42 protein-coding genes are annotated in these 47,130 nt (G+C 68.9%); 16 read left to right on the top strand and 26 right to left on the bottom strand.

Annotated elements, in window-relative coordinates; all coding sequences use genetic code 11:
* Window positions 1-335 precede the first annotated feature (335 nt).
* From ABZX37_RS41045 to ABZX37_RS41030, 4 genes are all read right to left on the bottom strand, one after another.
* The gene (locus ABZX37_RS41045) at window positions 336-1,385 is read right to left on the bottom strand and encodes a GAF and ANTAR domain-containing protein (RefSeq protein WP_354749068.1); all 1,050 of its coding nucleotides are present in this window, start codon (window positions 1,383-1,385) and stop codon (window positions 336-338) included.
* 164 nt (window positions 1,386-1,549) lie between these two features.
* A complete protein-coding gene (locus ABZX37_RS41040; RefSeq protein ID WP_354749066.1) occupies window positions 1,550-1,954 on the bottom strand; it encodes an STAS domain-containing protein in 405 nt (134 codons plus the stop codon).
* Window positions 1,955-2,611: 657 nt separating this feature from the next.
* Entirely contained in the window at window positions 2,612-3,118 is a 507-nt protein-coding gene (locus ABZX37_RS41035) for a type 1 glutamine amidotransferase domain-containing protein (protein ID WP_354749064.1), read from the bottom strand.
* A gap of 93 nt (window positions 3,119-3,211) precedes the next feature.
* Complete coding sequence (locus ABZX37_RS41030; protein WP_354749062.1) at window positions 3,212-3,673, bottom strand: SRPBCC family protein; 462 nt, start codon at window positions 3,671-3,673, stop codon at window positions 3,212-3,214.
* Between the two features lie 114 nt (window positions 3,674-3,787).
* Here ABZX37_RS41030 and ABZX37_RS41025 point away from each other — a divergent pair, with 114 nt between their 5' ends.
* Both ABZX37_RS41025 and ABZX37_RS41020 read left to right on the top strand, forming a co-directional pair.
* Window positions 3,788-5,080 (top strand): NAD(P)/FAD-dependent oxidoreductase, encoded by a 1,293-nt coding sequence (locus ABZX37_RS41025; RefSeq protein WP_354749060.1) that lies wholly within the window; start codon window positions 3,788-3,790, stop codon window positions 5,078-5,080.
* 27 nt (window positions 5,081-5,107) lie between these two features.
* Entirely contained in the window at window positions 5,108-6,199 is a 1,092-nt protein-coding gene (locus ABZX37_RS41020) for a Vms1/Ankzf1 family peptidyl-tRNA hydrolase (protein WP_354749058.1), read from the top strand.
* A 66-nt stretch (window positions 6,200-6,265) separates the two neighbouring features.
* On the opposite strand, the gene ABZX37_RS41015 is transcribed toward ABZX37_RS41020, so the two are convergent.
* Complete coding sequence (locus ABZX37_RS41015; protein ID WP_354749056.1) at window positions 6,266-7,228, bottom strand: TIGR03557 family F420-dependent LLM class oxidoreductase; 963 nt, start codon at window positions 7,226-7,228, stop codon at window positions 6,266-6,268.
* Between the two features lie 126 nt (window positions 7,229-7,354).
* Window positions 7,355-7,726 carry an STAS domain-containing protein gene (locus ABZX37_RS41010; protein ID WP_354749054.1) on the bottom strand — a complete coding sequence of 124 codons (372 nt, stop codon included), beginning with the start codon at window positions 7,724-7,726 and terminating at the stop codon, window positions 7,355-7,357.
* 331 nt (window positions 7,727-8,057) lie between these two features.
* Here ABZX37_RS41010 and ABZX37_RS41005 point away from each other — a divergent pair, with 331 nt between their 5' ends.
* On the top strand, window positions 8,058-8,213 hold the full coding sequence (locus tag ABZX37_RS41005) for a hypothetical protein (protein WP_344272896.1): 156 nt from the start codon (window positions 8,058-8,060) through the stop codon (window positions 8,211-8,213).
* A 66-nt stretch (window positions 8,214-8,279) separates the two neighbouring features.
* On the opposite strand, the gene ABZX37_RS41000 is transcribed toward ABZX37_RS41005, so the two are convergent.
* Window positions 8,280-9,293, bottom strand: coding sequence for a Glu/Leu/Phe/Val dehydrogenase dimerization domain-containing protein (locus ABZX37_RS41000; protein ID WP_354749052.1), 1,014 nt, complete (start codon window positions 9,291-9,293; stop codon window positions 8,280-8,282).
* A gap of 60 nt (window positions 9,294-9,353) precedes the next feature.
* Here ABZX37_RS41000 and ABZX37_RS40995 point away from each other — a divergent pair, with 60 nt between their 5' ends.
* The 4 genes from ABZX37_RS40995 (at window position 9,354) to ABZX37_RS40980 (ending at window position 14,406) form a co-directional block, all read left to right on the top strand.
* Window positions 9,354-9,836: an Lrp/AsnC family transcriptional regulator gene (locus tag ABZX37_RS40995; protein WP_354749050.1), complete on the top strand. Its 483-nt coding sequence runs from the start codon at window positions 9,354-9,356 to the stop codon at window positions 9,834-9,836.
* Between the two features lie 326 nt (window positions 9,837-10,162).
* Window positions 10,163-11,401, top strand: coding sequence for a ferritin-like domain-containing protein (locus ABZX37_RS40990; protein WP_354749048.1), 1,239 nt, complete (start codon window positions 10,163-10,165; stop codon window positions 11,399-11,401).
* Complete coding sequence (locus ABZX37_RS40985; RefSeq protein WP_354749046.1) at window positions 11,394-13,292, top strand: LodA/GoxA family CTQ-dependent oxidase; 1,899 nt, start codon at window positions 11,394-11,396, stop codon at window positions 13,290-13,292. Before ABZX37_RS40990 ends, ABZX37_RS40985 begins: the two co-directional genes overlap by 8 nt.
* Window positions 13,285-14,406 carry a tryptophan 7-halogenase gene (locus tag ABZX37_RS40980; RefSeq protein ID WP_354749044.1) on the top strand — a complete coding sequence of 374 codons (1,122 nt, stop codon included), beginning with the start codon at window positions 13,285-13,287 and terminating at the stop codon, window positions 14,404-14,406. The genes ABZX37_RS40985 and ABZX37_RS40980 overlap by 8 nt, the downstream gene beginning before the upstream one ends.
* Before the next feature lie 55 nt (window positions 14,407-14,461).
* Here ABZX37_RS40980 and ABZX37_RS40975 read toward each other — a convergent pair whose 3' ends face one another.
* From ABZX37_RS40975 to ABZX37_RS40965, 3 genes are read right to left on the bottom strand one after another with little or no spacing between them, the layout of a single operon-like run.
* Complete coding sequence (locus ABZX37_RS40975; protein ID WP_354749042.1) at window positions 14,462-16,291, bottom strand: beta-galactosidase; 1,830 nt, start codon at window positions 16,289-16,291, stop codon at window positions 14,462-14,464.
* An 11-nt stretch (window positions 16,292-16,302) separates the two neighbouring features.
* Window positions 16,303-18,165 (bottom strand): beta-N-acetylglucosaminidase domain-containing protein, encoded by a 1,863-nt coding sequence (locus ABZX37_RS40970; RefSeq protein WP_354749040.1) that lies wholly within the window; start codon window positions 18,163-18,165, stop codon window positions 16,303-16,305.
* Between the two features lie 9 nt (window positions 18,166-18,174).
* Entirely contained in the window at window positions 18,175-20,022 is a 1,848-nt protein-coding gene (locus tag ABZX37_RS40965; protein WP_354749038.1) for an alpha-L-fucosidase, read from the bottom strand.
* Window positions 20,023-20,256: 234 nt separating this feature from the next.
* Here ABZX37_RS40965 and ABZX37_RS40960 point away from each other — a divergent pair, with 234 nt between their 5' ends.
* Window positions 20,257-21,087: a hypothetical protein gene (locus tag ABZX37_RS40960; protein WP_354749036.1), complete on the top strand. Its 831-nt coding sequence runs from the start codon at window positions 20,257-20,259 to the stop codon at window positions 21,085-21,087.
* Window positions 21,088-21,225: 138 nt separating this feature from the next.
* Complete coding sequence (locus ABZX37_RS40955; RefSeq protein ID WP_354749034.1) at window positions 21,226-21,414, top strand: ABC transporter permease; 189 nt, start codon at window positions 21,226-21,228, stop codon at window positions 21,412-21,414.
* Here ABZX37_RS40955 and ABZX37_RS40950 read toward each other — a convergent pair.
* Window positions 21,411-22,412, bottom strand: coding sequence for an alpha/beta hydrolase (locus tag ABZX37_RS40950; protein ID WP_354749032.1), 1,002 nt, complete (start codon window positions 22,410-22,412; stop codon window positions 21,411-21,413). The genes ABZX37_RS40955 and ABZX37_RS40950 overlap by 4 nt on opposite strands.
* Before the next feature lie 191 nt (window positions 22,413-22,603).
* On the opposite strand from ABZX37_RS40950, the gene ABZX37_RS40945 reads away from it, so the two are divergent.
* The gene (locus tag ABZX37_RS40945; RefSeq protein ID WP_344272854.1) at window positions 22,604-22,837 is read left to right on the top strand and encodes a hypothetical protein; all 234 of its coding nucleotides are present in this window, start codon (window positions 22,604-22,606) and stop codon (window positions 22,835-22,837) included.
* A 42-nt stretch (window positions 22,838-22,879) separates the two neighbouring features.
* Here the strand turns inward: ABZX37_RS40945 and ABZX37_RS40940 are convergent, their stop codons facing one another.
* From ABZX37_RS40940 to ABZX37_RS40900, 9 genes are all read right to left on the bottom strand, one after another.
* Window positions 22,880-23,869 carry an oligopeptide/dipeptide ABC transporter ATP-binding protein gene (locus ABZX37_RS40940; RefSeq protein WP_354749030.1) on the bottom strand — a complete coding sequence of 330 codons (990 nt, stop codon included), beginning with the start codon at window positions 23,867-23,869 and terminating at the stop codon, window positions 22,880-22,882.
* Entirely contained in the window at window positions 23,866-24,861 is a 996-nt protein-coding gene (locus ABZX37_RS40935) for an ABC transporter ATP-binding protein (RefSeq protein WP_354749028.1), read from the bottom strand. Before ABZX37_RS40935 ends, ABZX37_RS40940 begins: the two co-directional genes overlap by 4 nt.
* A 6-nt stretch (window positions 24,862-24,867) precedes the next feature.
* Window positions 24,868-25,896 carry an ABC transporter permease gene (locus ABZX37_RS40930; RefSeq protein ID WP_354749026.1) on the bottom strand — a complete coding sequence of 343 codons (1,029 nt, stop codon included), beginning with the start codon at window positions 25,894-25,896 and terminating at the stop codon, window positions 24,868-24,870.
* 48 nt (window positions 25,897-25,944) lie between these two features.
* On the bottom strand, window positions 25,945-27,666 hold the full coding sequence (locus ABZX37_RS40925; RefSeq protein ID WP_354749024.1) for an ABC transporter substrate-binding protein: 1,722 nt from the start codon (window positions 27,664-27,666) through the stop codon (window positions 25,945-25,947).
* A gap of 26 nt (window positions 27,667-27,692) precedes the next feature.
* Window positions 27,693-28,685: an ABC transporter permease gene (locus ABZX37_RS40920; protein ID WP_354749022.1), complete on the bottom strand. Its 993-nt coding sequence runs from the start codon at window positions 28,683-28,685 to the stop codon at window positions 27,693-27,695.
* Between the two features lie 214 nt (window positions 28,686-28,899).
* Window positions 28,900-30,189: a cytosine permease gene (locus ABZX37_RS40915; protein WP_354749020.1), complete on the bottom strand. Its 1,290-nt coding sequence runs from the start codon at window positions 30,187-30,189 to the stop codon at window positions 28,900-28,902.
* Complete coding sequence (locus ABZX37_RS40910) at window positions 30,186-31,628, bottom strand: DUF1116 domain-containing protein (RefSeq protein ID WP_354749018.1); 1,443 nt, start codon at window positions 31,626-31,628, stop codon at window positions 30,186-30,188. Before ABZX37_RS40910 ends, ABZX37_RS40915 begins: the two co-directional genes overlap by 4 nt.
* The gene (fdrA, locus tag ABZX37_RS40905; RefSeq protein WP_354749016.1) at window positions 31,625-33,166 is read right to left on the bottom strand and encodes an acyl-CoA synthetase FdrA; all 1,542 of its coding nucleotides are present in this window, start codon (window positions 33,164-33,166) and stop codon (window positions 31,625-31,627) included. Before fdrA ends, ABZX37_RS40910 begins: the two co-directional genes overlap by 4 nt.
* Window positions 33,163-34,038, bottom strand: a complete 876-nt coding sequence (locus ABZX37_RS40900) for a DUF2877 domain-containing protein (protein ID WP_354749015.1) — start codon at window positions 34,036-34,038, stop codon at window positions 33,163-33,165. Before ABZX37_RS40900 ends, fdrA begins: the two co-directional genes overlap by 4 nt.
* A 98-nt stretch (window positions 34,039-34,136) precedes the next feature.
* Here ABZX37_RS40900 and ABZX37_RS40895 point away from each other — a divergent pair, with 98 nt between their 5' ends.
* Window positions 34,137-35,066, top strand: coding sequence for a carbamate kinase (locus ABZX37_RS40895; protein WP_354749014.1), 930 nt, complete (start codon window positions 34,137-34,139; stop codon window positions 35,064-35,066).
* A gap of 205 nt (window positions 35,067-35,271) precedes the next feature.
* Here ABZX37_RS40895 and ABZX37_RS40890 read toward each other — a convergent pair whose 3' ends face one another.
* The 4 genes from ABZX37_RS40890 to ABZX37_RS40875 all read right to left on the bottom strand — a co-directional run bounded on the left by ABZX37_RS40890 (window position 35,272) and on the right by ABZX37_RS40875 (window position 40,121).
* Complete coding sequence (locus ABZX37_RS40890; RefSeq protein WP_354749012.1) at window positions 35,272-37,419, bottom strand: tetratricopeptide repeat protein; 2,148 nt, start codon at window positions 37,417-37,419, stop codon at window positions 35,272-35,274.
* Between the two features lie 226 nt (window positions 37,420-37,645).
* The gene (locus tag ABZX37_RS40885; protein WP_354749010.1) at window positions 37,646-38,290 is read right to left on the bottom strand and encodes a GntR family transcriptional regulator; all 645 of its coding nucleotides are present in this window, start codon (window positions 38,288-38,290) and stop codon (window positions 37,646-37,648) included.
* 48 nt (window positions 38,291-38,338) lie between these two features.
* Window positions 38,339-39,247, bottom strand: a complete 909-nt coding sequence (locus tag ABZX37_RS40880) for an NAD(P)-dependent oxidoreductase (RefSeq protein WP_354749008.1) — start codon at window positions 39,245-39,247, stop codon at window positions 38,339-38,341.
* Between the two features lie 88 nt (window positions 39,248-39,335).
* Complete coding sequence (locus tag ABZX37_RS40875; protein WP_354749006.1) at window positions 39,336-40,121, bottom strand: SDR family NAD(P)-dependent oxidoreductase; 786 nt, start codon at window positions 40,119-40,121, stop codon at window positions 39,336-39,338.
* 101 nt (window positions 40,122-40,222) lie between these two features.
* Here ABZX37_RS40875 and ABZX37_RS40870 point away from each other — a divergent pair, with 101 nt between their 5' ends.
* Window positions 40,223-40,837 carry a TetR family transcriptional regulator gene (locus ABZX37_RS40870; RefSeq protein ID WP_354749004.1) on the top strand — a complete coding sequence of 205 codons (615 nt, stop codon included), beginning with the start codon at window positions 40,223-40,225 and terminating at the stop codon, window positions 40,835-40,837.
* 30 nt (window positions 40,838-40,867) lie between these two features.
* Here ABZX37_RS40870 and ABZX37_RS40865 read toward each other — a convergent pair whose 3' ends face one another.
* The gene (locus ABZX37_RS40865) at window positions 40,868-41,215 is read right to left on the bottom strand and encodes a hypothetical protein (RefSeq protein ID WP_354749002.1); all 348 of its coding nucleotides are present in this window, start codon (window positions 41,213-41,215) and stop codon (window positions 40,868-40,870) included.
* Window positions 41,216-41,517: 302 nt separating this feature from the next.
* On the opposite strand from ABZX37_RS40865, the gene ABZX37_RS40860 reads away from it, so the two are divergent.
* From ABZX37_RS40860 to ABZX37_RS40850, 3 genes are read left to right on the top strand one after another with little or no spacing between them, the layout of a single operon-like run.
* Window positions 41,518-41,733, top strand: a complete 216-nt coding sequence (locus ABZX37_RS40860; protein ID WP_162834513.1) for a hypothetical protein — start codon at window positions 41,518-41,520, stop codon at window positions 41,731-41,733.
* Window positions 41,730-43,178, top strand: a complete 1,449-nt coding sequence (locus tag ABZX37_RS40855; RefSeq protein WP_354749000.1) for a sodium:solute symporter family protein — start codon at window positions 41,730-41,732, stop codon at window positions 43,176-43,178. Before ABZX37_RS40860 ends, ABZX37_RS40855 begins: the two co-directional genes overlap by 4 nt.
* A complete protein-coding gene (locus ABZX37_RS40850) occupies window positions 43,175-44,341 on the top strand; it encodes an amidohydrolase (RefSeq protein WP_354748998.1) in 1,167 nt (388 codons plus the stop codon). The genes ABZX37_RS40855 and ABZX37_RS40850 overlap by 4 nt, the downstream gene beginning before the upstream one ends.
* Before the next feature lie 365 nt (window positions 44,342-44,706).
* Here ABZX37_RS40850 and ABZX37_RS40845 read toward each other — a convergent pair whose 3' ends face one another.
* Complete coding sequence (locus tag ABZX37_RS40845; protein ID WP_354748996.1) at window positions 44,707-46,173, bottom strand: chlorohydrolase family protein; 1,467 nt, start codon at window positions 46,171-46,173, stop codon at window positions 44,707-44,709.
* 137 nt (window positions 46,174-46,310) lie between these two features.
* Between ABZX37_RS40845 and ABZX37_RS40840 the strand changes: the two genes are divergently transcribed.
* Complete coding sequence (locus ABZX37_RS40840; RefSeq protein WP_354748994.1) at window positions 46,311-46,967, top strand: GntR family transcriptional regulator; 657 nt, start codon at window positions 46,311-46,313, stop codon at window positions 46,965-46,967.
* Window positions 46,968-47,130: the final 163 nt, after the last annotated feature.

Here is a 47,130-nt window from a genome sequence, read left to right as displayed (position 1 = left end):
TGGTGCGACGCCAGCCACACCAACACGCCCACACCCCCACAACACAACCCACACCCACCAACAACATCAACAAAAAACCACCCGGTGGATCCAGGTCAGATTCCCTCAAGGAGCCCTTCACGGACCACAACCCGGCTTCCGCTCCCGGGCTAGGGCCCACGGCGACGTGCGTTCAACCGGATCGAGCCAGCTGAGCTGGGGAAACACGCCAGCAGCGCGTCCGCCTCACAGCCTTGAGTTCCCGGCATGGGACTCTGATTCCCTCACGGCTCCAGGCAAACAGCCACCGGCTCAGCGGGCCGAGGTCACGCGGCTCAAGGCCCCGGCATCGCCCCTCACACCGGGTCCGGCTCCCCCAGCTGCGCGACCGGCCCGTCCAGCTCCTCGTGCCGGGAGGCGAGCGTCCCCGCCAGGTGCACCAGCTTCACGTTCAGCTGCTGCGAAGTCCGCCGCAGCAGGTCGAACGCCTCCTCCGCGTCCAGGCCCCGGCGCGCCATGATGATGCCCTTGGCCTGGCCGATCACGTCCCGGCTGTCCAGCGCGCGCCGCAGCTGCGCCTGGTGCAGTTCGCTCCGGGTGACCGCGTCCGTTTCGGCCACCGCGAGGGTCGCGTGGCTGGCCAGGAGCAGCACGACGTCGCGGTCGGCGTCCGTCAGGCCGCCGGGGGTGCGGGAGTAGAGGTTGAGCGCGCCGGAGAACCGCGACACGGCGTCGTCGACCAGCGCGGTCGCCAGCACCGCGCGCCAGCCGACCTCGGCCGCCGCCGCGGCCCATCGCGGCCACTGTTCGTCCTTGCTCAGGTCGGCGCATTCGAGGAATTCGGGCCGGTTCGGGATCGCGGCGTCGTGGCAGGGGCCTTCGCCCAGGCGGTACTGCAGCCGGTCCAGCTCGGCGGCCGCCGGGTCGGTGTAGGCGGCGGTGTGGAAGTTCCCGTCCGGCGCGCGCAGCGTGATCGACACCAGTTCGGCGGCGGGCACCAGCGACGCGGTCGCGTCCACGATCAGCTGCAGGACATCGCCCACTGAACGCGCGGCCAGGAGCATCTCGGTGAGCGTCCGGAACTGCTCGCCCGAGGGCCGCAGCGACTCGTCCTCGAAAGCCAGCGCCGCGGACGCGGAATCGGCGACCGGCACGCCCTCGTCTTCGAGCACCTGGCGGGCCACTCCGCCCTCCCGGCAGGCGAACACTGCTTCGCTCCGCCCGGCGGTCTCGCGCAGCGCGGCGAGGTCCTGGCTTGAGAACGACGTCAGCTCGCTCAGCTCGAAGACCACCATCCGCGGCTCCGCGGACAGCGCTTCGCCCACTTCTCCGCGCAATTCGGCCGGATCGCCGCTCAGCCGCACCACGGCCGAATAGTCGACCGACGCTCCGCTTCCGCCTTTCACGATTCCCTCCCCGCCGGCCCGGGCAACCAGCAAGCGCCTGCCAAGGTACTCGGATCCCGGACCGGACGCGCGACCGTGCCGGGTCGCGTTTTCACCGCGCTCGCGGGCACAGTTCCGGCCCGGCCCCACCGGTTTTCCCGAGGGGCCGGACCGGAACGGGACGGCTAGCCGACCTCGGCCGCGAGACTCCGCGCGGCGGCGCCCGGTTCGATGGCGTCGGCAAGGCGTTCGACCACCCGGAACTCCCGGTCGAGGCCGAGAACGCGCAGCGGCCGCAGCACCGCGCGCTGCCCGGCCACGACGACGAACGCGATACCCGCCGCGTCCGCCGCCCGCGCGGCGTCGGTCAGCACTTCCAGCCCGCTGACCGAGCAGAACGTCAAGGCGGAGACGTCGGCGATCAGGGCAGGCGGACGCAGTGCCATTTCCCCGGCCAGCACTTCGCGCAGCCGGGCGGTGGAGCGGACGTCCAGTTCCGCGGAGACCGCGACGACGGTTTCGCCGGCGGTGGCGGTGATCAGTGTTCTGGCCGGTGTCCCCGGCAGATACGAAAGCGTTTCATGCACCATGGAGCCCTCCTCGCAGATGCGAGACCGGGCCGACGCTCGCGGCCCGGCCCTGGGCCCGGAGCAACGGGCCGCATTGGGTCAGGCGACGGCACGTGGGCTGAACCGCTCCTGCCCAGACCCTACCGCAGTGTCGCGCCCGCCGCACTGCCCTCGACCTGCCGAAGCATCGATCTCGCCGGGGCACGGTGAACAATGGACAGTCCTCGACGCCCGGACACAAGCGACAGCGCAGGAACTCCCGTGAGGTTGAAACCGTTCCTCGCCAGGATCCGCTCACTGTCCATAATGGACTCCACTGCTCGCGCCGGAGCGGAAACCAGCGCTCCCCGGTTTCACCCGAACTGAACCGAGTACCCAGACAGCGTGGCGACCACCCGCGCGGCCGCGAGCCCGGAACTGCCCCCGGCTGGCCAGCACGCCCGCGCTGCTGCGCGAAAGCACCTGACGTTCCTGAGCTACACGCCGTTCTTCCACCGCGACCCGGAAATGTTGCCGTGCGCGGATTCCTTACGGCTTCGACACAGCTTCGACGCTGCTCGCCGCACTGTTGCAGCAAGCGGGCTTCGCGCCGCGAGGCACCGCCGCCGACCTGCGGACGGGGCGGCTCCCCGCGACGCTGAACCACTTCGGTACGCGCTGTCCTAAGACTTACCGGCTTTACTTCAACCGCTCGAGCAGCGCGTCGCAAAACGCGGGCAGGTCATCGGGATTGCGCGACGTGATGACGCCATCGTCCGTCACGACCTCGCGGTCGACCCACTCCGCGCCGGCGTTGCGCAGGTCGGTTCGCAGCGACGGCCAGGAAGTGACCGTCCGGCCGCGCGCGAGTCCGGATTCGGCGAGCAGCCAAGGGCCGTGGCACACGGCCGCGACCGGCTTGCCCGCGGCGGCCGTTTCTCGGACCAGCGCGACCATCGGCTCGCTGGTGCGGATCTTGTCCGGCGAATACCCGCCGGGCACCACGACCGCGTCGAAGTCCGCCGCGCCGACCTCGTCCACGGCCTGTTCGGTGGTGATTTTGGTGCCGTGCAAGGCGGTCAGCTTCTTGCCCCGCTCCAAGCCGACGACCACCGCCTCGTGCCCGGCCGAGCGCAACCGCTCGCACGGCACCAGGAATTCGTCGTCCTCGGTCATTTCGTCCACGAGCACTGCCACGCGGGCCATGCTGGTCTCCTCTCTGAACGGCGTCCGTTGCCGCCCGGTTACCCGCGGCCCGGCCGGGCCATGCCGCTTGTGCGGTGTCCCACGACAGCCGCGTCAGCCCGGAGTCTCGACGTCGCCGCGCCACGCCCCCGTTTCGCGTCCGCGCTGTTCGATGAACTGCTTGAACCGCAGCATGTCCCCCTTCACGAGCCGGTCAAGGATGCCGAGCTTGTCGGCGGCGTTCTCGGCGAGCCCCTCCGGGTCGATCTCCATCTGCGCGGTGACCCGCGTCACCGTGTCGGCCAGCCGGTGGAACGTGATCACCCCGGCGTGGTCCGGCCCGGAATCCGAGCGCCACGCGACGCGTTCGTCCGGGTGCTGCTCGGTGATGGTCGCGTCGAACTCCCGGCCGACGCCGCCGAACCGGGTGACCCAGTGCGTGTGCGTCGCGTCGAGCTGGCGGATCTCCTCCACGCCTTCCATGAATTCGGGGAAGGATTCGAACTGCGTCCACTGGTTGTACGCGGTCGACACCGGGACCTCGACGTCCACGATTTCGGTGATCGTGCTGCTCATCCACTCCTCCTCGCAAGCGGGTACCGGCACCGGGTGCCCGGGGCGCGGCGGGACGAAACCGGCGCGATTGCCCGGCCGCGCGCCGGGTACCCGTGCGGCGGAAAGGAGGCGCCCATGCGAGTCGTGATCGTCGGCGGCGGATTCGCCGGATACCACGCGGCGCGGAAGCTGCTGCGCACCCTCGGCGACCGCGCCGAGATCGTCGTGCTGAACCCGACCGACTATTTCCTGTACCTGCCGCTGCTGCCGGAGGTGGCCAGCGGCATCGTCGACCCCCGGCACGTCGCGGTGTCCATTCCGGACACTCTGCGCGGCGTGCGGCTGGTGCTGGGCACCGCGGAGTCGGTCGACTTCGACGCCCGCACCGTGACCTTCACCGACCCGGAGGACCGCCAGGGGACCCTGGGCTACGACCGGCTGGTCCTCGCGGCGGGCAGCGTCAACAAGCTGCTGCCGATCCCCGGGGTCGCCGAATGCGCGCACGGTTTCCGGGGCTTGCCTGAAGCGTTGTACCTGCGCGACCACGTCACCCGCCAGATCGAACTGGCCGCCGCGACCGACGACCGGGCCGAACGCGACGCCCGGTGCACGTTCGTCGTCGTCGGCGCGGGCTACACCGGCACGGAGGTCGCCGCGCAGGGCCCGGAGTTCACCGCCGACCTCGCGCGCCGCCACCCCGAACTCGACGGGCAGCCGATGCGCTGGCTGCTGCTGGACATCGCCGAACGCGTACTGCCCGAATTGGACCCTCGGCTCGGCGCCACCGCCGACCGGGTGCTGCGCGAGCGCGGTGTCGAGGTCCGGATGAAGACGTCGGTGGACCAGGCGGATGTCGAAGGCGTCACGCTGACCACCGGCGACGCGGTGCCGACGCACACGCTCGTGTGGTGCGTGGGCGTCCGTCCCGATCCGCTGGTGTCCGGCCTGGGTCTGGAAACCGTGAAGGGCAGGCTGGTCGTCACGCCGGAGCTGAACGTGCCCGGCCGCGACGACGTGTTCGCGTGCGGCGACGCGGCGGCGGTGCCGGACCTGACCCGTCCCGGCGAGACCACGCCGATGACCGCGCAACACGCGCAGCGGCAAGGGAAACTGGCCGGAAACAACGTCGCCGCTTCGCTCGGGGCCGGCCGCCCGCGCCGGTACCGGCACCGCGATCTCGGCTTCGCCGTCGACCTCGGTTCGGGCCAGGGCGCGGCCAATCCGCTGCACATCCCGCTGGCCGGCCTTCCCGCCCGGCTGGTGACCCGCGGCTACCATCTGCTGTCCCTGCCGGGAAACCGCCTGCGCACGGCCGCCGACTGGGCGCTGCAGAAGACCGGGCGGCGGCAGACCGTGCAGCTGGGGCTCGTCCGTTCCGGCGCGGTCCCGCTGGACACCGCGTCGCCCGAGTTGCCTCGGACCCGGTGAGACTTTCCCAAACGTTGGGAGGAAGAAATGGACACACACGAACTCCGCGCACTGCTGACCGACGGTCCGTTCGTCTCGGTGCACTTCGACGAATCGCACGACACCGAAGACGCGGCCAAGCAGTTGCGGTTGCGGCTCAAGGAAATCGAGGCCACGCTCGAAGACCAGGGCGCCGACCGGCCGACTGTCGGGGAAGTTCTCCGCGCTGTGGAGGAAAGTCCGCCGCCGGTCGGACCGGCCGGCCGCACCGTCGTCGCCGCGCACGGCACCGTCCTGCTCGACCGGCGGCTCGCCGCTCCGCCACCGGCGCAGGAGGCGCGCTACTCGGCGCTGCCGTACTTCCTGCCGACGGTGAGCCATCTCGAAGAGGCCCCCGCGCACCTGGTGGTGCTCGTCGACCGGACCGGCGCCGACATCGAGGTGCACCGGCCCGACGGAAGCGTGGAAACCGAGACCGTGCAGGGTCAGGAACACCCGGTGCACAAGGTCCGCGGCGGCGGTCCCGCGCACCGCGACATCCAGTCGCACGCCGAGCAGACCACGCGCCGCAACCTCTCGGAAGTCGCCGACCGCATCGCGAAGGCCGCCGAACGCGTGCGGCCGCGGGCGATCGTCCTGGCCGGTGAAGTCCAGGCCCGCACCGAACTGCGCGAACGCCTTCCGGAACCGGCCCGCTCGCTCACCGCGGAAGTCGACGCGGGCGGCCGGGCCTCCGGTGCCGACCGCGCCGAACTGGACCGCGCCGTTCACGAACTGCTTACCGGACAACGGTTGCGCGAACTGGACGACCTGGCCGACCGCTTCCGCGCCGGCGCCGGGCGCGACTCGGCACTGGCGGTCAGCGGATTGTCCGCCGTCACCGCCGCGCTGGCCGAGGCGAACGTGGCGACGCTGCTGGTCGGAGGCTCCGGCGAGGCCAGCGTGTACACCGGCACGGAACCGACCCAGGTCGGCGTGGCGAAACCGCGACTGGACGCGCTCGGAGCGGACGACCCGGCCCGCCGCCGCGCCGACGAAGCCCTGCCGTACGCGGCGGTGGCCGTCGGCGCGGACGTCGTGGTGATGGACGAACGGCTCGATCTGGCCGACGGATTCGGGGCGTTGCTGCGACATCCGTGACGGGCGTGCGGAGCTGGGCCCGGGTGCCTCGACACCCGGGCCCAGCCATTTGTCTACAGTGGACTTTTACCGCAACGCAGGCAGCAACTCCCGCTCCGCGAACTCCGCAAACCCCGGCTGCTGCTCCGCACCGCCGATCTGCACCAACGCCACATCCGTGAACCCCGCCCGCGCGAACTCCTTCACCGCGTCCACAATCGGCCCCGCATCCGGGCCGCACGGAATCCCCGCCGCCACATCATCCTCACGCACATACTGCGTCGCCGCGTCGAACGCCCGCGTGCCGGGCAGCTCCGCGTTCACCGGCCACCCCGAGCCGAACCAGCGGAACTGCTCGTGCGCGCGCCGGATCGCCGCGCCGCGGTCCGGGTCCCAGCTGATCGGCAGCTGGCCGATCTTGCGCGCCGGCGGCCCGAGCCGGTCGTGGTCCCATTCCGTGCACAGCTCCGCGTTCGGCTCGACCGCCACCATCGCGTCGGCCACCGGAGCGAACCGCTGCACCGATTTCGGGCCGGACACGGCGATCGCGATCGGCACCCGCGTCGGCGACAGGTCCCACAGTTTCGCCCCGTCGGCGCGGTAGTGCTGGCCGGTGTAAGTGAACGTGCCGCCGTCGAACAGGCCGCCGATGATCTGCACCGCTTCGGCGAGCCGGTCGTGCCGCACCGACACCGACGGCCAGCCCTGGCCCACGACGTGTTCGTTCAGGTTCTCCCCCGACCCGAGCCCGAGGGTGAACCGGCCGTCGGACAGCAGTTGCACGGTCGCGGCCTTCTGCGCCACCACCACGGGGTGGTACCGCATGGTCGGGCAGGTCACGAGCGTCATGAGTTCGATCCGCTCGGTCGCCTGCGCCACCGCGCCGAGCACGCTCCACGCGTACGGCGCGTGCCCCTGTTCGGCCAGCCACGGCGAATAGTGGTCGCTGCAGGCGGCGAAATCGAACCCGGCCCGCTCGGCGGCGGTCGCGCAGCCGACCAGCTCGCGCGGTCCGGTCTGTTCAGTCATCAAGGTGTAGCCGATGCGCATCTTCTCCCCGTTCGACGGGCTCTTCTCAGGGCGCGTACGGCCGCCCCGGAACCTCTTTCCGCCGCCCGGTTACCCTGTCCCGGCCCGGTTCACCCGTCGCGTCTGTCCGAAAGAGACGCCGGGCGGTCAGGACCCGGCCAGCGCCGCCTCGACCGTCGGGTACAGGAGAAGGCTCTGCTCCAGACCGGTGAGCTGGATGGGCCGCACGGTCGCCCGGCCGGACGCGACGATCCGCAGGACGGCGCGCGACGCCCGGGCCCGCGTCATGGTCACCAGCGCGGTCAGCCCGGCCGAAGCCAGGAATTCCACCGCGGCGATATCCACCACCAGCGCCGGCGGAGCCGCGGCCAGCACCTCGTCGACAGCGGCGGTCAGCAGCGGCGCGGTGACCATGTCGACCTCGCCGTACACCGTCAGCACCGCGGCCGGGGGCCGATCGGCGCGCTCGACGCGGAACTCGCGCACCGGGTCGCTGCCGGGAGCGGTCGGCTCGTCCATCGTGATGGTCCCGTCGTCGGTCGCCCCTGCCCGGCCGGGCAGGAGGGAGACACCCCACCATGATGCCCGTCCCTCGGCCGCGACGCAGGTGAGCGGCGATCAATCCGCTTCGTCCGGTTCGGCCCGCGGCATTAATGCCGATGCTCTTCCTTACGCCATTTGCCTGATCTCCTTCCTTCTCGCCGAGCAATGTGGTGACAAATTCACACCGCGCGAATGGCCGCGGCCGCAGAATTGCCCGCCGATCCCATGTTTCACTCGACCGAGTGAGGGTATCCGGTTGTGAGCACGCCTCATTCCCCACTGAGAGAAGGAAGACGAGGTTTTCCCCGTGATTGTTCTCGGCGTCATTCTGCTCGTGATCGGGTTCGTCGCCTCGATCCAGATTTTGTGGAGCATCGGGATCGCGCTGGTGGTGATCGGCGCGATACTGGCGGTGCTCGGCGGGACCGGACGCCGAATCGGCGGCCGCGCCCATTGGTACTGATCCAGCGGAAACGGAAAACACGGGCTGAGGCCCCGGGACGCGTCCCGGGGCCTCAGCCCGCTTCGCTCAACCGAGCAGCCCGGCCGCCAGTTCCCGCGCGGCTCGCACCGTCGTCAGGCCCCGATCGCGGGCGCGCGACAGCACCGCGCCTGCCGTGTCCGCGATCGCGTCGATCTTCGCGTTCGCCGCGGCCTCGTCCATCCCGAGTTCCTCGCAGCCGACCGCGTGGATGATCCCGCCCGCACTCGCGACGACGTCCGGGATCCACGTGATCCCCCGGTCCCGCAGCACCGTCGCGACCTCCTCGGCGGCGAGCTGGTTGTTCGCCGGCCCCACGATCAGCGACGCCCCGCACGCCGCCGCCGACTCCGCCGTCAGCAGGCCGCCCGTCGCGGCGGGCACCAGGACGTCCAGCCGCTCCCGCACGAGGTCCTTCGTCGTCCAGGTCGCGCCAAGCCGTTCCGCGACCGGCCGGAGCCCGCTGTCGACGTCCGTCACGACGACGTCCGCCCCGCGCTCGAGCAGCGACTCGCAGACGAGCCGTCCGACGCTCCCGAATCCGATCACGCCCGCCCGCAGCCCCGCGACCGAACCCGGCGCGACACCGGCCTGAAGCGCCGCCACAACTCCCCGCGCGGTCGCCGCGCTCGACGTTCCGCTGCCGCCCTGGGCTTCCGGACGGCAGAACGCCCAGCCGTGGGCGAGACGGTGGATGTCCGCCATGTCCTCGGACGTCGACCCGATGTCCGGCCCCGTGCGATACCGCCCGCCGAGTGCGGCGATCGCTTCGGCGATGTCAGCGATCAGGTCGCGCCGCCGCACTCCTTCCGCAGGCAGGACGGCGACAGTTTTGCCGCCCCCGTAAGGAAGTCCGGCCAGCGCGCACTTCATCGTCATCGCCGCCGACAGCCGCAGCGCGTCCTCCGCCCCGTCCCGCCACGACGGATACTCCTTGATCCGGCACCCGCCGATCGCCGGTCCCCGCGCCGTCGAATGGATCGCGACGGCGATCGCGACTCCCGACCTCGCGCCGCGGACGATCTGAAGTGCTTCCCCAGCGAAACTCTCTGTTCGGTTCATGACGCCACCCTGCCTCTTCTGTCGCGCACCTGGACGCGCTGGCAGTGATATGTTCGGCAAATGCCCGAACTGCCGAACCTGGATCGGATCGACAGCCTCATCGTCCACGAACTCCAGCAGGACGCCCGGATCCCGATGCGCGACCTCGCCGAACGCGTCGGAGTCGCCGCGTCCACCTGTTCCGAGCGCATCGGCAGGCTGCAGGCCCGCCAGGTGCTGACCGGTTTCCACGCCGAGGTCGACCTGCCCGCGCTCGGCAGGTCGGTGCAGGCCATGGTGTTCGCGCAGATCCGCCCGCTGAGCCAGCCGATCATCGACCGTTTCCGCCGCGACGCGCTCGCGATGCCGGAGGTGATGGCCGTCTTCGTCCTGGCCGGCGGCGACGATTTCCTGCTGCACGTCGCGGTCCCGGACGTCTCGCGGCTGCACACGTTCCTCGTCGAGGATCTCAGCAGCCGCAAGGAGGTCGTGCAGTTCCGCAGTTCGATCGTGTTCGACCACAGCCGGAAACGGGCGATCGAAAACCTCGCCGGGAATCAGTGACGCGGGCGGACCCCTGTCCCGGACGCGGCCCGCGCCAGTCTGGCCGGAACCGCTCATCCGGCCGCCGGCATCGCGTAAAGACCAATTAATCCGCCACCGCAAAAGAAACCCACCTCGCGGAACTGCTTTCCCGATAAGAAAACCTTAGAGCTTCGTTGACCATTAGGTCGCCTGCGCTTCTTTGCCACGTTGCCCATGCCGAAGTGCGCCCGTTCGGACGTTGGATGGCTGATCCGGCCGCTGCTAGTGTCGCCAGCACGGGCAGGGGGTCGCCGTCGTGCGAAATTGCCCGGAATCGCCACTGGCGCAATCGAGAGGGAGTCGCCATGACTGCTGTCACCGTGTCCGAGCATCGTTACCTCATTCCGTCACAACCGCATGGCAAGACACTTCGAGAACTGCTGGACATCGCGCTGAGAGTGGAGTTCGCCACCATTCCGCCCTATCTCACCGCGATGTACTCGATCAAGGACAAAGCCTCCTCGGCCTACCAATTCGTGCGCGGGGTCGCGCTCGAGGAAATGCTCCACCTCAATCTGGCCGCGAACCTGCTCAACGCCGTCGGCGGCACCCCGACCCTGGTCACCGAGGCGGGCGCGGCACATCCGTTTCCGCCGAGCTATCCCACCTACCTCTCGGAGGACGCGGAGGACGGCGGGCCGTATCTGCAGCTCATGGCGGCGTCGCCGGAGCTGTTCCGCAGCACGTTCATGCGGATCGAACAGCCCGCCCAGCCGGACGCGGTCGGACAGGAGGAGGATTTCTCGACCATCGGCCAGCTGTACACAGCGATCCTGAAAAAACTCGAGGAATACGACCGCACGCCCGGGCGCGCCTACGACGTCTCCCGGCAAAGCGAACAGTGGAACTTCGGCAACAGCGGCGGAACGGTCGTCCTCGTGAAGGATCTCGCGTCCGCGAAAAAGGCGGTCAACGAGATCGTCGAACAGGGTGAGGGCGCCGACATGAGCGGCAAACTGGACGACCCGGAATACCGGATCCGCGAGCCGTGGGGCCAGTACGAGTACTACGGCCCGCGCGCCGACGGCACCTACGGGCCGGTATTGGGCACCCCGCTCGAAATGTCGCACTACTTCAAGTTCAAGGCGATCGCCGACGGCACTGTCCCGTTGCCCCCGACGTATCCGATGATCGCCAATCCCGCCAAGGCGAAGTACGAAAACAAGACGGCGGCCGCGCTCAGCGACCTGTTCGACCACGCCTACAGCGTGATGGTCGACGACCTCCAGAAAGCGCTCAGAGGCGACCGTGATCTCTTCTTCACCAGCGTCGTCCCTGCTATGCGGGTGAGCCTTCCGTCGCTCGCCACGGAGCTGATGCAGACCCCGATTGCCGCCGAAAGCCACACCGCCGACGATCCGACGGCGGGACCGGCTTTCCATTACCTGCCGGTGAAAGACCGGCAGAAACCGCAGCAACTCGATCAGCTCGCCGCGGATTTGGCTACGGGCAGGCGAACCGGCGGATCGCCGACGCTCGCCGCCACCCTGCGCCGGATCCAGGAGAACCGGCCCGAGACGAGAACGGGGGCCGACCATGTCTGAAACGCTGGCCCAGCTCAGCCGTTCGGTGTCGATCTTCCCGGCGATCGGTTTCGCGAGGCTCGGCAACACCGGCCCGGGCGACCGCACCGAGGACTACTACCTGCCCCCGGACGGGATCGGGCGGCTGCCCCGCGAAAGCGAGAGCGACCTGCCGTTCGAGCCGGCCGGCTTCCGGGACCGGCACGGCCGTCTCCGCAAACAGGCCGCGACCTTCGCCCTCTACGCCGCCGACCGGCGGGAACCGATCACGATCGGCGCCCGGCTCCCGCTGTCCGACGGCAGCACCGCGACGATCGTCGACATCGTCTGGACAGCGCACCTCGCGAACAAGAAGGCGTCCTGGTACCGGATCCAGGACCGGGTCGGCGAGACCGGCTACCCGGCCGGGCACCCGCTGCGCAACGAGGACGTCCAGGGGGAGGCGCGCAAGAAGCTCATCATCGACCCCGGCCCGCGCACGGTGAGCAGCCGCGGGACCCGGATCGGCGAGTTCGACCGGAACGACGGGCACAGTCGGAGCACGTTCCCGCCGGACAGCCCGGATCCGGCGCGGCAGCGGATCACCACGCTCGGGCGGATCACGGTCGCCAAGGACGGCAGCCTGCTCCTGCTCGGCGGCTCCGGGATCTCCTACTCCACCGACGCCGCGCCGAGCATCCCCGACGACGACAACAACGACGGCTGGTGGGACGACGTCTCCGACGGCCCGGTGTCCGCGACGCTCGTCGTGCGCGTGCTCGACCGGCACGGCACCGTGCTGGGCCCGGAACAGGAGGTCCGCCTCGACGACAAGGCGTGGGCGATCGTCGCCCCGCCCGCCTACGCGCCCGAGATCGTCAACGTGGTCACCCTCTACGACACGATCTTCGACACGGCCGTCCGGTTCACCGGCCTGCGCCCGGATCTCTACGACAACGGCCAGTGGCAGGAGACCTACCAGCCGCACTACCCGACGGAGATCGAACCGATCCTGCGCCGGGCGGTCGTGCTCCCGTGGGTCGTGGCGGTCCCGCCCAAGGTGCACACCTTCGACCTGGACCGGCTCGGCGCGAAAGACCCGCGCTACGACCAGATCCGCCGGCGTCTGTTCGAGGTCCTGCGCCCGCCGCGCACGCCCAACACGCTCGCCTCGGCCAAGACCGGCTACCGGATGATGCCCTACATCGTCGGGGAGGACGCCGCCAACGACAGCCAGCTGACCGCGAAGTTCCACTCCCTCACCGAGACCCAGTACTTCCTGCTCGGCCAATGGGCCGACGGGAACTTCCTGACGGCCGACCAGCCGCCGAACCCCGGCTCCGAAGCGGAACGGCGGCCAGGCCACCACCTGACCGAAGCGGCGCTGGGCAACTGCTGCGGCCCGCCGTTCGCGCCCGGGATCGAGATGTCGTGGCTCTCGCGCGTCCCGGCGGTCTACGCCGCTCCGTTCCGGCTCCGTCCGGTCCCGCACCTGCCGGTCGAAGCAGGCCGGCTGAGCCTGATCGCCGACCCGGCGCGCGGACTCGAACCGGGCGACGTCACGAAGTACCTTTCCGTTCCGTGGCAAGGGGATTTCAACACCTGCTCGGTTCTGCGGGTCGACGGACACTACCTCTGGTGGTGGCCGGCGCACCGCCCGATGTTCGTCTACGCCCGCCGAGACAAGCCCGGGTCTTCCGAGTGGAACCACGTCGGCTGGGTCGGCACGATCCGCGACCAGACCGTGAAGGGCTACGTGGCGTTCGCCGACAACCTCGGAATGGCCCAGCACTGGCACGAACTCGGCTTCGTCGCCCGCAACACCCGGCTCCGGCCCGCCGACGACACCCAGCCGCCGGAACCGCAGTACGTCGAGGTGCGGCGGACGCTGCCGCGGCCGGGGTACGTCCTCGACGACCACAACCATGCCTAGGGTCGCGGTGCTGGGGGCGGGCCCGGCCGGGACGAGCGCCGCGATCGCGCTGCGACGGGCGGGGTGCGAGGTCGTGGTGGTCGATCCGGCCGGGCCCGCCTGCGCGGGTGGGGCGGCCGGTCTCGATACGCCGCGCGCCTTGTCGTTGAGCGCCGGGTCCCTGGGGGCCGCCGGAGAATCAGTGCCGCCCTCGATCTCCGGGGCGCTCGCCCGCCTCGGCCTCGGCACCGCCGATCTCGACCGCGACCACCTGCGATCGCTGGGCACCGCGTCGGCGTGGGGCGCCCCCGACCTGGAATACCGCGACTACCTCCTCGACGGACTGGGCCCCGGCTGGCACCTCGACCGCACCCGGTTCGACCGGACGCTGCGTGCCGCCGCGGTCGCCGCCGGGGCTGTCCTGGTCCAGGACCGCTGGTCCTCCGCCAGCCGCACCGCGAAGGGCTGGTCGCTCTCCTGTCTTGGAACCCGCCTGACCGCGGACGTCGTTGTCGACGCCACGGGCCGCCGCGCCGCGTTCGGCGCCGCACAAGGCGCCCGCCGCTGTTTCGCCGACCGGCTGATCGGCGTCGCCGCGACTGTGCCGGATCCGGCCGCACGCAGGCATGTCGTGCTCGAAGCGGCGGAAAACGGCTGGTGGTACGCCTCCCCGCAACCGGGCGGCCGACTGACGCTCGCTCTGCTGTCCGACGCCGACCTGGTCCGCCGCGAAGGCTGGGCCAGGCCGATGGGGTGGCTGGCCGCCCTCCGAGCTACCCGCCACCTCGACGTCCCGCGCGACGAACCGTCCCTGATCGTCCGCGACGCCCGGTCCCACCTCCTCACCCCGAGCGCGGGCCGGGGCTGGCTGGCCGCCGGGGACGCGGCGATGGCGCTCGACCCGCTCAGCAGCGCCGGAGTCACGCTGGCGATCGAGTCCGGACTGGCCGCCGCCGACCTGATCGCGACCGGGCAGGTCGATTCCGCCCGGCACCGGCAGCAGCTGCGCCGCCGCTTCGACGCCTACCTCCGGCAACGCCGGGAGGTTTATCGAGCGGAACAGCGATGGGACGGTCCATTTTGGACCCGACGGCGGGAAGGGGTCACCGAGGCCCGGCACCTCGTCGTCCGCTGATCAGTCCACGGCGTGCCGGGGCAGCACGCCGTGGACTGAGCCGCACGGCTCGCCTTCAGCCCAGGTCGGCCTCCGGACGGATCTCGATCGTCGACCCCGGGTGGTGCAATTCCAGCACCACCAGTTCGTTCTTCCCCTTCCGCCACAACGATTTCGGCGCGTAAAGCGTCTTCTGCGGCCCGATCTTCCAGTACCTGCCCAGGTTAAAGCCGTTCAGCCACACGATGCCCTTCTCCCAGCCAGGCAAGGCGACAAAACCGTCCGCCGGGTCGGCGACCACAGCGGTCGCGCGGTGGAACGCCGGGCCGGGGCCGGGCGGGCCGGAGGAGAAGCGCAGCCTCGACAGATCGTCCAGCGGCAGCGGCCGGATCTCCCAGCCGAACAGTTTCTGCTGGGTGTTCATCGCGACCCAGCCGTCGATGCCCTTGCGATCCGCGAGGTACGGCCCGTAGTTCACCCGGCCCATGGCGTCGACCAGGATGTCCAGGCGTGTCCGCGGTTTCTCCAGTTTCAGGTCCAGCGTCGCGTCCGGATGGTTGCGGTCCAGGACGCCCAGCTGCCTGCCGTCGACGAACACCAAAGCCCGGTCCGCCAGTCCGTGGATGCTGAGCGGGCCCGAATGCGGGCCCTGCACGGTCGTGCGGTAGTGGATCAGACCGGTCGACTGGCCGAGCCGTTCCATGGACACCGGTTGTGCCGATCGGACCATTGTGGACAGCGCGGGCAGCGAGTCCACAAGGGACACAGACTCGGCGGGGGTCACGGCTTGCGCCGGGAGGCGTGGCGAGCTGGCGGGTGGCGGGACGACTGGTTGTTTGGTGTATTTGGTGAGCACCGCCTGCAGCGCGGCGAATTTCGCGCCGACGTCGCCTGCTTCGCCGACGGGGGAATCGTAGTCGTAACTGGTCACGGTGGGCTGGTATTGCAGACCGGACGTGTTGGCACCAGCGGTGAAACCGTAGTTGGTGCCACCGCAGGCCATGTAAAGGTTCACGGACGCACCCGTAGCGAGCAGCTGATCGATGTGGGCGGCGGTTTCCCGGGCATCGGTGGTGTGGTGCGGTTCGCCCCAGTGGTCGAACCAGCCGTCCCAGTATTCGGCCATCATCACCGGCGCGCCGGGCCGGAAAGCTTTCAGCGCGGCGATGCTCGGAGCCGGATCGCCGTTGCCGGTCCCGACTTCCAAAGTGCCCGGCAGCTCGCCGAAGCGCATGAAGAACTCGGACGCACCGTCGGCGACGAAAAGAAGGCTCGTTATTCCGCGCGAACGCAGGCTGTCCCGCAAGTGCGCGAGATAGCTCGTGTCATTGCCGTAGCTGCCGTATTCGTTTTCGATCTGCACGGCCACGACCGGCCCGCCGTGCTGCGCTTCCAGCGGCTCGAGCTGCGGGATGAGCTGGTCGTACCACGCGTCGACGGCCTTCAGGTAAGCCGGATCGGCGCAGCGCAGTTCCATGTTCCGGTCCGCGAGCAGCCAGGCGGGCAGACCGCCGAATTCCCATTCCGCGCAAATGTAAGGGCTCGGGCGGACGATGACCTGGAAGCCAAGTTCCCCGGCCAAGCGGATGAACGCGGCGAGGTCGCGAGGACCGCGGAAATCGGCTCGGCCCGGTGTCGGCTGATGGAAATTCCAGGCCACATAGGTTTCGACGGTGTTGAGACCGAGCGCTTTGAGCCGCGACAGGCGGTCGTGCCACTGGTCCGGCCGCAACCGGAAGTAGTGGATCGCGCCGGACACGATCTGGAATTGCTTGCCGTCCAACAGGAAATGGTCGCCGGACACGCTCAGCCCGCGACGTCCGGCCGCGCCCGCCGGTCCGGCGAACACGGTGCTCGCGGCGACCGCGGCCGCGCCGCCGAGGAAGGTCCTCCTGCTCACATCCATCACTCCCCCGCTCAGCCGACCGTCGCCGCGCGGACCTGGACGAGGAACGCGTCGAGCACGCCGTCGCCGACGAGCGCCTGTCGCACGCCCCACCGGTTGCTGTTGCCCGTCTTCACTGCCTCCGCACGCGTGACCAGCACGTCCGCGGCGGCTGTCAGTTGCTCGGCTTTGGCGTCGTCACCGCGGGTCGCCGCGGCGAGCGCGTCCAGCCGGGTCACCATCGCGTCGCCCCACAGCGCGGTCGCGTCCAGCCAGGGACCGGCCTCGCTGACGAAGGCGCTCTGCACCTGTCCACCGCGGATTACCGTGGGAGCATTGCGGATCTGCTGGGCGTACGAACGCAGTTTGTCCAGCGAACGGTGATCGCCAGCGTTCCAACGCTGCCAGAACTCGGCCGTCTTAGCCGCGAGGACCGGTGCCTGCGGCTGCCACGGCGTCGGCCCGAAGACGGGTGCCAGGTGTTCAAGATCCGCGAACACCTGCAGCGCCGCCGTCGCTCGCTGGTCGCCGCCCGCGAGCCGGGCCAGCGCCTGCGGCCACGACCGCTCAGGCGAGTAGCCCGCGTCGTTCCAGGAGAAATCGGCGACGCCGAATTCGGCGACCTCGCTGGCCGCTTCCTGGTTCATCGGATTCGAGACGATTCCGTTGAGATATTTCGACAGTCCCGCTTCTCGATGCGCGTACGGCGCGAGCAGCAACCGTCCGGCCGACTGCTCGTAGTCGTTGACCGGGTAGTTGTCCCAGAGGAACACTTTCCGCCCGTACACTGTGGACACCTGCTGGGCTTCGTCGTTCGTCACACTCGGCGGCACCACCGCGGTTCCGGTCCATTGCACCACCACTGACGGGTCGAGGTTCTCCCGCAGCTGCGTCTTGTACGGCGAGTCCTTGAGGTCGCTGTACTCCGTCGGCACTGTCTGCAAAGGACGGACGCCGTCGTGGTTCTTCACGAAGTTCTCGGTGATCTCGTTGAGCAGCGAGACCTGCGCCTTGCCCGCAGCCGCCTGTCCGGGCGCTCCGAACGCCGTCTGGTCGCCAGCGCAATTCCACTTGGTGTACGAGATGTCGTCGAACGGCAGCGAGAACGAGCGCACGCCGAGGTCGTAGGCAGCCTGGAATTTCGCTTTCACCGCAGCGACATCCTGCGGCGACGAGAAGCAGATCGAGACGCCGGGCGACAAGGCGTAGGTGAAGTCGACGTGGTTCGCGTTCGCCGTGCGCACCAGCTGGCCGAGCGCGTCCAGCTCCGGCTGCGGATACGGATCCCGCCACCGATCGCGCAGGTACGCGTCGTCTTTCGCGCTGTAGACGTACGTGTTCGCCTTGGTCTCGCCGAGGAACTTGATCTGCCGAACCCGGTCGTCGTCAGTCCACGGTGGACCGTAGAAGCCTTCGATCGACCCGCGCAGCGCCATGTTCGGCCAGTCCCGTACCGCGACACCGCTCAACGCCCAGCCGTGTCCACTTCGGACAAACAGCTGACGCAGCGTCTGCACGCCGTAGTACTGTCCGGCACCGTCGCGGCCGTTGATCGTCACCCCGTCGCGCCGCACGGCGAGCGAATAGCCCTCCGCTTGCGTCGGAGCGTCGCCGCCATTGGCGAGCCGGATCACGAACCCACCAGGGCCGATCTTCTTGACCCCGTGCTGTTTCACCAGGGAAATCAGCAGGTCTTTGGCCGAGTCATCAGTGGTTTTGTCCGTTACGAGCGTGACCGAGGACGGCAGCGACACGTCGGCGGCGTCGCGGTTGATCTGTTGCGGCGTCGGGGAAACGACCGGCACCGAGCCCGGCTTGGCAGCAGCCGGTTGGACGACGGTGAGGGCACTCGTCGCGACGACAGCGGCGAGCCAAGCTCTGCGGCGTAGAGTCATGACTTCCTCTCAGGCGGCGGGGACAGTGCGGTACAACGCGAAGGTAGCCAGATACGGCGTCGCCCGCGACTGCGTGATGACGACGCGAAGATGACGGGTGATGACCGGCGACGGAAGGGTGACGAGACGGTTGGCGCCGACGGTGGTGACAGTCGCGACCGTGCGCCAGGAACCGTCCACTTCGGCCTGTACGGTCGCGCCTTCGATGTGCTGGCCGTGGGTGATGTCCTCCCCCAGCCGGATTTGATCGAAGGCGACGTCCGAAGGCAGCACGACGTCCATCGTCCCGGCGAGCGCACCGTGCGGCGGCGACCACGACGTGGTGAGCGAGGAATCCGTGACCGCGTTCAGCCCCCGCGCACCGGCTGCGAGGTTCTGCGCCTGTGTCTTGACGATGGCCTGTCCGAAGGATGCCAGCGCCGTAGTGTCCGCGGGCGCGACCCGTCCGTCCGGTCCTGGCGGGACGTTCAGCAGCAGCGAGGCGTTGCGTCCGACCGAGGCCCGGTAGAGATCGACGAGCTGCGCGGCTGTCTTGGGCTGTTCGTCCGGGTGGTAGAACCAGCCCGGCCGGATTGACACGTCAGCCTCGGCCGGTGCCCATTCCAGGTACCGCACGGACGGGTCGGCGAGCACCTGCCGGGAACCGAGGTCGGTGCCCTCCGCGCCGCCGACGAACAACTCCTCATTGTGCGCCGTGTTCGGATCGCCGGTGGTCGGCAAGGAACTCCACTCGGTCTGGCGGGCCTGGCCTTGCTCGTTGCCGACCCAGCGCACCCCCGCCGGTCCGGCGAACGTGACCGTGTCCGGCGACAGCGCGTGAATCATCCGGAACCAGGTCGTGAAGTCGTAGGTTTCGCTGATTCCGTTGCCCCGCCAGGGGTTCGCCCCGTCCAGCCACAGCTCGTCGATGGGGCCGTACTGGGTGAACAACTCGTAGATCTGGTTCAGGTAGTAGGTGTTGTAATCGTCCTCGGTGACGGTGAACTTCGGCAGTTTCCCGGCCGCCAGCGCCGCCGCCCGGTCGTCGTTCGGGACCAGCGACGGGATCGTGCGGGCCTTCGCCGCGCTGCCCGTGCCGTAGCGGCCCTGACCGGCAGGCGTGTTCGCCCGGTCGTCGTAGGTCGCCTGCTCCTCGATGCTCAGCGGCTGTCCCGCCGCGACCTTCGCCTCGACCCGTTTCACCTGGTCAGCGAAGAACTGCGCGGGCAGTTCGGCGCCGTCCGCTGGCGACAGGTACACGCCGACTTTCAGCCCGGCTTTCCGTGCCGAATCAACGTAATCGCGCAGGATGTCCCCGCGCGGATTGGCGCATCCGGCGGCGCGGACCTGCCAATACGCGGACGGATCCCCCGCCCGGCCGTTCTGCGCGGCCGCGCGGGCCTTCGTCACCGCGTCGTCGGCGCATCCGGGCGTGATCCACCACGGACTCGCGACGACGGAGTGGTTCGTGTAGCGCGTCGGGTAAAGGACGAAACCGTCGTGGTGCTTCGCGGTCAGCATCACCTGTGTGACGCCGGCCGCCTTCATCGACCGCATCCACTGGTCGGTGTCGACTGCCGACGGCGCGAACGTTGACTCCTTTTCCGCGCCAGAGCCCCACTCCCGGTCGGTGAAGGTGTTCATGCCGAAGTGCGTGAACGCGGTGACCGGCCGTTGCTGCCAAGCGACCTGCCCCGCGCGCGGCACGGTCGCGGCGGCTTTGGCGAGGATCCGGTCCATGCCGTCGCACGACCGCACAGTCTGGATCGCCGCCGGGCGGATGGGTCCGTGGCAACCGGTGGGTTTCGCGGCGGCGGGAGCGGCCGTTCCCCCGGCCGCCAGTACCGCGGCAAGCGCCAGGCTCGCGGGAATCGACACGGCGGTCCTCCTGTCGGATCCGTGACCGAACGGTGACGGCCGGGAGCGTAAGTCGGGCATCCATCGGATGTCTAGACCTGATCGGCGGAGGAGGTCTCGGTTTCACCCAAGCGCCGAGGCTTGGATCAGCGCTGTTCCAAGCTTTCTGGCTGGCCTTCGGCTCGTGCTGCCGGGGAGGCGCAGTGATCAGATGGATTGCCGTGTAGTACCACGGTCATCTACCCGAGGGGTCCCATGACAAGCGAGCTGCCGGTTCCGGCCGCGTTGACCAACACGGTCCAGCGCTGGCGGGACCAGGACGAGCCGGTTCAGCCGCCGATCCGCTGGTCCCGCGAGGCTTGGCGCAAGTACTTCCCGAGCCAGCACGCGTTCCTCGACGCCCTGCCCGACCGCATCGACCGAGCCGAAGCCACCAGCCACGCGGCGCATGCGGTGACCCCGGAAGGTGCCGAACGGGCGTTCCTCGCCGCGATGATCTGGGGATACGGCCGCGTCGGTTACGGCCCTTGGCGCACCGCCCGCGTGCTGACCAAGAACCCGCACGCGGTCGATCGGCTGGCGGAGGTAGCTGTCGTCGCACGCGAGCAGGGCGGGTTGGCGGCGTTCCGCGATCTGGCGAGCCAGCCACTGCGCTACCTGGGCGTGGCTTTCGGCACCAAGTACCTGCGGTTCGTCACCGCCGCGCATACCTCCGACAAAGCCCCGATCCTGGACGCCGTGGTCCGCCGGTGGGTCTCGACGCACACCGGCCTGCACCTGATGATCGACGAATGGCGGCCCGAGGTCTATGAAAAGTACGTCGCGTTGCTGACGTCCTGGGCGGCTGAACTCGGGCTGGCCACGGATACCGTGGAAGAGCTGATCTTCCGGTCCGCGGTGAGCCGGGAAGGGTCCGGCCAGTGGAGCGAATCCTGGGCTGGCTCGAGTTCGCCAGAGCAGAGAGCGCAAGCCGCACTCCTCGAACTCGAGCAGCTCTTCGACACTGCCGAGGCCGAACAGGCGCGGGAAGCCCGGCATCATCTGGACGAACTGGAACGCATCATCCGGCGGGGCTGGGCAGGCTGAGAGCTCACCGGGTCAGCTCCGGCGAGTGACGAGCCGACCGGCCGAGACGAGCGCGATTCCGGTCCGTGCCGATCGCCCGGTCCGCTGTCCTGCGGGGACACGTGCTGACGTCGCTGATCCCAGCCTTGTCTCGGTCGCATGCCCGGACCGGTGCGCGTCTTCGCCGAACACCAGCCGACGACGTCCATCGTCAACGCCCTCCGCGGTCTGCTGACCCAGCAGCCAGTCGGCGCCGAGATCTGGACCGCCCTCGGCTGGTGTTTCGGCGTCCTCATCCTCGCCTACGCCTTCGCCACGCTGATCTACCGCCGCAAGCAGCGCGGTTAGCGGTTCAGGAAGCGCTCCACCTCCCCCGCGACGAACTGCGGGTTCTCCTCGACCAGCCAATGCCCCGCGTGCGGCACGTCCGCGGCCTGGACGATGTCGGTCACCCGCGGAGCCACCGTCGCCCGGATCGCGTCCAACTGGCCTTGGGCGGTAAGGAGCAACGTCGGCACCTTCACCGGTGCCGCAGCCACCGTGTCGCGGACATCCTTGTCCAGCGCCCGGTAAAGCTCGAAGCCGCCGGACAGAACCGCGGGCTGGCGGTAAGTCCGGGTGTACTCGTTGACTTCGGCGTCGGTGAACGGAGATTTTTCCGAAGTGCCGCCGAATGCTGTCCCGCCAAAGGAAACCTGAGGGTAGAACAGCGAGAGATACTCGCGGACATCATCGCCGACAACCGCTTCGGGAACCCGGCGCTGGGAGTGGAAGGCGATGTGCCAGCTCAACGTCCGATAGGTAGCCGCATTGATCGCGGGGCCGGGCAACGGCAGATCGAAATAGCCTAGCCGGGCAGTGTCGCCCGGGAATTGGCTCGCGTACTGGAATGCCACTGCCGCACCGAAATCGTGGCCGATGACAGCGGCGTCCCGGATCTTCAGCCGCTCGGCGATCAGGGTGTGCACGTACCGCGCCAGGGTGGCTTTGTCGTATCCGCTCGGGGTGCCCGTGCTGTCGCCCAGTCCGGGAAGGTCGATCGCGTAGACGGTGTGGTGTTTCGCCAGCTCGGGCATGACCGGCCACCAGCCGTACCAGGTCTGCGGCCAGCCGTGGATCAGGACGACCGGGCTGCCGCTCCCGCCGGTCACATAGTGCATGCGGACGCCGTTGACGTCGGCGAATTCGTGCCGGAAGGCGCCCTGGAACGCGGGATCGTTCTGGGTGGCGGCGGCATAAGGAGCGGCAGCGGGAGGGGTGGAACAGGCCACGGTGCCGATGGCGAGCAAGAGGGACAGGGCAAGCGCCGCGACAGAGCGCGGCACCAGCCGGGATGCGGTGATCATGTGGCCCAGTTTCGCCAGGCCGCCCCGTCGAGGGCACGGAAACTTGCTGTTCCGGCAAGGGGTTGCGTCCGGTGCCCGATCGATCAATTCCTTTTAGCCGAACAGGCAAGGACCGGTTCGGCGCGAATCCGGGAGGGTAGGGATGGTGGTGAGGCGGTCGGCACGATCGCCGCGACCGGAGGGATCTCGAAATGACCATGCGGAAATTCTGGGCCACCGCTGCCGTCTGCGTCGCCGCCACCGGCGGTTCTCTGCTGCTCAGCGGCACGGCGTTCGCCAGCCACCTCGAGTACAAAGGGCCTTACGAAACCCCGGACGATTGCGTGCACGCCCTGCGCGCCCTGCCGCCGGACCCCACTGTCGACGGTGCCGAGTGCATTCCCATGAAAGGCAAGCACTACATCGAAATCTCGCACACGAACTGAGCGAGAAGGGTTTCCCCGGCCGGAAAGGCCGGGGAAACCACCTCATCCGGCTAAAGCCGAAGCGTCCACGTGGTGGCAGGCCGCACCCGAATCAGCAGCGGGCACTTGCTCCCGGCACAACCGCTGCTGCTCCTCCCCCAGCGCCGCGTAAACCGGGCACCGGGTGCGGAAGACACAGCCGCTCGGCGGGTTCGAGGGGCTCGGCAGGTCGCCAGCAAGACGGATCCGATTAGAGCGGTCTGCGCCCGGCGAAGGGGAAGGCACGGCCGACAGCAGCGCCCGAGTGTAGGGATGCCTAGGTGCCGCGAAGACTTCCGAAATCGGGCCGTGTTCCGCCATGTGTCCCAGGTACATCACCGCGACCCGGTCGGCGAAGTGGCGCACCACGGACAGGTCGTGCGAGATGAACAGGTATGCCACCCCGGTCTCCTGCTGGATGTCCTGCAGCAGGTTGATCACCTGTGCCTGCACCGAAACGTCCAACGCGGACACCGGCTCGTCGCACACGATCAGCCGCGGGTCCAGCGCCAGCGCCCGCGCGATGCCGACCCGCTGTTTCTGCCCGCCGGAGAACTCGTGCGGGAACCGGTTGTAGTGGTCCGGCCGCAGGCCCACCCGGTCCATCAGGTCCCGCACCCGCGCCTTCACCCCGCCGGGCGGCGTGATGCCCTGTGCGAGCAGCGGCGCGGCGATCGCTGTGCCTACCGACTGGCGCGGGTTCAGCGCGGAGGCCGGGTTCTGGAAGACGATCTGCACGCGCCGCCGGTATTCCTGCAGGGCGGCGGCGCGCAGGGCGCCGATTTCCTCGCCTGCCAGCCGGATGCTGCCCGACGTCGGGTCCAGCAAGCGCATCACCAGCCTGCCGGTCGTGGACTTGCCGCAGCCGGATTCGCCGACCAGGCCGAGCGTCTGCCCGACCCCGATCGAGAAGCTGATCCCGTCCACGGCCTTCAGCGCGCCCGCCGACCGGAACAGCCCGGAGCGCACCGGGAAGTGCTTCACGAGGTCCCGGACCTCCAGCAGCTCGGTCATGCCGCCTCCCCGAGATCGCCGAGGTGGCACCGCGACAGGTGCCCGGCACCCGACAGCAACGGCACCTCGGTACGGCACCGGTCGTCGGCTACCGACGAAGCCTGCGGGCACCGGTCGGCGAACAAACACCCCGCCGGAAGATCGAGCAGCGCGGGCGGGAAGCCCGGGATCGGCCGCAGCCGTCCGGTTTCCTCGGCCAGCGACGGCATCGACGCCAGCAGGCCCTGGGTGTAGGGGTGGCCGGGCGCGGCGAAGAGGTCGTCGACGGACGCGACCTCCATGCACATCCCGCCGTACATCACCGCGACCCGGTGGCACACCTGGGCCACCACGCCGAGATCGTGCGTCACCATGATCACCGCGGTGCCGGTCTCGGCCTGCAGTTCGCCGATCAGGTCCAGGATCTGCGCCTGCACGGTCACGTCCAGCGCCGTGGTCGGCTCGTCCGCGACGAGCAGCTCCGGCTCGCACACCAGCGCCATCGCGATCATCGCCCGCTGCCGCATCCCGCCGGAGAACTCGTGCGGGTACCCGGCCGCACGACGGCGCGGGTCGGGGATGCCGACCCGCCCCAGCATGTCGACCGCGACCTCGGCGGCGGCCTTGCGCGACACCCGGTTGTGCGTCCGGTACACCTCGGCGATCTGCGAACCGACGGGATAGAACGGATGCATGGCCGACAGCGGATCCTGGAAGATCATCGAGATCTTCTTGCCCCGGTACGCCAGCATCGCGGATTCGGACAGGGTGTTCAGATCGGTCCCGTCGAGCAGGATCTCCCCGGTCACCTTCGCCGACGTGCCCTTGAACAGGCCCAGCAGCGCCTGGCTGGTCACGGTCTTGCCGGACCCCGACTCCCCCACCAGCCCGATCGTCTCGCCCTTGCCCAGCGTCAGGTCCATCCCGTTGACCGCGTGCACGACGCCGTCGTCGGTCGGGAAGCCGACGCGCAGGCCGCGGACCGCCAGCAGCGGCGTTTCGATTGCAGACACGTGCCCTCAGACTCTCACTCGGGGGTCGATCACCGCGTAGCACAGGTCGACGACCACGTTGGCCACGATGATGAAGAACGCGGCCATCATGGTGATGGCCATCGTCACCGGCAGGTCGCCGGACTGCGCCGCGTGCACCGCGGTGAACCCGACGCCCGGCACGGAGAAGATCTGTTCGGTCAGCACCGCGCCGCCCAGCAGGCTGCCGATGTCGAGGCCGAGCATGGTGACGATCGGGGTGATGCCCGCCCGCACGCCGTGCTTGAACACGACGCGCCGGCGCGGCAGCCCCATCGCCCTGGCCGTGCGCATGAAGTCCTCGCCGAAGGTCTCCAGCATCGCGGTCCGGGTGACGCGGATGTACTGCGCGCTGAACAGCAGCGCCAGCGCCACCCACGGCAGCAGGTAGTTGCCGAGCCAGCCGAGCGGTCCGGCCGGGCCGAACGGCGACGAGATCTCGTTGCTGGTGAACGGAAGCAGGTGCAGCGTGCTCACGAACACGAGCAGCAGCAACAGCCCCGTCACCGGGATGGGCAGCGACACCCCGCCCGAGGCGGCGCCGACGATCAGCTTGTCGGCGGCCCGCCCCTTGCGCAGCGCGGCGAGCAGGCCCAGCGAGACCCCGGCGACTGTCCACAGCAGAATCGCGCCGACCGCGATCGACACCGTGTACGGCAGTGCCCGCGCGAGCACGTCCGTCACCGCTTCGTTGGTCTGGAACGACTTGCCGAGGCACGGCCACGCGCACACCGTCAGCGCGCCGGGCGCGCCGATCATCCGGCTGTGCACGAAGCCGGACAGGTAGTCCAGGTACTGCACGAAGAACGGCTTGTCCATGCCCAGCGCGATCCGGGCCTGGTCGATCCGCTCGGGCGTGCACTCCTGCCCGCACGCGGCGGCGGCCGGGTCGGCCGGGCCGATCTGGAACAGCGCGAACGTGACGAAGCTGATCACGACCAGCAGGACGATCATCGCGGCCGCGCGCCGCGCCAGGAATCCGATCACGTCCGCACCCGCCTGGTCCACTGTGGACACCGCATCGCCGGGGAATCCTCTCTCGTCGCTCGAGTGCTCGCTGGGGTGCTACTGCCCGACGCCGACGGCCGACAGGTCGATCGACCCGAAGAAATAGCCGACCTGCGCGTTGCGCACCTTCGAACCGACCACGCTGTAGGTGTAGTTGCGCACCGTCGGCACGAGCGGGTACTGCTGCATGATCTGGTCCATCGCGGTCGCCCACTTGCGGCCCAGCTCCTCGGCGGACCCGTTCTGCCCGCGCAGCTGGTAGAGCTCGCCCGACAGCTTGGCGTCGTAGTACCGCGGGATGTTCGAGAAGCCGTAGGTCTTGCCGTCGAGGCTCGGGCCGATGTTCGGGTCGACGGTGAAGCGCACAGACGCGCTGTCCGCGCCGCCGCACCAGCCGGAACGCGCGATGTCCGGCATCTGGTCGCCCGCGAGCACGGTGTAGTAGTTGGCGGTCGGGATCGGGCGCAGCTGCACGTCGACGCCCAGCGCCTTCAGGTTCTGCTGCAGAACAGTGCCGACGCCCTTGTACTTCGAGGACGCCTCGGCGTACCCGTACACCAGGGACTTGGGATAGTTCTTGCCCTGCAACAGCTTCTTCGCTTCGTCGAGCTTCGGCTGACCCTTCGGGTCCAGTGCGGTGTGCTGCTCGACGTATCCCTTCTGCGCGTCGTTGATGTACGACTGCGGAATGTTGCCGAACCGCTCGCCGCCGTACTGCAGCAGGATCGCGTTGCGGTCCAGCGCCAGCGCGAACGCCTTGCGGACGTCCGGGTCCGTGATGGTCGCGGTGTTGAAGTTCAGCACGTCAGTGCAGCCGAGCAGACCGGCGGCGGTGCGCTTGGAGATGTCCGCGGCGGACAGCTTCGCGATGTCCGACGGCTGCAGCGCACCCTGGGTGTCGAGGGTGAGCGCGGTCGGGTCCGCGTTGGAAAGCAACTGCTGGCTGATCGTCGCCTGCGCGGTCGACAGCGTGAACGTGAAGGTATCGGGCAGCGCCGGACGGTTCGGGTCGGTCGCCGCGTCCCAGTTCGGGTTGCGGACCAGCTTCAGGCTGCGGCCGCGGTCGTAGGAAGCGATCTTGTACGGGCCGCTGGACACCGGGTGGTTCGTGTAGTCGAGCTTGGCGTCCTTCGCCTGCGGCACCGGCGCGGTGTTCGACCGCGACACCAGCGCGGGGAACTCGGCGAACGGCTGCTTCAGGTGGAAGACGACCGTGTGCTCGTCCGGGGTGTCGATGGCCTTGAAATCGCCGCCCTGGTACGGGCCTTTGTAGCCGTCGTCGGTCAGCGCGGAGTCGAGTTCCTGCGGGGCCTGGGTGAATACGTCACGCGCGTAGGTGCGCTCCACGCCGTACTTGATGTCCTGCGCGGTGATCGGCGTGCCGTCCTCGTACTTCAGGCCTTGGCGCAGGGTGTAAGTCCAGGTCAGACCGTCCGCCGACGCCTTGCCGAGGTCCGTCGCCAGGTCGGGCACGATCGTCGGCGGCTTGCCGGAGGTCTCCTTCGCCATGGTCAGCGTGCGGTAGTACAACTGGCCGACGTTGGCGGTCTGGACGTAGTTGCTGTTGCCCGGGTCGAGGGTCTGGAAGTCCGACGACATCAGGACGTGGATGTCGCCGCCCTTCGCCGTCGACCCCTCGGCCACCTTCACGGCGGCGCGTTTGGTCACGTCCTGCTGCCCGTTGCCCGCGCCCGCGGCGGGTTTCGGGCCGCCGCACGCGGTGAGGGCAAGCCCGGCGGCGAGCGCCAGCACTCCCGCCGCAGTGGTGCTCTTCTTCACGAACTACTCCTTATCCAGAAGGGAAATCAGCGCCGGGACGCTTTGGGGTCGAGTGCGTCCCGGACAGCGTCGCCGAGCAAGTTGAAAGCCAGGACCGTGATCGCCAGCGCGCCCGCGGGCACCGCCAGGAACCAGGGGTCGGAGAGGTACCAGTTGCCCGCCTGTGCCGCGTTGAGCATCTGGCCCCACGACGGCGTCGGGTCTTTCACGCCGACGCCGAGGAAGGACAGCGCGGCCTCGGCGGTGATGTTGATCGGGATCAGCATGGTCGCGTACACGAGCACGACGCCCAGCACGTTCGGGATGATCTGTTTCAGGATGATCGACCGGCGGCTCGCGCCGAACGCCTTCGCCGCCTCGACATACTCCTGCTCGCGGATCGAGAGCACCTGGCCGCGCACCACGCGCGCGAGGTACGCCCAGCCGAAGAAGCCGAGGATGATCACCAGCGACGAGATCGGGATCAGGCTGCCCGAGTCGAGCGCGGTGCCGCGCAGCCGGGACTGCAGGATCGGCGTCAGCGACAGCACCAGCAGCAGGTGCGGGAACGCGAGGAACAGGTCCATGATCCGGCTGATGACCATGTCGGTCTTGCCGCCGAAGTAGCCGGCCGCCGCGCCGAGCACGGTGCCCAGCACGACCGAGACGACGGTGGCCAGCAGCGCGATGGTCAGCGAAACCCGCGCGCCGTAAGCCATCCGCGCGAAGATGTCGCGGCCGAGGCCGGGTTCGAGGCCCAGCCAGTGCTCGCCCGACGGGTAGCGGTAGTAGTCCAGCGGCAGGCCGGGAGCGGTGAAGCCGTCGAGGAAGTCCGGGCCGGTGTGCGCGGTGAACGGGTCGGAGCCCTCGATGCCGGTCAGCACCGGGGCGAGGATCGCGAAGAGCACGATCAGGCACACCGCGACCAGCGCCGCCATCGCGATGCGGCTGCGCCGGATCCGCAGCCAGGCCGTGCCCACGAGGGTGCGGCCGGAGCGGACCGCCGCGACCGGGGCGGCGGCCGTGTCGACACCTTGCACGGGGTTCTCCTCAGCGAGAGCGAAACGATGGCGTTTGGTATACCAAGTGCTCGCCCAAGATCACAAGAGTGTCTTCGAGGATTGTTGCCGTGCTGTGTACTTCTTGGTGCAGCGCAAAACGGCCGCACGTTGCCGGAGCGACGTGCGGCCTACCAAATGCGAATGGGAAGCAGCTGACCCCCACCGGCTCGAGCGGGTGAGGGCCAGCTGCCGGTCAGGAGGAGGCGGTGCGGGTGCGCGGCGCCTCGATCGCCAGATACGCGAGGAGCCCGATCACGAGCCCGACGACGGCGTCCGAAAAGGACGGTGCGACGAGGTGTACCAGCAACGCCGCCGCGGCCCCGATCGCCCACGCGAGGAACGCCGTGGGCCGGAACCGGGTCTCCGCGCGTCCCGCGGTGCGGCGGCGCAGGAGGACCTGGTCCGCGATGAGCACCGCGCCCAGCGGCGGCACCAGCACGCCGAGGACGGACAGCCAGTTCACGAAGTAGTTCCACGCGCCCAGCAGCGCCACGACGACGCCGAGGACGCCCAGCACGAGCGTCAGGATCCGCATCTTGGACCGCACCAGATGCGACCAGCCGAGCGCGCCGTTGTACAGGCAGTGCGTGCACACCGAACCCAGGTTGACCACCACGAACACCACGACCAGCACGTTCAGCACCGGATTGCCCGGCCCGGTGAGGATCGGCGTGAAATCGCCGCCCGCCTTGTCCGCGCTCGCGATCGCCCCGGCCGCCACGAGCAGGCCGCCGGACAGCTGGGCTACGAGGCTGGCGATCGGGAACGCGGTGACCGTGGCGAGCACGGCCTGGCGGCCGTTCTTCGACCACCGGGTGAAGTCCGCGGTCATCGTGCCGGAGTCAGCGAACGTCGCCATGATCGACGTGACCGCGACGCCGAACGTCATCGCTCCCCCGCCGATGCCCGGATAGCTTGTGATGGCCCCGAAATCGTGGTTTTCGGTGGCGAGCACGACCGCCGTTCCCGCCGCGATGACGAACAACGGCGCGGCGATCGCGCCGAGCCAGGACAGCGCCCGGATGCCGAGGTAGGTCACCGCGATGAAGGCCAATCCGGCGAGCAACGCGACGAGCGTTTCGTTCCAGCCGAACGCCTTGTTGAGGCTCGCGCCGGTCGCGCCCGTGTTGAACGCGAACCAGCCGACCACGACCGTCGACAGGAACCCGGACGCGATCGCGTACCCGGCCGTGCCGAAAGTTTCCTTGGCCTGCAAGGAAAAGCTCTTGCCCGTTTGCCCGGCGCGGTGGCTGAGCAGGCTGACGTAGCCGAACATGATCAGGTTCGCCAGCAGGATCGCCGCGAGTCCCCGCCAGAAGCCGAGCATCGCGACCACGAGGCCGCCGGGCACGGCGTTCGTCAGGATCATCGGAAAGCCGAACCACACGGCCGAAACCGTCCAGAGCGACTTGCGGTGGGACTGCGGGACCGGCGAATGCTCGAACTCGGATTCGAGACCGTTCTCTACTGTCGGCGTGGTCATGGCGCATCAGTCCCGGCGAGCTTTTCCGCGAGGGCGATGATCGCCTTCTCGAACGCTTCGGCGGGCGGATGCGTGATGCCCGCGCCGATCATGCCGATGCCCGCTTCCTTGTGCGCGATCGCGGTGTTGATGACCGGCAGGATCCCAGCGTCGAGGACTTTGCGGACGTCGATGCCGGTCGGCAGGCCGGTGAAGCCGAGCGACGGGACGGTGACGTTCGGGTTCGACGTGGTGGTGATCGCGGCCATGTCGCGGGTGTAGCGCACCGCGTCGGAGACCGTGCCGCCGACGAGTGCGACGATCGCCGGTGCCGCGGCCATCGCGAAACCGCCGAAGCCGTAGGTCTCGGTGATGGCGCTGTCGCCGATGTCGAGCCCGGAGTCCTCCGGTTGGTACCCGGCGAACATCGGACCGACGACCTTCTGGGCCGGTCCGGTCAGCCAGTGGTTGCCCGGCAGCCCGCTGACGCGAATGCCGAATTCCACGCCGTTTCGCGCCATCGTGGTGACCACAGTGGACCCTTCGATGCCGTGCGCGGCGTCGAGCGCGGCCTTGGCCATCGCCATCCACGTCGGGCCGGAGAAGTAGTCCGAACTCGCGATGAAGTCGAAGACCTCTTTCTTCTTCTCCGTGCTGAAATTCGTCTGCAGCAACGCGGGCGCGAGCGCCTGGAACAAAAGCACGGTGCCCGCGATGTTGCGGTTGTGGCACTCGTCTCCCATGTGGACGGCCTGGGCGAGCATGAGGCGCAGGTCGATCGGATCGCCGATCTCCATGGCCTCCTGGAGCATCGGGCCGAGGGTGTCGCGCATCCACACGAGACGCTCGATGACGCTCTCGTCGTTCGCGCCCATGCGGAGGATCTTGGCCATCTGCTCGGACAGGTTGGTGTAGGCGTAATTGCCGTGCGTCTCGTTCTTGACGATGTGCATGTACATCGACGCGGACGTCACCCCGGCCATCGAGCCGACGCAGTCGTGTTCGTGGCACGGCTCGAAGGTGATTTCGCCGCTGGCAGCCACTTCCGCGGCCTCGTCGAGGTCTTTCGCGAGCCCCTCGAAGACGAGTGCGCCGGTGACCGCGCCCTTCATCGGGCCGGACATCCGATCCCAGGTGATCGGCGGACCCGCGTGCAGGATGGTCTTCGGCGTCATGCCGGGGACGACGTCGAGCGCGCGGCCGAAGCCGACCAGCATCGGCTTGGCGTTGGTGATCCGGTCGACGGCCTCGGCGTTCGCGGCGGCGATCTTCTCGGCCAGCTCGGGCTTTTCGAGTGCGTCGAGCGCCGCGATGACGTCCGGTTTCCCGTTGCCCGGCGGGGTCCAGTCGAGGGTGGTGACCTTCCCGCCCTGCGCGGCGATGTCGTCGGCGAACATGGTGAGGCCGACGTTCACGACGTCGAGGTCGCTCCCGAACAGCCGACTGGTGGGGGTGCTCATGCGGTGGCTTCCTTCCCGATGATGGCGCGGACGTACTGGCCCGTTTCGGTGCTGCTGCGGGCGACGGTCACCCCGGCCGCCTCGAGCGCGGCAACCTGGCCGGCGAGCGCGGGGGTGTCGAGGTCGGTGCCGAGGACGTAGCCGACGATCTCCAGGTGGCGGCCGTCTTTTTCGGCCACGCGCTTGGCTTCGGCGATGGCGGGCAGCGTCACGCCGACGGGGTCTTCGTGCGAGCCGAAGCCGAGCACGAAGTCCAAGACGAGCACGGCGACGGACGGATCGGCGGCCTCGCGGACCAGGCGTTCGAGGCGCAGCGACGGGTCGATCATCGGGTGCGGACGGCCGTTGGTGAACTCGTCGTCGCCGAAGTCGAGGAAGGTGTGGCCGCGGCTGCTTGATCCGGCGGGGAGGACGAACTCGGGGTTCTTCTGGATGTTGCTCCAGACGTCCTCGCCCGCGTTGAGCAGCGCGTACATCGATTCGTCGCACAGCGTGCCGCCGCAGAAGATGCCGCGGACGTACTGCTGTTCCGGCTTGAGCTTCGCGCGCACGGCGGCGACCTGCGCGGCGTCCAGCGCGGGCACCTCGGCGACCGGATCGGTGGTGAGCCAGACGGCCTGAAGCGCGGCGTCCTGGCTGGTGGCGGCGAAGTGCCCGCCCGCGGCGGCGACCGCTTCCTCGGAGCCGCCGATGAAGTAGACGACGACCGGTTTGCCCGCGCCGGCGATCTCGGCGAGGACCTTCTTCTCGACCTCCGGCGCCGGGGGCTTCGAGACGAGGACGATCGCGTCGGTCCGGTCGTCGGCGGCCAGCGCGCGGATGCCGTCGATCATCATGATGCCGCCGACCTCGGCGCTCAGGTCGCGTCCGCCGGTGCCGATGAGCTGCGAGATCCCGCCGCCGAGCGCGTGCACGCGGACGCTGACCTCCTGCGAGCCGGTGCCCGACGCGGCGACGATGCCGACCGAACCGGGGCGCACGGCGTTCGCGAAGCAGAGGCCGGTGTTGTTGATGATCGCGGTCCCGCAATCCGGGCCCATCATCAGCAAACCCTTGTCGTGGGCGAGGTTCTTGAGCGCGATCTCGTCCTCGACCGGGACGTTGTCGCTGAACAGCAGCACGTGCAGGTCGTTCTCGAGCGCTTTGCGCGCCTCGCGGGCGGCGTAGGCGCCGTTGACCGCGATGATCGCCAGGTTCGCGTTCCCCTGGGCGGCGGACTCGATCGTGCGGTACACGACGGCCGTCTCGCCCTCGGCGGGCGGCTTGCGGACGAGCAGTTCCTCGATGCGCGCGAGGATTTCCTCGACGTCTTCTGTGCCCTCTTTGGTCACCACGACGATCATCAGGTCACCATTGGCCGCGTCCGCGAGTTCCGGCGTGAGCAGGCCGAGGTTGTCCAGCACGCCCTTGTTCATCTCGGTGCCCATCGCGACGAACGCCTGGTCCACGCCGTCGGCCTGGTTGGCCTTGGTGGAGATGGACATCAAGGACACCGAGTCGAAATAGGTGTTCTTCTTGATCACCGCTGTGACAGTCACACGGAACCTCTCATTTCGCTTTCCAGGTGGAGTCCGGCGGCCACGCCCGAGAGCAGGTCGGTCCCGGAGGTGTGGCCGATGGCGGCGACGCGCGCGACGGCGCCCGCCAGGCCGGTCCCGCTGCCGGGCTCGAGGAGCCGGCGCAGGAGGTCGAGGAGGCTTTCCCTGGCTCGGCCCGTTCGGGCCTCGCGCAAGGTGGTGGCGCTCAGGAGCGTCGTGCGGGCGAGGACTTTCTCGCTCAGACGGGGAAAGCCCGTGGTGCGGCTGCCTGGTTGTGCCGCGACGAGGGCCAGGCCGGAGAGAAAGTCGTCCCCGGCGGGCGTGAGACCCGGGCCGAGGCCGACGAGCCCTTCGGCGGCCTTTCGCGCGGCTTCGGCGTCGTTTCGCCGGAGGGCCTGGGTGAGCGCCGTTTGTCCTTGGCGCAGCCGGATGCCCACCGCTGCTCGGAACGGGTCGGGCTTTCCGCCTTCCAGCATCCCGCCGGGGACGCCGTGCTCTGTGAGCAGCGCATCGAGCAACCTCGCCCGGGCAGCCAGCTCCGCCCGGTCGAGAGTCAACGGTATTTCTTTGGCATACCAGATTGACGGGTTTCTGAATTTGACCGAAGTCGCGCCAAATGTCGCACCTTGCGCCGTGACCACCGCGGGCGCTCCGGCTTGCACCGGATGCCGACACCAGCCGTCGACGTCCACCCGTATCGTCCACGGAGCGTCATCCACAGTGGACGCACCGAAGGCGACAAGCTGATCTTGCTGCGTGACAACGTTCAGCACTCGTCGGAACACAGAGTGCACTTCCCCCAGCAGAGCCCCTTCGCGCACCCTCTCGGCGACCACAGCATCCATCGACAACGCGACCGCCGTTGCGTGCATCGCCGCCGCCTTTCCCGCCGAACCCTGCTCGTCAATATGGTATACCATCTATGCTGATGCAGGTACCGGTCCTGGACCGGCGGGCGAGGAGGACAAGGATGCGGGTAGTCGTGGCCCTCGGCGGCAACGCCCTCGCGAAGCGCGGCGAGCCGATGACGGCCGACCGGCTCCGGGCGAACGTGCGGTCGACCTGCCAGGCGCTGGCCGGATTGGCCCGCGAGCACGAACTGGTGATCATCCACGGCAACGGGCCGCAGGTGGGGTTGCTGGCGCTGCAGAACCTGGCGTACCAGGACGTCGCGGCTTATCCGCTGGACATCCTGGGCGCGGAAACGCAAGGCATGATCGGATACGTGATCCAGCAGGAACTGTCGAACGCTCTCGGCGGCGAACGCGAGGTAGTCGCCCTGATCTCGACGACGGTGGTCGACGAGGAGGACCCGGCTTTCGAACGCCCGACCAAGTTAATCGGCCCGCAGTACTCCGCGCAAGACGCGGCGGAAGCAGCCGCCGAGTACCGCTGGACCATCGCCCGCGACGGCGGCGCGTTCCGCCGGGTGGTGCCGTCCCCGGAGCCGATCCGCGTCGTGCAGGCGCCGTTAGTGCGGCTGCTGCTGGAAAACGGCCACCTGGTCGTATGCGTCGGCGGTGGCGGAGTGCCGGTGAAGACGGACCCGGACGGCAAGCGGCAGACCGGGATGCAGGCTGTGGTGGACAAGGATCTGGCCGGCGCCGCGCTGAGTGCGGAACTGGGCGCGGACACGCTGATCATGCTGACGGACGCGGATTACGTCACGGAGAACTGGGGAACGCCGCACCAGCGGGACATCCTGACGGCTTCGGCTGATGCGATCGGGAAGCTGGAGTTCGCCGAGGGTTCGATGAAACCGAAGGTGGACGCCGCGATCCGGGTGGCGCGGGCCGGTGGCCGGGCGCTGATCGGGCCACTGGACCGGCTGGATGACTTGCTGGCACGGAAGATCGGCACGGAGATCCGCGGGGACGCGGACGGGATCATCTACGCCTGATCTCCGGCGGGCGGTTTCGCATGCCGCCGCCCGCCCAGGTCGGTCATTGGCGCGGTCGCATGACTCATGCTCCCCGGAGCAGCCTGTCGTAGAAGACGCCGCGGATGTTGGCCGTCTTCCCCGGAGGTGCGCCGCCTTTGCTGGAGCATAGCGGCCCCAGCACACCACGGGTTCATTCGCGCTGTTGCCGAATGCAGTCGCTGAACTATTCAAGTTTCGTCGTGACAACGTTGATCGTGTTGAGATGCTCTCGAACCTGGGCGGCACGGTGGGCGTCGCCGTCGGCATCGAAGATGTCTGCGGCTTCCTGCCAGCATGCAATGGCGGCATCGGTCGAGCCGGTGCGATGAAGAGAATGCGCGAGCGTGTCCAGGGGCTCGGCGGAGGTCCAACCTAAGTCTCCTGGTTCGCGAACGCGCGCGATAACGTCCCGGCACAGTCCTATGGCGGCTTGGTGGTCGCCTAGTTTCTGTCTTATCAGCGCCAACTGATGAAGCGCGTAAGCCTCGCCCACGTAATCGCCGACACTCTGACGCAAGGCCAGGCTGCGGTCGCAGTATTCGAGAGCCTGCGAATAGTGTCCCAGACTGGTGTGGACAGCGCTGAAGTTTCCTTCTATAGCTGCCTGTTGCCGACCTCCCAGCTGACTGCGTTCCAGGGCCTTCTCAAAGTACTGCAGCGCTTCTGCGAATTGGCCCCGGTCGTAGCACACCAAACCGAAACTGTTCAGGACCCACGCCTCCTGAACGCGGTCGCCGAGGTCGCACGCCATGGTCAGAGCGCGCCGATACCTGGCCAGCGCCGCCTCCGGCCGCCGCAAACTGCGAAGGCGGTCACCTCCGACCAATTGGAAGTGCACTTCGGCAACACGATCGCCGCAGCGCTGCGCGGCGGCCAGTCCCAAGTCGGCAGACTCGAGCCTGTCAGCTTTTCTTCCTAGTGCGATGAGAAACCCGGAGGTTTGCTCAGCAAGGTGGACCGCCTGGCGATGGAGATCGCTGCGAACGGCTTGGTGCAGGGCGGCGACCAGATTGGCGCGTTCGCTCCGCAACCAGCCGAGTGCCTGTGCCTGGCCGTTGATCGACATCAAATGGACCGGAGCCACGAAATTCAACGGCAGGTGACTGTGGCCAGGGTAGGCCAGCTTGAGGCAGCTATGAGCGGTCGCCGCATACCAGGTAATGAGCGCTTCTACTGCGTGATCGCGGTCCGCAGCGCTGTCATGGAAATGGGCTTGGTTAAGAGCATATGCGCGCAATAGGTCATGGAACCGGTACCGGTTGCCCGCGCCCGGCTCGATCAAGTGTGCCGCGGACAAGTCGTCGATCAACTTGCCAGCAGTGAACAGGTCAAGGCCAGCGACTGAGGCGGCGGCGGGCAGGCTAACATCCGGACCGGGATGCAGCCCGAGCCTCCGAAACAGCATTGCCTGGGCCTGCGGAAGCCGCCGATAGGACCAGTCGAACACCGATCGCACTGCTGCTCTTTCATCCCCACTCCGGCTGAGCGCCGCCAGCCTGGACCGTTCGTCAGCTAGCTCGGCAACGACATCGGTCAGTGCGATGTGCGGATTGGCGGCGACTCGGCCTGCAGCTATGCGCATTGCCAACGGGAGACGGGCACACAAACGAATCAGCTCGACGGCAGCCTCGTGTTCCGAGGCGACCCGTGTCGGCCCGATGATGGCCGCGACCAAATCCAGTGCCTCGTGCTGCGTCAGCAGGTCGAGAGTAAGCCGGTGTGCTGCATCTGTGACGACCAAGCCGGTCAGGCTATCCCGGCTGGTAATCACAACCACACATCCTGGCGTACCGGGTAACAGCGGGCGGACCTGGTCGGCATCGTTGGCGTTGTCCAGCACAATCAGTACGCGACGCTTGGCCAACATGGAGCGGAACAGCGCGGCCCGTGCGTCCAGCCCGGCGGGAATTCGTTCAGGCTGTGCGCCCAGCGCACGCAGGAACCCGTCGAGAACCTCGCCGGGTGCTGCAGGATCTCCGGGACCGCACCCGCGCAGGCTCGCGTACAGCGTTCCGTCAGGAAACAGGTGCTGCACCCGGTGCGCCCAATACATCGCCAGAGTGGTCTTCCCGATCCCGGCCATTCCGTCGACGGCCGAGATCACCACCGAATCCGCACCGTTTCCGTCGTTTTCGCCCGGAAGAAGTGCGTCGAGCGCGGCCAGATGCTCGGCGCGTCCGGTGAAATCCCGAACCACCGACGGCAACTGTCGAGGCAGCAATGCGGGCTGTGCCGGTTCGCCGAACGAGACGCGGTGGATTGACCCGGCCTGAATCACCGGCCCTTGTACTCCGTCGCCGGTTTCGTTACGAACACCCTGCCGGTCCGTCATAGGACAAGTGTGTCGTCCAAATCCCGCCCGGGCAGAGAGCGATGCGCGCCCACTACCCGGATGGACCAGGAAAGGTCCGTTTGTTCTCGGCTTCGCAGCCGGGTAGGTCTGTCCCGAAAATCAAGCGACGTCGCCGCACTCCAGCACGATGGCGATGTTGAAGATCCGCATAAGGCACGCTGGGCCAGCGAGGCGACAAGCTACCTCCGCGCGGTCGTCTCCGCTCTCAGCCTTCGCCGCGCCCCAGCCCGCGCAAATGCCGTCCGCTCTCCATGTGCTCCATCAACAGCGCCTCGACGGTGTCCACATCCCGCCGCGCAATAGCGTCGTACAGCGCCCGGTGCTCCCCCGCCACCCGCTCCAGATCCTCGTGCTGCCCCAGCAGCCACCGCATCCGGCTGCGCAGCGTCAGTTCCAGCTCGTTCAGCAGCTCGTTCCCCGCCATCGCCGTCACGGCCTCGTGGAAATCGGCCGCCGCGCGGTGCGCCGTCACCGCGTCCCCGGCAGTGGCGGCGGCGGTTTCCTCCGCCAAGGCGGCACGGAGCTGATCCAGCCCGGCACGCGAATGCCGGGTCGCCGCGAGCTTGAACGTCAGGACTTCCAGCGCGGCACGCACTTCCTGCAGGTCCGCGATATCGCTCGCGCTGAACTCCCGCACCACCGCCCACGTCCGCGGCCTCGGCGTGACCAGGCCTTCCGCGACCAGCGCCTTCAGCGCGTCCCGCACCGGGACCCGGCTCACGCCCAGGTCCGCGGCGAGATCCCGTTCGACCAGCTTGCTGCCGGGTTTGCGCGCCCCGTCCAGGATCTCGTCCCGGAGCTGCCGGACGACCCGGTCCGTCTCGGATTCGACGCCCTGTTCCGCTGCCATCCGGCCATTCTCGCACCACCGCCCGGACCGTCCACTGTGGCCAGTCGATCAGCGCGGATTCGTCTTCCGCCACTCGGCGTAATCCGCCACCGCCGCCCGCACGTCGAACTCCGGCGCGAAGCCCGTTTCCTCCCTGAGCCGCGAAATATCCAGATACGGACCGGTTTCCCCGCCAGGCTGAAGCTGATCCGGCAGACCTGGCACCAGCTCCGCCAACGCCTCCGCGAACTCCCGGTTCGTCACCGGCTGTCCGCTCGACACGTTGTATGTCTGATGCTTCAGCGAAGGCGCCGTCATCAGCGAGGCAATCGCACGCCCGGCGTCCGGTGCGTAGCAGCAGTCGAACCCCTCGTCGGCGACCAGCGAGCGCGGCGTGCCGCCGCGCAGGCCCGCGTTGAGATACGACGGAATCGGGAAGAACGGCGATTCCGGGTCGACGAGCGGCCCCCACACGGTCCCGATCCGCAGCACCACCGGCTCGACGCCGCTCCCTCGCAGGCTGTGCGTCGTCAGCGGTTCGACGGCTTTCTTGAACGCCACGATCAGATGCGGCAGATCCGCGGTCGGCAGCGGCAGCTCCTCGTGCCAGGACGGCTCGTCGCGGCCGACGTACACGCCGAGGCTGCTCGCGACCGCGAACCGCCGCACCTGCCACGTCCTGGCCGCGTCCAGGGCGTTGGTGAGGCCGGCCAGGTCCGTCCGGAAGAACGCGACCGGGTCGTCGCCCGGGACGCTGCCCGCCAGGTGGACGATCGCGGTGATGTCGTACCGGTCGCCGAGCGCGAGGAAGGCGTCCCGGTCGGTCGCGTCGAGCGTTTCCACCGCGACCCGACCCGCCAGGAACGACGGGACGTCCGTCCGCCGGTGCCCGGTGACCAGCACGTCTTCCCCGAGATCGGCGAGCGCCCTGGCCGTGTGCGCGCCGATCATGCCGAGCCCGCCGGTCACGAGGATCATCGCGGTGCCTCGCGGCGCGCGGTCGAGAACTTTGTCATGCCGCGAAGCTACGGCCTGCCCGCCCGCCGGTTCTTGAACAAATCGCGCATCAGAAGTGCGTGCCGCCGTCGACGCGAACCTCGGTGCCGGTGATGAACGCGGCGTCCTCGCTGGCGAGCATCGCGACGACCGACGCGACCGTCTCCGGACCGGCGAAGCCCTGGCCCAGCGCGGGAAGCAGCTTGCCGAGCAGGGTGAAATCGGCGTCCTCGGGGAAGCCGGGGCCGACGCTCTGCTTGCTCTTGCCGCTGCCGTCGGTCATGCCGGACGAGATCGAACCGGGCTGGACGGCGGTGAAGCGGATGCCGTCCTTCGCGTATTCGGACGCCAGCGCGTGCGTCATCGACTGGATGCCGCCCTTGCTCGCCGCGTACGCCGCCATGTACGGGTGCGCGAACATCGCCGACGTCGAGCTGAAGTTGACCACCGCGGGCGCGGAACCCTCGCGCAGCGCCGGGATCGACTCGCGGATCACCAGGAACGTGCCGACCAGGTTGACGCGCAGCACCTGCTCGAACGCCTCGACCGGCATCTCGTGGGTGTGCGCCGACCGCAGGATGCCCGCGGCGTTGACGACCGCGTCCAGCCCGCCGAGCTGCTCGACCGCCGACGCGACCCCAGCCTTCACCGACGCTTCGTCGGCGACGTTCACCACCACAGTGCCCAGCCGGTCCGCCGCGTCGCCTGACTTCTCGACGGTGTCCGCGAGGCCCGCTTCGCTCACGTCAGCGGCGACGACGCGCCCGCCCTCGGCCAGCATCCGCAGGACCGTCGCCTGCCCGATGCCCGAGCCCGCTCCGGTGACCAGTACGCGGCGTCCTTCGTAACGGTTCATGGTCCGCTCCTTTCTCCAACCGTCACGTTACGCCTAGATGGCAGACTGTGCCACTCTGGCGAAATGGGCACCCTTGGCAGTAATCGGGTAGCGTGGCCCTGGTGAGCGGAAAGACCCCGACCCTGACCGAACGGCGCAAAGCGGCGACGCAACTCGACATCGCCCGCGCCGCCGCGCGCCTGTTCACCGAGCATGGCGCACAGGGGACGACCGCGGAAGCGATCGCCGCCGCGGCGGGCGTCGCGCCGCGCACCTTCTACCGCTACTTCCGCACCAAAGAGGACGCGGTCGCACCGCTGCTGGTCGTCGGCGCCGATTCGTGGCGGGAACACCTCGCGTCGACGCCCGAAGGGACGCCGCTGCTTCAGGCGGTCGAGGACGCGATCCACAAGACGATCTCCGCCGCCGACGCCACCCAGGAGTTCTCCTGGACGCGCGGGTTGCTCCTCGCAGCGAGCGGAGACGATTCGGCGCTGGCGGCCGTGTGGCACCGGGTGAACGGCGAATCCGAGACCCGGCTGCGTCCGGTGCTGGCACGGCTGGCGCCGGAGACGGACGAGGTGACCGTGCACCTGGTCGCGGCGGCGGCGACGGACGCGATCCGGATTTCGCTGGAGATCTGGGCGGGGACTGACGAGAAGGCGGCGCCGGTCGAACTGGCGGTCCGGTGCTTCCGCGGACTGTCCGGCGGGCTCCTGAGCGGCGATCACGGTTAGAACCGGGACAGGCACTCACGAGCCGACCGCTCAACGGAACTCGTGCACGACCTCGATCTGCCCGACCAGGTGCGCGTTGAACTCCGCCAGCTCCTCGGCCGGAACCCACAGCTCCAGGATCGTTTCGCCGCCCGCCTGCCGCACCGGATAGCGGTCCAGGAACGCTGTTTCGACGCGGAAGCGGGTCACATAACCCGCGCCGTCGTACCGGACGTTCCAGTCCCGCGCGATCTTCACCGCGTAGTCCTCGTTCAGCACCGGGTAGAAGATCGGCTGTTCCGGCAGCCGCGGCGGCCACGCGCACCAGCCGGACTCGCGCACCAGCTCCAGCTCGGCCGGGCCGGTCGGGCGCCACAGCTCCGTCGTCGGGTTGCTCATCACGTCCCCCTCGCGACGGCACGGTAACCGCCAAGAGGATGCGCGGGCGACCGGTTTACCCAGGTGATTCGGTCTACCAAAGCGCACACCGGACACCACAGCCCGGCCAGCCGCGTCCACATCGGACAACCGGCCGCGAGACCGCGCCCGGCATCCGCCGAACCCACTTCGCGCCATCACCAGCGCAGCAACCGCCACCAGCGGCCCGGGACGGTCGCGAGCCCGCATCGTTCCCCGTCGCACCCTTGACAACCCGCCACCTGCCGCGCTTATGGTATACCAAACAACGAAGGGTGTGCGCGATGAAGCGTTCCGCAGTGGTGGCCGCGGTGGCCTTCACCCCTTACGTGGCGATGATCGGCGGCCTGCCCTGGTTCAGCGGCGACGGCCGGATCTGGTTCCTGCCCGAGATCGGGTTCTGGATCCTCCTCTGGGTTGCCCTCACGCCCGTCTTCCTCGGCGTAGCCGACCGCATCCGGCGCCCGAGCGCCGCCGAAACCGAGCAGGAGCAGCGATGAACGCGGGCGCGGTGGTGGCGCTGGCCGTGGTGGCGCTGGCGGTGGTCATCGGACTGGCCGCGCGCGGCCGGAAGCAGATGAACCTCGAGCAGTGGACAGTCGCCGGCCGGTCGTACGGGACGTTGCTGTTCTGGGTGCTCGCCGCGGGCGAGACCTACTCGACCTTCACCTATCTCGGCGCCTCCGGGTTCGCCTACGCCAACGGCGGCGCCGCGTTCTACATCGCCGGCTACGGCACGTGCGCCTTCGTCCTGTCCTACTTCTTCCTCCCTCCATTGTGGAGGTACGCGAAGAAGCACAACCTCGTCACGCAAGCGGACTTCTTCACCCACCGCTTCCGCAGCCCGTGGTTCGGCGCGCTGACCGCGATCGTCGGCGTGGCGTTCATGATCCCCTACATCGAGGCGCAGCTGCTCGGCCTCGGCCAGATCGTCGAGACGACGACCGGCATCAACCGGGTCACCAGCATGGTCCTCGCGGTGGTGCTGATCGCGGTGTTCGTCTACGCGTCCGGCATGAAGGCCGCCGCGTGGGTGTCGGTGCTCAAGGACATCCTGCTGATCGGCACCGTGCTGATCGTCGGCATCGCGATTCCGGTGCACTACTTCGGCGGCTTCGGGCACCTCATCGACACCGTGCAAGCGCAGCACCCCGGCTTCCTCGGCGTACCGGCGCCGGGCAGCCCGCTCGGCGTCCCGTGGATGATGTCGACCCTGATCGTGACGAGCGCGGCGTTCTTCATGTTCCCGCACGCGCTGGCCGCGATGTACACCGCGAAGTCCGAGCAGACGATCCGCCGCAACGCGATTTACCTTCCCCTGTACCAGATCCTGATCGCGCTGACGCTGTTCGTCGGGTTCGCCGCGCTGCTGGTCGTGCCCGGGCTGAAGGGCAGCGCCAGCAACGGCGCGCTGCTATCGCTGACCGTGAAGACCATGCCGTCGTGGGTGGTCGGCCTCGTCGGCGGCGCGGGCGCGCTGGCCGCCATCGTGCCGATCAGCCTGCTGCTCCTGCAGTCCGCGACGCTGCTGGCCCGCAACGTCTACCAAGGCGTCCTGCGGCCGAAGACCTCCGAACTGGGCGTGTTCCGGCTGTCGCGCGGCCTGGTCGTCGTGGTGACCGCGGTGGCGCTGCTGTTCGCGATCTTCCAGCCCGCGCTCCTGGTGAACCTGCTGCTGACCGGCCAGAACGGCGTGTCCCAGTTCTTCCCGGCGATCGTGCTGGGGCTGGTGTGGCGGCGGCTGACCAAGGCCGGCGCGGCGACCGGGCTCGTGGTCGGCGTCGCGATCGTCGCGTGGACGGTGCTCGCCTCGAAGAACACGTTGTGGGGACTCAATCCCGGCCTGCTCGCGATCATCGTCAACGTCGTGCTCACGGTCGGCGTCAGCCTCGCCACCTCCGAGCGGCGCGAGCCGACCGTCCGCGCCGAGGCTGGTGTCGCGTGAACCTGGTGCTGCGCAACGTCCGGCCCGGCGGCGGCGATCCGACGGACGTGCTGGTGCGCGACGGCCGGATCGCCGGGTTCGGACCGACCGAGGTCCCGGCCGACGTCCCGGTGGAGGACGGCGGCGGCGCACTGCTGCTGCCCGGCCTCGTCGACGCCCACTGCCATGTCGACAAGACCCTGTGGGGCCTCCCCTGGGCGCCGAACACCTCGGGTTCAGTCCTCGCCGACCGGATCTCGAACGAACAGCGCCGCCGCAAGGAATTCGGGCTCCCCTCGCCCGAACCCGCGGCCGCGCTGCTCGGCGCGATGATCGCGAACGGCACTTCCTTCGTCCGCACGCACACCGATGTCGACCCCGAACTGGGGCTGTCCGGCATCGAGGCGGTGCGGGAGGCGGCGGCGCGGCATCGCGGCCGGGTCACCGTCGAGCAGGTCGCCTTCCCCCAGGGCGGCCTGCTCACCCGGCCCGGCACGCTGGAGCTGCTGGAGCGGGCCGTGGCGTCCGGAGTGGAGAACGTCGGCGGCATCGACCCGGCGGGCTACGACCGCGATCCGCGCGGGCATCTCGACGCGATCTTCGACATCGCCGCGCGGCACGGCTGCGGCGTCGACCTGCACCTGCACGACGAAGGTCCGCTCGGCGCCTGGGAAATCGAGCTCGTCATCGAGCGGACGAAGGCGCTCGGCCTCGCCGGGAAGGTCGCGATCGGGCACGCGTTCGGCATCTGCGGCATCCCGGACGCGCAGCAGGACCGGCTGCTCGATGGCCTCGCGGAGCAGCAGATCACGCTCACCACCGCGGCGGTGTACGACCGGCCGGTGCCGCCGCTGGCCAAGATGCGGGCAGCGGGCGCGAACGCCGCGTGCGGCAACGACGGCATCCGCGACCTGTGGGGCCCGTACGGCGACGGCGACATGCTGACGCGCACCATGCACCTGGCGTACCGCAGCTCGTTCCGTACCGACCCGGAGATCGAACTCGCGCTGCACGCGGCGACGTACGGCGGCGCGAAAGCGTTACGGCTCAAGGATTACGGCCTGCGGATCGGCGACCACGCTGATTTCTTCTTGATAGACGCAGTGTACCCGGCCGAAGCCGTCGTGTCCCATCCTCCGCGGCGGCTCGTGGTGAAGGGCGGGGCTGTCGTCTCGCGGCGATAGCCCCGGTCCGCGCGGGGAACTCTGCGGGAATTGGAGTCAATGCCAGGAACTTGAGATTGCGATGTGGACGTGCTGCTGGCGTGTTTCCGCAGCTCAGCTGGCTCGATCCGGTTGAGCGCGAGTCACTGTGGGCCCCGGGCCCGGGAACGGAAGCCGGGTTGTGGTCTGTGAGGGGAACCCTGAGGGAATCAGATTCCCTCAGGGTTCCCCTCACAGACCTCAAGACGCGGTCACATGGCGACAAATCGGTCATTTCGGCACAGTTGGCGTCCTTTGTGGACGATCAGCGGGCCGAGATCAACGCGGCTTGAGTTCCTGGCATTGGGGAATCAGAGTCCCTCGGCCCCGCACGGACAACAGCCGGGTTATTCCTGGAACGCCGGGAAGGTCGGAGGGAACAACTCCCCCGCCTCCCGGCGTTCGACGTCCCGCTCCGAATACGCGGCGCGCATCTTCTCGAACAATGCCTGCGCACGGCGGCGGAGGCCCTCCTCGTCGACGCCGGGGACGTGTCCGTCGACCAGCACCGGCCGCCCCGCGACGACGGAATGCGTTGCCTGGCGGGCGGTTCCGCTGAGCAGGAACGTCCGGATCGGATCGTCCCGCACACCGTCGCGCAGGTCGCCGACATGGAACGCGACGAGGTCCGCCTGCGCGCCCGGAGCCAGCTTGCCGAGGTCGTCGCGGCGGAGCGCGCGGGCGCCGCCGAGCGTCGCGGCTTCGACGTACCACTCCGCCGGAGCCGCGTCGGCGCGGTCGTCCATCACCTTCGCCAGATGCACGCCGACGTCCATGCCGCGCACCAGGTCCGGAGGGAAGGAATCGGTGCCCAGACACAGGTTCAGGCCCGCTTCGCGGTAATCGCGGAAGGAACGCAGGGCGTGGCCGTAGCGGAAGGACGTGAGCGGGCAATGGATCACCGACGCACCGGCTGCGGCGAGCGTCGCGACGTCGCCGCGGTCCTCGCCGTAGACGTCGGGGTGGCGGTCGAGGACCTGGGCGTGCGGGATCAGCAGCCGGTCGCCGAGCAGGCCGGTGCGCTTGAGCAATTCCAGCGGGGTTACGCCGTAACGGTCCAGGACCAGCTCCCGCTCCAGCACGCCTTGCAGGCAGTGGAGCCGCACCAGGACGTCACGCTGCCGCGCCGCGTCGGCGGTGGCGCGCATGAGGTCTTCGGCGAGGGTTTCGATGCGGCACGGCAACAGAACGCCGTTGACGAGCGGATCGTCCAGTTCTGTTACGTGGTCGAGGAACCGCAGCGCATCGGCCAGTCCCTCCTCGCCGCGGGGCTCGTCGAAGGCGACCGTTCGCGTACCGTCCACAGTGGCCACATTGATGCCGGAACGGTAAGCAGGGCCCAGATATCCGCGCAGCCCGAGGTTCCGGGAGAAGTCCGCCATCGCGACGAGTTCCTCGTACGGCTCGGCCCACGACGAATGGACCTCCGACGCGATCGGCATGAACGTCGTGATGCCGTGCAGCGCCAGTTGAACGAGCGCGTACTCGCGAATGGTCTGCCGTTCTTCCGGCGTGAAGACGTCGCGGCGACGGTGCGCGAAATAATCCTCGGACCACTGCAGCCCGGTCGCACGGTCCGCCGTGGCCCAGGAATCGAGGACGAGATGGTCCACATCGGTCAGTGCGTCGAGGTCGATGAGGCCCGGGAGGACGAGCGCTTCGCCGAGGTCGACGTCCAGGTCGGCCGTTCCGGCATACCGCGGGCCGACGTAGGTGACGACGTCGTCCTCCCACACGACCTCGCCGTTTTCCAGCAGGACGTGCTGTCCGTTCTGGTGGGCCAGCACATGGCGCGCGCGCCAGCGAGTACGCATCGGGTTCCTTCCGTCGGTGCATTTAGGTATACCAAACGGCGGAACCTGGCGGCCAGACCTTGCCGGGGGCGGGTTTTTCCGGGAACCTGGGGGAAGGTTCGCCGATACTGTCGGTGACAGCGGCGGGAGGGGATCGGATGGAGCCGGGCTTCGCCTCGGAATCGGAGCGCGTGACGGAACGGCTGCGCAACGAAATCCTCGACGGCACGCGCGTTCCCGGCAGCAAGCTGGTCGAACGGGACCTGGCCGCGGAGATGGGCGTGAGCCGGGTGCCGGTGCGGGATGCGTTGCGCGCGCTGGGAAACGAGGGCCTGGTAACGCCGCGGCCCCGGTCGTGGTCGGTGGTGCGGGAGTTCACCGCCTCGGATGTCGCGGACCTCAACGAGGTGCGCACGGCTTTCGAGGGCCTCACTTTCCGGCTCGCCGCACAGCGCCGCACCCGCGAGGGCCTGACCCGGCTGCGGGAGGTGCTGGACACGGAACTGCGCGCCGCCCGCGCCGGTGACGCGGTTTCGGCTCGCCGCGCGGCCGCGGATTTCCACGAGGTCGTGACGTCCCTGTCGGCGAACGAACTGCTCGGCGAACTGGAACGGACGCTGCGCAGCCGGATGCGATGGCTGCTCGGCCAGCACGACGACCTGGAAGCCATGGCGGCGGAACACGAACTGCTGTACGAGGCGATCGTGGACCGCGATGTCGAGCGAGTGGAACGGCTTGTGCTGGCGCACCTGGCGACGGGCACGAGCGAGGCGGTGCGGCGGCATCCGGCCGAGGAGACCGCTTCGGCGGGTTGAGGTCGCGCCCTCCGGTGATCGCAGCCCGGGGGGCAGCGAGAGCCCAGCCCCGTTTTGGCCGGCCTGGCGCCGACGAGACAGTAGTCCGTGAGGGGAACCCTGAGGGAATCAGAGTCCCTCAGGGTTCCCCTCACGGACCAATACCGGGTCAGAGGGGGAGGAC

The sequence above is a fragment of the Amycolatopsis sp. NPDC004079 genome (genome assembly GCF_040610415.1).
GTDB lineage: Bacteria > Actinomycetota > Actinomycetes > Mycobacteriales > Pseudonocardiaceae > Amycolatopsis > Amycolatopsis halotolerans.
The sequence above is the reverse complement of the archived record's forward strand: the minus strand, read 5'-3'. Positions and strand labels throughout refer to the sequence as shown.

Coding starts and splice junctions, on each gene's coding strand:
- ABZX37_RS40940 (WP_354749030.1), bottom strand. CDS start 23,869: ATGACCGAGCTGCTGGAGGTCCGGGACCTCGTGAAGCACTTCCCGGTG.
- ABZX37_RS40840 (WP_354748994.1), top strand. CDS start 46,311: ATGGAGCCGGGCTTCGCCTCGGAATCGGAGCGCGTGACGGAACGGCTG.
- ABZX37_RS40985 (WP_354749046.1), top strand. CDS start 11,394: ATGTCTGAAACGCTGGCCCAGCTCAGCCGTTCGGTGTCGATCTTCCCG.
- ABZX37_RS40980 (WP_354749044.1), top strand. CDS start 13,285: ATGCCTAGGGTCGCGGTGCTGGGGGCGGGCCCGGCCGGGACGAGCGCC.
- ABZX37_RS41000 (WP_354749052.1), bottom strand. CDS start 9,293: ATGAACCGAACAGAGAGTTTCGCTGGGGAAGCACTTCAGATCGTCCGC.
- ABZX37_RS40880 (WP_354749008.1), bottom strand. CDS start 39,247: ATGATCCTCGTGACCGGCGGGCTCGGCATGATCGGCGCGCACACGGCC.
- ABZX37_RS40915 (WP_354749020.1), bottom strand. CDS start 30,189: ATGACCACGCCGACAGTAGAGAACGGTCTCGAATCCGAGTTCGAGCAT.
- ABZX37_RS40910 (WP_354749018.1), bottom strand. CDS start 31,628: ATGAGCACCCCCACCAGTCGGCTGTTCGGGAGCGACCTCGACGTCGTG.
- ABZX37_RS40975 (WP_354749042.1), bottom strand. CDS start 16,291: ATGGATGTGAGCAGGAGGACCTTCCTCGGCGGCGCGGCCGCGGTCGCC.
- ABZX37_RS40865 (WP_354749002.1), bottom strand. CDS start 41,215: ATGAGCAACCCGACGACGGAGCTGTGGCGCCCGACCGGCCCGGCCGAG.
- ABZX37_RS40950 (WP_354749032.1), bottom strand. CDS start 22,412: ATGATCACCGCATCCCGGCTGGTGCCGCGCTCTGTCGCGGCGCTTGCC.
- ABZX37_RS40945 (WP_344272854.1), top strand. CDS start 22,604: ATGACCATGCGGAAATTCTGGGCCACCGCTGCCGTCTGCGTCGCCGCC.
- ABZX37_RS40990 (WP_354749048.1), top strand. CDS start 10,163: ATGACTGCTGTCACCGTGTCCGAGCATCGTTACCTCATTCCGTCACAA.
- ABZX37_RS40955 (WP_354749034.1), top strand. CDS start 21,226: ATGCCCGGACCGGTGCGCGTCTTCGCCGAACACCAGCCGACGACGTCC.
- ABZX37_RS41040 (WP_354749066.1), bottom strand. CDS start 1,954: ATGGTGCATGAAACGCTTTCGTATCTGCCGGGGACACCGGCCAGAACA.
- ABZX37_RS40900 (WP_354749015.1), bottom strand. CDS start 34,038: ATGCACGCAACGGCGGTCGCGTTGTCGATGGATGCTGTGGTCGCCGAG.
- ABZX37_RS40970 (WP_354749040.1), bottom strand. CDS start 18,165: ATGACTCTACGCCGCAGAGCTTGGCTCGCCGCTGTCGTCGCGACGAGT.
- ABZX37_RS40860 (WP_162834513.1), top strand. CDS start 41,518: ATGAAGCGTTCCGCAGTGGTGGCCGCGGTGGCCTTCACCCCTTACGTG.
- ABZX37_RS40855 (WP_354749000.1), top strand. CDS start 41,730: ATGAACGCGGGCGCGGTGGTGGCGCTGGCCGTGGTGGCGCTGGCGGTG.
- ABZX37_RS40890 (WP_354749012.1), bottom strand. CDS start 37,419: ATGACGGACCGGCAGGGTGTTCGTAACGAAACCGGCGACGGAGTACAA.
- ABZX37_RS40995 (WP_354749050.1), top strand. CDS start 9,354: ATGCCCGAACTGCCGAACCTGGATCGGATCGACAGCCTCATCGTCCAC.
- ABZX37_RS41030 (WP_354749062.1), bottom strand. CDS start 3,673: ATGAGCAGCACGATCACCGAAATCGTGGACGTCGAGGTCCCGGTGTCG.
- ABZX37_RS40845 (WP_354748996.1), bottom strand. CDS start 46,173: ATGCGTACTCGCTGGCGCGCGCGCCATGTGCTGGCCCACCAGAACGGA.
- ABZX37_RS40960 (WP_354749036.1), top strand. CDS start 20,257: ATGACAAGCGAGCTGCCGGTTCCGGCCGCGTTGACCAACACGGTCCAG.
- ABZX37_RS41025 (WP_354749060.1), top strand. CDS start 3,788: ATGCGAGTCGTGATCGTCGGCGGCGGATTCGCCGGATACCACGCGGCG.
- ABZX37_RS40875 (WP_354749006.1), bottom strand. CDS start 40,121: ATGAACCGTTACGAAGGACGCCGCGTACTGGTCACCGGAGCGGGCTCG.
- ABZX37_RS41035 (WP_354749064.1), bottom strand. CDS start 3,118: ATGGCCCGCGTGGCAGTGCTCGTGGACGAAATGACCGAGGACGACGAA.
- ABZX37_RS41010 (WP_354749054.1), bottom strand. CDS start 7,726: ATGGACGAGCCGACCGCTCCCGGCAGCGACCCGGTGCGCGAGTTCCGC.
- ABZX37_RS41020 (WP_354749058.1), top strand. CDS start 5,108: ATGGACACACACGAACTCCGCGCACTGCTGACCGACGGTCCGTTCGTC.
- ABZX37_RS40885 (WP_354749010.1), bottom strand. CDS start 38,290: ATGGCAGCGGAACAGGGCGTCGAATCCGAGACGGACCGGGTCGTCCGG.
- ABZX37_RS41015 (WP_354749056.1), bottom strand. CDS start 7,228: ATGCGCATCGGCTACACCTTGATGACTGAACAGACCGGACCGCGCGAG.
- ABZX37_RS40895 (WP_354749014.1), top strand. CDS start 34,137: ATGCGGGTAGTCGTGGCCCTCGGCGGCAACGCCCTCGCGAAGCGCGGC.